The organism is Undibacterium sp. TC4M20W (assembly GCF_049340245.1).
Taxonomy (GTDB): Bacteria; Pseudomonadota; Gammaproteobacteria; order Burkholderiales; family Burkholderiaceae_D; genus Undibacterium.
This window is the reverse complement of record NZ_JBMPPI010000001.1, coordinates 455831-513201: the sequence shown is the minus strand read 5'-3', so window position 1 is coordinate 513201 and position 57371 is coordinate 455831. Positions and strand designations below refer to the sequence as shown.

The following is a 57371-nucleotide window of genomic DNA, read 5'->3' as shown; positions in this document are numbered from 1 at the left end:
TTTCAGACGGATCAGACAATTCTGAAGCCATGTCATTGGCCTTGGATTGCAAATCCGCCAGCAAGAAGTCAAGCGCAGTCAGCCCCATGTTCTTGCCAGAATCGAGCGCAGACTCAACCTTGACGTCAAACCAGGATTCGATGGAACGCGAGACAAACTGTACCGACACCAGGTAAATCACGCTGCCCGGCAAAATACCGACGAGGGCAAACAAGACCACCAGCCTGGTCATCAGCTTGGAGCCAAACTCCTTGGCACGGAAACGGCGGAACAAGCGTAATACCAGCGTCAGCACCAGTACCAGCAAGGCCATCGCAACCACGGCATTGGCGTCCAGCAGCCATTCATAGTAACGCTCAAAACGCGCAGAATTTTCCTGGACTGTAGTCAGGAAAAACAGCAGGATGCTCATCAGAGCACCGCCGATAATCAGTGCATACCGCAAAAATCTTGTCACTTGTCTTCAGCCTTGAAGGAAAAACGCTTCCACTCGGTTTTCTGGCTCCAGTGACTGTCGTTAAAGCTGGGTATCTGCAAATGCATGGGAATCTTGCTCAGGCCCATGCGCAATTGCAAGGCAACATTGTAGGTGGCACCGGCCGAGAGCAGGGATTTGTCAGCAATCAGCCAGCGATTCGGGCGTGTCACCAGGTTCAGGGCAGTGTCGAGAGAGGCGAAGTTTTGTTGCAAGCCATTATTAATGGTGACGGTATATTGCTGCGTCCACTCATTATAGGCAATCCTGACCAGGTATTCGCTGCGCACGACCTTTTCGTCCACCCAGTACCAGCGTGAACGGGTCAGCTCTACCTCGGTCGTGAACGATACCGGGATGCCATCGCGGATAGCCTTGCGCAAGCTGTCACTGAGTTCCAGCGAGAAACTGGCAGCCAGGCGGTAACCCTCGTCACTGGCTTCTATCCTGGCGGTTTTGACTTCCACATCGGCAGCCTGGGCCGCAGGCACCACTGCCATTGCCAACAGCGCCAACATCAAAGTCAGCGAAAACTGGCGCAGCAGGGAAGCTAAACGTCTGAACATGCAATCAATACGGAAACAAAAGTCTGCTAATGATAGCTTGAACTTGTTGGCATTCGTTAATTTTGCAGTGGTTTTTGAAACAATGCATAGAACAAACCGTCATGTTCGTTGTTGCTTTCGGACGTATTGCCCATGATGGGCAGTAATTGGCCCGGTGCATCCAGGCGTTCTGCCCCGTTGCGGGTGGCAAAGGCGGCTGCCTGGGCTTCGGATTCCAGCGGCCAGATTGAGCAGGTGACCATCAGCATCTTGCCGCCCGGTTTCAGCATGCGCCACAGATTATCAAGGATGCGGGCGGACAGGGCCGCCAGCTGGGCAGCATCGGTCTTGCGGCGCAGCCAGCGGCTGTCCGGGTGACGCCTGACCACGCCAGAGGCCGTGCAGGGCACGTCAGCCAGGATGCGGTCATACGGCTGGCTATCCCACCAGTTATTACGGGTGGCATCACCTTCCTTGATGGTCGCAAACAATTTCAGGCGCGCCAGGTTTTCATGAATGCGCTGGATACGGGCCGGGTCGGTATCGACCGCGGTCAGTTCAATATCGGCCAGTTCCAGCAAATGGCCAGTCTTGCCGCCGGGGGCCGCACAGGCGTCAAGCACCCGCATGCCTGCCTGCACATCCAGCAAAGGAGCGGCCAGTTGCGCTGCGGCATCCTGCACGGACACCACGCCAGCTTCAAAGCCGGGGATGTTCAGTACCGGCATAGGACGGTCAAGGCGTACGGCAAACGGGCCTATCTGGCTGGCACCGATTTGCTGGCTGGCCAGTAATTCCAGATATGCAGCCACAGTACTGGCACGCTGGTTGACCCGCAAAGTCAAAGGCGGGGCATGGTTGCCACAGCTTAAGATCGCTTGCCAGTCTTGCGGGTAGGCTGCTTTGCACTGATCTACCCACCATTGCGGGTAATTCCATGCGGCTGCCGGTTGCTTCATGACCAGCTTCAGTAATTCATCTTTCTCACGCAGGTAGCGGCGCAGTACGGCATTCACCATGCCCTTGGCAAATACCATGTGCGGGCTGGAGGTGGCGGCGTTCACTGCCTGATCCACCACCACAAATTCTTCATACGCTTTTTCTTCATCGCCTTCGTTGCCCACCAGCAAGGTCAGCGCGCAACACAGCAGGCTATATAACAATGCCGGTTCCGGCGTCTTGTTGGTCATAATCTTCAGCAAGGCATCAACCCGGCCCACCTGACGCATGGTACGGTAGGCAATATCCTGGATTGCGCCACGGGCTTGCGGCAAAGGGTTGGTTTGCGTGAATACCCGCGTCAAAGCCTGTGGCAGTGCCGTACCTTCCAGCACATAGGCCACGGCCTGTGCTGCGCCGACCAGGCTAAAAGCCAGCGAGTCTGTCTTGACTTCTACCGTCTCAAATTCGACCTGTGGCTTATTGCTGTCGCGGGATGTGCTACCTGCGCGCGCAGTGCTGCCATGCGCATTGCCACTCGCTGCATTGGTACTGCGGGCAGGTTTGGCTGGTCGGCCCAGGGTTTTTCTTGGTTGATCTTGCATATTTTTATTAGATGGATTCGCAATACTGCAATAAATTGCCTTTGTGGCAATTTAACATAAATTCGCCCGCCAGCACATTCTGCCTATAAAACTGGCAGGCCGGATCATGGCGAAAGGGCGCTAGTGTAACAGCCTTGCTGCCTTAATCTGTTTTCTTCAGGGCGAAACCATACCTGGCTGGTTTCCAATTCCATGTTCACCATCAGATAAACTGCTTTCAGGCGGCTTTTTGTATCTGTTCCAAAGGGGTAAATTGCTGGAGTTCCAACCAGGTACGCAAGTCGTCGAATACCCTGGTGGCATCGAGCTCATTAAATATCTCGTGATAGAAACCGGCGTAAAAATGCTCACTGAACCGGGACGCATCCAGTTTTTCCAGGAAGCGCCTGCTGCCGGCAGGATCGACCAGGTGATCGTCCTCTGCCACCATCATCAGCAGGGGGATGCTTAATTCCGCAGCATGGGCATGGCAATAATCCATGGCCTGCAACATGCTGGTCAGCAGGCGTGCGCTCAGGCGGGTATGCACCAGGGCATCGTTTTGATAGGCAAGTACCACTTCGCCATCATGGGATAAATAGCGGGTTTGCAAGCCATTTGGCAAGCCAACGCCGGGGATCAGGCTGGAAGCTACTTTCAGCAAGCCATGTTGCAGGCTGGACATGCGTATCGCCAGCGCAGGGGAAGATAAAATCAGCGCACGCAAGGGGCTTAATTGCTCCAGCGCATAGCGGGCAGCGAACAGGCCGCCCATGCTATGCCCTAATAATATGGGCGGGCCCGCCAGTGACTGGCTAAAGTCACTGATAACTATTTGCGCATCACGCAAGAGGCACATCGAGTCTGGTACGTCACCGCTGCCACCGTCAGACTGACCATGGCCTCGGTGATCATACGTCCGCACGACAAAACCCAGGGCATTGAAGAATCTGGCAACATGGGCATAGCGGCCACAGTGTTCGCCCAGGCCATGCATGATGACTACCCCTTGCCGGGGCTGCTCCATGAGCGTATCTGCCAGTGGCCAGTCACGTACAAAGATGGCCTTGCCATCGCTGGTCTGTAATTCAAATTCCCTGGTATTTTCTACGTGGGAAGTCATGGCTTTACACGCCCCACATCACTTCGCGCTGCATCTTGTTGGCGGCGTGCAGCATTTCAAGCACAGGGAAGGCCCTGGTGGCAAAGCTCACTGTTTCTGGTGCTTCATGGTCATTGTCATCACCATTCTCATTATGGTGTGCATTGACGTCGCGGCTGACTTCTTCAGAAATTGGATGTGCCTTGCTTTCGGCAACGGCAGCTTCTATGGTTTGTATGGCGTGTGGCAGTTCAGGCGGCGTGATGATGCCGCGATCTACATCTTTATTCAACAATTCCAGGATGCGACGCGCATGTTCCTTGTACATGGTGATTTCTGTAGCAGCTTTGGATTTAAACGTGATCAGCATGGGCGTTTCCCTTTTTTTCTAAGACATGTGGAGATAATGCGGCCAAACACCTGCAGTGCGCTAGCGGCACTGGGCTGGCTGCGCGTCCTTATATAATAATCCCAAATCAGCGGCTTGTCGTTTCAGATTGTTGCTTCAGTAGGATTTGAAAGACGTCATATAGGTGTCGATGACATCCTGTTTCATGTCTTTTTCCTGACCAAGCATGATAATTTGATATATCCAGGGGCCACGTACCAGAAAACGCCCCACCATCGTGACAGGCTGGCCATTGCGCAGTTTGCCGTGCACTTGAAGCATGTCTGCACTCAGGCTTTTGGTGTTTTCCGGTGTTCCCTGAATGTTGTTGATCATGCCTTTTTTCATGGCTTCCATGATCAGGCCTGCTTTGCCGGCATCTTTCGCCTTGGTACTGCCAACGGCAAAACTGATGCCGCCGACTTCACCGGCCAGCATATCCATTTTCACTTTGATGCCTTCGAGCTGCATGTCCTTGCTGTCACTCAGGGGTTTGCCCGGCATCAGGATGGTAAAAGGCGCATTGCTGCCGCGCGCATCGCGCCAGTCAAATTTAGGGCTGCAGGCATTCAACAGTAGCAGGCTGGCAAGTACCAGGGCATAAGGGAGTACAGGTTTCATGGAGACCAAATCGATAAGATTGCAGGAAGACATTCATGTTTATGGCTTTCTTGCCGTCAACAACATGTCTCAAGTGCTACATGATAATTCCTTTGTACAGCGCGCGCCTGTTTTTGCGTCTGAAAGCCAAGGTCCGCAAAATTGGCAGGTGTTTTCCTCTCTGTCTTCAGCAATAAGCCATTCTGTGCAGGTATACAGTGGGGTATTATGACAACCGCGTATAGACCATTCTGCAAAGGCAGGTCTGGTATGTTTTCATTTCATTTTTTGGTGCCGTGATGTCATTTTTTAAGTTCTCCGGGATTTTTTTGCTGATGCTGACATCGCTGACGGCTTGCGACCGTCTGGGTTTGCCCGATCCAGCCAGGGATGCAGCAGCGCGCGAATCAGATGCCCGTGCCACCGGCAGCGCTTGCCGCCATGCTGGCCGCGCTATAGAAGATTGTTATGCCCTCAATCCCGATGCTGCCCGTTCAGCCGTGTATGCGGGATGGAAGGAAATGAACGACTATATGCGGGAAAACAAGATCGATGTCGTCAAACCCGAACTGGCGAAATCAGAAGCTCCCAAAGTCGAAGAAAGCGGCGCTTCAGCCAGTGCCAAGGCTCCAAAGTAGAGAGCAAGTAGAAATCAAGTAGAGATAAGGCAATGTTGGTACGCACCATGCAGCCAGCCGATCTGGCGGCTGTCTATCACATACAGACCCAGGCTTATGTAGCCGACATGGTGGAAGCCCCGGCATTACTGGCCAGCCGCCTGGCGGCTGCACCAACTTGTGCCTGGGTGGTTGAGCGAGAGGATAAGGTAGTCGCTTACCTCGCTGCCTATCCCTCACGCCATGGGAGAATATCTGCCCTGGGGCAAGAGTTTCAGCCGGCCCAGCCAGCCAATGCGCTTTACCTGCATGATATGGCGGTTGCACCTGAACAGGCCGGACAAGGGCTGGCGCGTGCCATGCTTGCCTCTGCGCTGGAATATGCAGTCGCACAAGGCTGGCAATATGTCTGCCTGGTGTCTGTGCAAAGTACCCAGTCTTACTGGCAAGGCCAGGGATTCATGGAGCAGACTCAATTGAATGAAGAGCAACAGGCAAAGCTGGGCACTTATGTCGGGCCAGCCTGTTACATGATCAGGGAGCTGTAAGGCAGCAAAAGAAAAAAGCGGCTTTGCCAGCCAGGGTGGCTGGGCAAATCCGCTTTGTTAAACTGATCAGTCTGGTCAGTCTGATCAGTTTGGCGTAATGCTTATTCTTCGGCCTTGCTGCCAGCCTTTTCCTTCTTGTAGATGATTTTCTTCTTGCCGCCTTCGCAGGTGCCAACCACACGGTGTTTGGTTTCAGTGTCTTTGGAGACTACCTGCAGGCTGTAGTTGTTAACTCCTTTACCTTCCAGCTTTGCCGCCACCTTGTCCTTGATCGTTTCGCAGGAAGTGACTTCGGCCCAGGCCGGTGCGCTGCTGAGCAATAAACTGATGGCCAGACTTTTGATCCAAACGCTTTTTCTCATTTTGCCCGTTCCCTTTCCAAGTTTTTTTATATACGCCCCCTGGCAAACCATGCTTGCTTCGTCTCTGGGGTATCTTCTTAAAACCGTAACATTTCCCGGATATTTTTAACAGGAATAAATAGTTTCTTCATAGAAAGCGTGGTAAATCGTCTGCAAATTTGCTGCTGACTGTTAAAGTTCCGGTGTTGCAGAGTGCATTTCAGCAACTGGGACTAAGCCATGATGGCATGCTGATGCTGGCTCACATGTTGCGGCACGATCCCGCCGACTGGCCGTGCACCTTGCGCTTTGTTCCAGACTGCCTTGATTATGTCTATTTCTTGTCGATATAAAAACATATCAGTCACTGTTGAGCGCCGGAATAGAATATATTTACATTACAGTATTATTTGAAAATCAAAACTCCAACACTTCAGGCAATATAGGGGTCTATCAACTTACGGGTCTATCAACTTGCCAGACTTGAGCACAAGGATCAGCTTTGAGCGTGACCGGACGACATGAATTGAAGCCAGCGGGATTGCCTACCAGCCGTTTAGCCATTGCGCTGGCGGCCAGTCTGGTGCTGGCCATCATCGTCGGTGCAGCGACTGCTATCTGGATGTTGCGCATACAGGAAATCGGCAAGTGGGAAAAGCAGACTGAAACCTTCAGTGTCGTGCTGGCAGAAACCGTCAGCCAGCAGATGGATTTTGCCTATACGGCACTCGATAGCATCGCCGAGCGCATACAGGACCGCTGGAGTGTCAGTGCTGAATATTTGTCAGGCAAATTATCTACCCATGATTTTCACCAGTTCCTGCGTGAAAAAGCTGCATTATCGCCCGCTGTAGAAGTCATCTCCGTGCTGGATGTCGATGGCAATGTCATCAATACTTCGCGCAACTTCCCCGCCCCTACCTATAGTCTGGCGGACCGTGATTACTTCATCGCCCAGCGCGATAATCCGGTACAGGGTACTTTTTTGAGTTCGTCAGTACGCAGCAAAACGACCGGCAAATGGATGTTTTTCCTCAGCCACAGGCTGACGGGTAGTGATGGTGAATTCATAGGCGTTGTCATCCTTGGCATGTCGCCTTCTTTCTATTCACAGTTTTATGAAAAACTCAGTGCCGATGGCCATGCCACCATAGGCTTGCTACGCAATGACTTTACCTATCTGGCGCGTTGGCCAGAGCGTGGCGAAGTCATGGGCATGCGTAATCTGACGGGTAGCACCTATGAACTGGTACATGAAAAAAACAAGAAATCAGGTGTGCTGATCACCAATAATCCGCGTATGTCAGAAGGTGGTAAATCTGTTACGCGGATGGCTGCCGTGCAGTCACTCGAAAAATATCCACTGATCATCAATTTTTCTGTCGATGAAGATTTATATCTGGCTGACTGGCGCAAAATCAGTACAGGCATCGTCATTGTCGCCATGAGTGGCATCCTGGCTATCGTCGCCGCCTTTAGTGTGTTGGTGAATTTACTGGAAAGACGCGAGCAGGACCTGGTCGTCACGACGGAACTCAAGCAACAGGCTGAAGTCATCAACCGCAACCAGGCGCATCTACTCAAAAACCTGACCGAGCAGCAAATTGCGCTCAAAGATTCATCCGACCGCCTGCAAGCCATCTTCCAGAATGCGGCGGACGGTATCATCATGATCGATGATACCGGCAAGATAGAAGCACTGAACCCGGCTGCTGTGGCGATCTACGGACATCCGGCCAGTGAGGTGGTGGGCAAGAATGGCAAATTCTTTTCGCCACCCGGCCAGCCTGATTTGCTGGGGCTGGCCATGAGCCGCCGCGAATTCCTGGAAACCGGCTGCCTGCGTACCGAGGCTGAACGCATGCGCAAGGATGGAAGCCTGTTCCCGGCAGAACTGGCGATCACCGAGTATTACCATGCGGGCAGGCGCAAGCTGATCGTCATCGTCAGGGACATTTCCGAGCGCCGCAAGATGGAGCGCATGAAGAGCGAATTCATCTCCACCGTCAGCCATGAACTGCGCACACCGCTGACCGCCATACGCGGGTCGTTGGGTCTTATCATGGGCGGTGCCATGGGGGCTGTGCCGGATAAAATCTCTGCCCTGATGGGGATGGCGCACAAGAATAGCGAAAGCCTGACGCGGCTCATCAATGATTTGCTCGATATCCAGAAAATCGAAGCTGGCAAGATGGACTTCGTCTTTGAATGCCTGCCTTTGCAAAACCTCTTGCAAACAGCGATTAGCAATAATCAGGCTTTTGCCCAGAGCATGAATACTGAAATCGTACTTGGCAGCCAGCTGGAGCAAGCCATGGTGATGGTGGATACAGGGCGTTTCCAGCAAGTCATGGCCAATCTCTTGTCGAATGCCTGCAAGTATTCACCCGAGGGGGCTGTGGTGCAGGTAATGAGCATGGCCAGGGACGACAATCTTATCCGTATCGAGGTGATAGATCAGGGCGCAGGCATACCCGAGAACTTCCGCGACCGCCTGTTTCAGAAATTCTCCCAGGCAGATTCTTCAGACACCCGCGCCAAGGGAGGCACAGGCCTGGGTCTGGCGATATCCCAGGCCATCATACGGCAAATGCATGGCGATATAGGCTATTACATGGCGCAGGATGCCGGGCATGACGCTGTGCAGGTAGGTGGTGAGGGCCAGGATGTCTTGCATACTGGCACGCATTTTTATATAGACCTGCCCCTGCATACAGAAGTCAATGGCGGGCTGGAATTACCTACGCCAAACCCAGATCCCTTGCCTTGACTCCGGCAAATACCTGATCAAGCTGGTTCGCGTTCAAGCCATAAATACGGCCAAACAAGCCACCCAGCACAGCACGGTATTCATTGAGCACAGGGTAGTCACGGTTTTGGAACAGTTTGCCAGCTTCCAGCGCAATCTGTTCACCAGCGACCTGTCCGCCTTTGATGCCGCCACCTAATACCCAATACACGCTGCCATGGCCATGGTCGGTGCCGTGCTTGCCATTTTCACGGAAGGTGCGGCCAAACTCGCTGATGACCACTACCGTGGTATTGCGCCAGTTGTCGCCCATTTCCTTGCGATAAGCTGCCAGGCCGCGACCCAGCTCTTCGAACTTGACCGCCAGGGTACCGCTGGAGCCACCCTGGTTGACATGGGTATCCCAACCACCGACATCAATAAAGCCTAGCGCATATTTCTCACGCATGAGCCTGGCTATCCTTTGTGCCTCCAGCTCAAAACCCTTGGTCGAAATCGCATTGCGGTTGGCGCTGTTCATTTCTTCCTGCATTTCGCGGGCAACTTCATCGCGCATGGCAAAACCATCCTTGACTGCCTGTGACAGGCTGGTGTCGGCATACATCTGCAGGATCAGGTCGCGCTGGCGCTGATCAACATTATTCTTGCTGACATTGCGCAGTGCCGTATTGGCAATGTGGGCGCTACCCTGCATCGCCAGTGGCAACTGGTCGGTGAAGGACATGGCTGTCATCTTGCCATTATTGCCCAGCACCTTGGCCAGACGGTTCATGAAGCCGGAATGGAAATTACGGCTGCCATTCAAGGGCTGGCCCATTTCTATACTGTCCTGGGTTTCAAAATGGCTGCGCGTCAGGTCCTCGGTGCCGGCAAACGGGATGAAGGCAGCTTCACCCTGCTGGAACATAGGGTAAATTGTCTCGCGCAAGGCCGGGTGCAGGCCCCAGTCAGCATTCAGCGCGAGAGCAGCATCTGGTGTCGAGCCTGGTCTGGCAATCGCGATATTGGGTCGTGATTCATAATAGAAATTGCTTGATGTCGGTATCAGCAGGTTACTGGCATCATAGCCACCGCGCAAAAAAACCAGCAGAAGGCGGTTTTGTGTGGCGGGTGCAGCCATCACCTGGCTGGATATGCCCAGCATGGCAGTCGATGGCAGCAAGGCCAGTGCTTTCAATAAGTCTCGGCGTTTCATGTCTGTTTCTCCGTGAGGATTAGCGGCGCATCATTTCAGGCGAGGCGAGGAACAAGGCATTCCACTCCTGCGGTGTACTTGCCTGGCTCAGAGCAGTTTGCGTGGCCGGGCTGAATTGCTTGCTCCAGTTTTTCACATAGCCCGAAGTTGCTAGCGCCGGCGGCGGTGGCTTAGGTGCAGCCGGCGCCGCAGGTGTTGCTGCCTGAGCTGTTGCTGTTATTGGTAATGCAGGTGCTGCAGGTGCCGGTGACATTGCCGGTGCCGGCATTGCCGGGGCTTGCATGCCACTTGCGGCAACTGGCGGTGTCATCGATGTTGCCGGCATGGATACTGGCATAGCTGCTGGCGGTGCTGGCGTATCAACTTTGAACAAACCAGGGTTACCATTCGCGAGTGACCTGGCAATATCAAAGCGCACTGTCATCTGACCCGAGCTGGCCCAGGCACTTTCATCAAGGGCATAACCATCCGGAGTCTGCCTGCCGTTCAGTTGCTGGCCCATCATATTCAGCCAGTTCAGCATGGGGCCGGTATTGACGATGGTATTGCCGTCATACGCGAGGCGTACCGAGGCCAGCATATAGTGCATCGGGTCCTTGAATTTCTTGCCCAGCGAGGCGACGAATTCCTGGCTGTCAAACATGGTGCGCAGGGTGGCCGGGATATCGCCATCGGTTTGCAGGAAGCGCTGCGCCATCTTCTCTACCAGGTCTTTCGAGGGGTTGTCCGCCACAAAGAACTGCGCCAGTTTCTGACTCACATAACGCGCCGTGGCCGGTTGCCTGGACAGCATCAGCAAGACATCATCGAGTTCGGCAATGCCGCGCCCCTTGATGGTTTGCCCGAGGATTTGCTTGTCACCAAAATCATGACGCTGTGGCTGGAATTCAAACATGCCTTTCCTGACATACAGCTTTTCCTGCTCAGGTTTCATGCGCGGTGCATCCTTGTTCAGGCTGACACCAACACCGGTGAGTACCCTGGCCAGCTCCTGCACATCTTTCTGACTGTAACCACCATTAACACCCATGGTGTGTAATTCCATCAATTCTCGCGCATAGTTTTCATTGAGGCGGTTGACGGCATTGTATTCATTGTCGAGATAACGCAGCATGGCCGGATGCATGACCGTGGCGCGTAGCAAGTCGCGGAAGTTGCCCAGGGCATTCGGGCGTATCGCCTGCTCTTCAAAATCACCAAGCATCGCCCGTATATTGTGCTTGCCGCTATGGATATTGAAATGATTCATCCAGAACCAGCTCATCTGTTCCTGCAACTGGTTGGAAGAGTAAATGTCGCGCAGCAGAGCGCGGTTGGCGGCTTCCCTGGCCAGGCGTGTCATTTCCTGCTGGTATTCCTTGCGCAGCGTGTCGTCCGTGCCTTTTTGCTGCTCAGAGGCAACGCGGCGCGCTTCCAGCTCACGCATGGTATCCATGAAAGGCTGGCGCGAAATGGTCATCGCATCGACCTGCGCCTGTATTGCGGCAGGCAGGGTGGCATTGCGCCCGCGCAACTGCTGGTCGAGGTAACGGTCCGGGCCCACGGTCTGCATGGCCTGCAATGTGGAGGGATTGCTGCCCCAGCTCAGACGGTTCAACAAGGCTTCTGGTGCCACTGCGGCCTTGCCCAGCGTATTGCCTACGGGCGGCAGTTTGCTGTTATCCGTTGCCTGTTGCTGGGAGGTGGTGCTACAGGCACTCAGCAAGACCAGCATGCTGGCAGCCAGGGCATGTTGCAAATTCAGTCGGGTCGTCATTTCGCTCTGCCTTTTCCGTTGACATCCATCTATAACGCATCAATCGATAAACCGTGATACGCAGTATATGTATATTTACCCACATTTTCGTAACGCGCTGTAACAAAAATGCAGGCTGCCAACAGAAGGGGAAGGGTCACAGGCTTGCCTTGATGAAAAGCAAGCCTGTTTGTATGCGGCGCTTATAAATAAACCACCCGAGGATCAGGCCAGATCCAGGTCATCACCATCAAAATAACTGTCATCAGCAAAGTTTGACTCGGCAGGCGTAGCATCAGCCAGCGGCGATGCGTGGGCGGCGCTGTCGGTATTGGTGGCGCTGGGATTGCTGGTATTGCCTGTATCAAAATAACCGGGAATCAGATCACCACCACCCTGGTTGAGTTGCGCAGCGGCATTGTCAGTACTGGCCGCATGATGCTGGCCACCCATCAAATGCCCTATGCCCTGGAATAGAAAGGCACCCGCAGCGACACCTGCCGCAGTGGCAGCCACCGTACCCAGCACATTGCCAGCGCCACCACCGAAAAAGCCTGATGCCGGTGCCGCCACTGGTGCTGCCGCGTTCATATAGCTTGCCGGGAGAGGCGGTGGCAATGCCTGCCCGCTGACGCTGTAGCTGCTTGCAGGCTGGGCACGGCTGCTGGCACTGTTGCCCCAGCCTGTCGTAGCGGGGTCAAGGAAGTTGCCTGCCGGTGCCGGGTTTCTCTGCGCCTGTAAATCACGCAATTGGGTTTGCAGGCTGGTAATTTGCTGGTTTGCATTGGCCAAAGCCTGATCCAGCAACAAGGCCCGTTGCACCAACAGATAATGGGCGTCTGGCTGCTTGCTGACGGCCTCATTGATCATCGCCAGCGCCTGCGCATCTTTATTGCTGTCTTGCACTTTCACCAATTGGTCGAGAAAGTTTTGTAAAACCTGGGTTTCTTGCGGGGACATGATCAACTCCTGTTGAGAGATACATTAATGCTGTCCCCTATCTGGTCATGGCAATGGTAATTTCAATGCCGTGACCAGCTTTACTGATCCCGGAGTGCACGCCGGTACTGTATCGCCTCAGCTACATGCGGCGTCGAGATATGGGCTGAACCAGCCAGGTCGGCTATCGTGCGGGCGACCTTTAATACGCGGTGATAGGCGCGGGCTGACCAGTTGAGTTTGGTCATGGCATTGCGCAAGAGTTGTCCAGCTTGTTCATCCGGTTGGCAGTGCAGGTCAATTTCTGTGGTCGATAACAGATTATTCGCCTTGCCCTGGCGCTGTTGTTGCCTGTCAAAAGCAGTTTCTACCCGCGCATGGATACTGGCACTGGCTTCACCATCGGCCTGCTTGAGCAAGTCTGCATGCGGTAGTGCGCCGACTTGTATCTGCATGTCTATGCGGTCCAGCAGCGGGCCGGATATTCTGTCCTGATAACGGGCGATGATGTCAGGCGTGCAGCGGCATTTGCCATTGCTATGCCCGAAGTAGCCGCAAGGACATGGGTTCATGGCTGCTATTAATTGAAAGCGCGCCGGGAAATCAGCCTGACGCGCCGCGCGTGAGATGGTAATGTGGCCAGATTCCAGAGGTTCACGTAAAACTTCCAGCACTTTTCTATCGAATTCCGGAAGTTCGTCTGCATACAGTTGACATACTGATTGCCGACATTTCGTATGTACTTGAATTAATTGCGATTTTTTAATCTGCAGTCATTGTCGATATCGACTTGTAACCCATTCTGTCATCGACATTTGCAATTTGTTAGAGTTGATCAAATTCTGCTTTACCATAATATTTAGAGCACACTCAATGATTGAAACTATGAAGTCGGAACAGCATTTGATATTTCTTTAATTGCTCACCACCTTAGGGCTTGAATGTCAAAACAGTTAAATGTAAAGTGGATGCAGACTGCATCAATCCATTTCCGCTAGGTGATCGCTTTTGACATTATTTACTATATATAAATTTTCTTTTGCATTTATAGCAATAGTACTGGCGGTTGGCTTGATAGTTGTCATTATTGGAACCATAAAAATCTATTTTCCGAAGTGCAAGCATGAATGGTTCTGCCCAAAGCCTCACCGGGGGCATGATCTCAATGTCAATGTCTACCACTGTCGAAAATGCTCTGACACAGATCATCGGATGGAATAGGCTGAATAGGTAATGCGAGGAGCAAATGACGGCCAGTACTTGTTACTTAAACTTCAAGTAACAAGTCTGTCGTCGAAATCTCGATTATTTATATGACAGCTTTTCCTGTTCAGATATTGTTTCCCAGTCTCGAATGTCTCTTCTTTCCTTTATTGCCAGGACGATTTCTGCATGAATAAAATCATCCTTTCTAAGTAAAAGCTTCTTTTTCTCAGCTTCATAGCTACTAGGGTGTACCGAGGTTGATATCGTCGCCAATGTATTCTGGCCTGACATATCCACTATAGTGGTCAAGCTTCTTCTGCCTCCTCCGGAAGAATCTTTATCAATTGTAAGCCTCCCGATAGCGTCAGGATTTACATATGTGTTCTCACTTACTTTTATCAGCATGAATGGTGTGCTCCTTAATCAAAACGCTTAAAACCATTTTTTCGTTTCGTGGAATTTAAGAATCGATAAATTAAATTTGAATCCAATAAGTTAATTTCTCTGGTCGATAGCTCCATGTTACCTTACTGGGCTGCGGAAGGCGATGATATCAGCGGTGCTGTCCTTTGGATCTAAACGCAATATATGGGCTCGCAATTCGCTTACTTCAACTAGTAGACTCAATAACTTGTTAGTTGATTCTGCCTCCAAAACGTTGAGCCTTTCTTCTCTAATGTGTCCTTGCGCAGGGGCGTCTTTTTTCGAAGTGGTTTTACCTTCTTCGCACGCATTCCGTTTTGAACTGGCGACATAAATCTGAATCTTTTTAATTAGCGCTGGAAATCGTTCTTTACGCAACGCCGACGGTGTATGTCCGGCCTCACGCGCAACGTTGTTTTGGGTCACCGCACTCCCTACAGGCAAAATTTCAGGAATTCCATTCACCAATCGCTCGAATGCCATCTGGAATATTTTCTCAGGATTTTTTGATTGCATACAGAGCCTCCACAATAGCATTTTTTTGTGCGTTCAAGCTCTGGATCAGTAAGGAGTCATTCTCTCTACATTCCGCTAAATCTGATTCAACGATTTCGAGCATTTTCTCCATTCGACCTTGATTAGATTTTTGTATCAGCCCCTTCGCACATGTGACGCATTCAGAGACGTTGTCCCACCCACCAAATTCACAAGGTAGAGGATTAGTGCAAACACCTAAAGCGGTGTTTTTGATGGCAATACTTCCATTTAAAATCGCTGCCTTGAATGAGTCCCCTTCATAGCTATTTAATGTACGAAGAACAGAGTTTTTATTTATACCGTTTGCCGCCACGAAATTTTCACCTGCCAACTCCTTGACCTTTATTCTTGATATCTCTATCTGAGCATTTTCAAACTCTTTCTTCAATTCCGGGTCTAAAGGTTTCGAAAAATAGTTCTTTCCATAGTGCAGTGTCATTGCGGGGCCTGCGTGTTTTAACTGCCAACATAATGCAGGCAATGTAACTCCGGCACTCAACGCATTGCAGACAAAAGATCTTCTAAACTGATGCCATGAAAGGTTCCAAGGCTCATCAATCTTATATTTTTTCAGATTTAGATCCGGTGTCATTCTTATGGCTTCCTCCAGATCTTCTTTTGTAATCTTCAACAGATCAAATGGGAGCAGATGCGGACAGCTACCTTTCATTTTGTCGATGCCACCAAATCTGACTGAAATAGCAGAATCTTTAAATAAGTTTTTGCTAGCCTCGGCATAACCGAGCCAAGGCTCTGAACTGGGAGGGAACAAATACGACTTATTTGAGCGCGTTGGATTGTATTCACAATATTTGATAGCAGTTTTTTCACGAAGCAAAGAAATTGAGATTGCCGCTTTGATAGCAATTTCTACACTCGGAGAGGTTACCCAGTAAGCAGATTTGTCCTTAATGGTTTTTGTGGTGCTTCCTGTTATGAAATGTACGGCTCCAAGCATTTCGTCCTCGCGAACTGAATGACATTCTCTACGTAATAAAACATGCTCTTTATCTCGCATGCCAGTGAACGCCGCAATTAGCATGCGCGCTGCATAGCCTACATTTGTTAGATATGAAGACATGCTGGCAAGTCGGAGTATTGTATTTGGAGGATTTGTGCTCATCATGATGTCGTGCACTCCATATTCGGAGGTAAGATCATGAAATTTTTTCCCGGAATAATATTCTACGCACCCGGTTCTTATGCCTTTTTTGTATACTATTGAGCACGATTTAATGTTGGGTCCAAACTCTCTGAATGCTCTATCGCGATACTCTAAGCACGCGCTATAAAGCTGCTCAAAATTTTTTTCATTCTTCAGATATCCGTTCACAATCAATGTGCATCGATCAATAATATTATTGAGAATGCGAATTGGTATATATGGCGTTTGGTGCTGAACCGAATGTATCTCGAAATGTTTGTCCAAAGCTGAAATTTGATCGTTTGTTAATACAAAAAACCCCAATATATGTCTATCTGTGTATATCAACTTTAAAATTCTTCGTAGTGATACCCATTTCGCGTTCGTAGCGATTTCGATGATTTGGTTGAATACATTGGGGAATTGACTAAGTTTTGCAATATCAATTTTATTGTCTACGCACAGTTTGATAATCGTACGGATGTGAGCGGAGATTCCTGAGATAGTATTGCTTGATAGCGGCTGCCGCCAGGCATACATTGTCCAAAGAATGAGTTTTTTAAATCTGAAAAGGTTTACTTCATCAATGGCATTTCCATTATCGGTTTTAAATTGGAAATGTAGTCTCAAATTCCTATTGGCATAAGGTGTAAAATCCCAGGACATATCCTGGTAGGTGGACAAAATTTCGCCACTACGGGAAATCGAAATTGGAAAATCTGGGGGAACATCAAGTGAGTGTATTGAATAGTTTGGCTCCGATGGTGTTGGGGCATTCAAGTGACTAATATTGGCGGTAAATTTCATTTTTTTATCCTTCCTGCATCATCATTAGCTCAATCCAGCCGCGCCATTTCGGATGATAATTTTCTGCCTTAATTTCCTCTATCGCTGCAACTGCTTCAGATGAAATTTTCTTTGATGATTGAATTGCGGCTTGAACATGATCATCAATTCTTTCAAGTGATGCTGAAATCATCGGATCAATGGACTGAATGGTCCCTTGTATTTTTAGACGCATTTTTAGAAATTCTTTGTATGACAGTATTGAGTGTATATAGTCAAAATTTTCGATAGCTCGGTATTGAACACAGAAGAAGCAGCCGACTGGATTCATGCAATCAGGTGTTGGATGGACATCTGCTTCATTAGAAAATGAATTTGGCGCATCGGGATTATTACAGCTGCCGCCTGCCCTTACCTTATTTTTGGCTTCCTCTGGCTGTATGCTTGAAAAATATCGCCCAAGTTCGACCGAGGCCATTTGTTGAGAGCCTTTTAAATAACTTTTCAATAGCGTTGGCAGGCCATGTTGAAGTTCAGATGCCACCTTTACCAGATCACCTCCAATTGCAGCACTTCGAATTAACTTTTGTGCACGTGCAAACCTCAGCAATACCGCTGGGACGCGTGGCCTACCAGCTCTACTTAATACATTCGCCAATTCTCTAAATCCTCTTTCCCCTGTTGTAGTTATTTCTTGATGTGATGCATTCAGGATAGGGAAAAATCGCTCAACTGGAACGTCTTTAAATACTTCGTTACGGAAAGCAAGCCAATCCTCTAACTTTGCTCGATATGTTTTCGGTATTCGGATCTCTACACTCTCTTGGCGTCGATTCTTAAATCCCACGATTTTGTATTGATCACCGAAGCTCTCATACTTAATGGCAACCAATTGCAAATCTATCGCTACCTGTATGTTTGTTCCAGTCGCTCCAATAAATGCGAGCGTTTCTGCACTTGTCCGAAGATTGATTGCATGACGTCTTGCTGCGAAGGAGGTATTGCTATTTCTTTTTCTCCTTAGGTTGACATGGTATGGAGATAGGTAACCGGTATTGGTACTTTCTGTCGCACAATGCCCTTTTCCGTTGTATAGGATTGATGTTCCAGACCGGAATGTAATCCTCATCGGCCATTTTCCTCGGACTGTTTGTAGATCCAGTGAATTGATGATATCTTCAAGATCAAATAGAAAGCGCTCAACCGCATTGATATCCATCTTTTCGTGTGTGCGACTTTCTTTATCAGCTCTTGGCAATGTAATGCGCCCTATGAGCTCGTCACTCGAACAATTTAGGACCTCCTTAAAAACAGAAAGAACGCCCCATATATTTCCGTGTGCTGAGGTCTCTGTTATTTCTCCATTTCTGCACCTTTTCCATTGAAATTGAATCCATGCTGCCAGTGCTTTCTTTGTTGCCTCGACAGATTTCTCCAAAGGCAAAGAATTGGACTCACAGTACGAGAAGTATTTGCGTAGCAGCATCAATCTTGTTCCGATAGTTCCCGGCAGAATACCGTCTGCTATGCTTAGCATAAACACCTGGTAAATTTCCATTACTAGCGGAATTCTTTCTGAAATAGGTTTTCCCAGCAATTTGATTATCTTCGTGTAATCATTAGATTTTGGAGGAAGTTCGGCTCCGCCAAAAAAAGCTAATTTTCGTAAATCGAAATCGTAGATCTCACGTCCACTTCTCTTGATCGCTATTCCTAAACTGTGAAATTGAAATTTCTTATTTCGACTGACGTGCAAGCTCGTCGTCAATGGTATTGTTGACATTCATTGCCTCAATAAATTTTATGTATGAAAGTGTTGTGCTCGCGTTTTTATGGCCTAGTAAATCTTTAAGTCGATTGATGATGTGGTCAACGCGAATTCCTGCTTGCAGCCCTGCGGTTACGATTGATGTACCAAACGTCGCGCGAGTACAATGAAAGTAGAACTCTCTGAGATCTAATTTCCCAGCAGTCTTTTTTCTCAATCTGTTTAAGTCTTGACTTACTGAGCTGCTCAGATCTGACCCTGCGTCGTTGTAGGGTTTCCCCCATCTATTCAGTAGAATTATTTTCTTGTTCGAGTCATTTGCCTTGGCGGCACGATCTAAGCGCCGGGGTGAATTTATATAGCTCTTGATTTTTAGAAGCAGATCATCAGGAATTTGTGGCTTGTAATTCACTCCAAATTTGGTGGGTATGCCGTACTTTGGGCCTACGTTGAAGTAATGTAAGCCTTGAACATCGCTTGGCACTGCATTGGAAAACGCTTCTACATGTAGACCGCAGATTGTTTGAATGCGTAGTCCAGTCCGAAATCCCAACTCCAGCATGATCGAAAATTCGGGACTGGAGTACATAGTGGCATACGCCAATATTTCATCTCTGACTTTGGTCGAAACTGGAGTTAGCCCACCTTCGACGGTTGTACTGCTTGTACGCGACTTTCGTATTGACAGATCTGTGGACTGCACGGAGATTTTTTTTTCAAAACCAAATTGATCAATTTTTGTTGCCACTGATGATTTGAGCCGAAACGGTTCCGCGCTGGCCTCAAGCCAGCCATGATCTATAGCCCATGCGAAAAATCGTGTCACCGCATTTATGCGAGCGGTAACCGTGCTGGAGCTGAGTTTTTTTGATGCGGTACCGTTTTTTTGCTTTACGAGGTATCCTTTATAAAGGTAACTCGGTTTCTCTAGCCTTGTAGTGCCAAAACGCATCGGGTCAAGGCCGCTATCTTCACAGTATTGCAAATAGGACAAAAGCTGCCAGGAATAGCTGCGGATGGTCTTTATGCTTAAACTACCTGCGAATACGTCTTGTGCGCTACTGCATAGGTAGGCACAGCCTGCCAACCAGGGGGATCCATTTTTTTGAACAATCACAGGGAAATTCTGAATTTTTTCACCTGTCTTTTTTAGTGCATTTGGTTCACCTGAACTTGAAGCAGCGTAACGTTGATATTCGATGTTTAAAATGTATGCCATAAAATTATGAAATTGCACGTGCACGTTCCCCATGTCCGATGCAATCGGACATTACAAATGGGGTCGACTTATTGTTGAGTTGGAGTGAAGGAGATCGCTTGCGCGGCTACATCCCACCTGGTGGCAATGCACTAGCAGGATTTTTTATGGGGAGTGTCTTGATTGACGATGTGGTAGCCACGAAGTTCGTGACAATTCGATAGCGATTATGCGTGGGGGTATTAATTTTGGTCATGTTTTTTAGGCGAACGCGTCTCTTCCTGCAAGCGAACTTGCGGAAAAAGTAGTTAATATGGGGGCTTGACGCGGGAACAGGCATGACCGATACTTCGTTTTCCAGACGTGTATCGAAAGATGCGTAGCCCCGCTTACTCAATATTGAGTTGTGCGGGGCTTTTACATTTTGTTCTCCTGATTTTTCCTTCCGGGATCGTTTAGCCTCTGTTTTTCATTGGCCAATGCCAGCGCAGCATTTACGATTCCGGCGACGTCTTGTGTCAGATTCGGAAGAACTGTGTAAAAATTTGAAACTAAAGCCCACTTCCATGGTGGCATATCTTTAATTTCGTAAGTGTTGCGCGATAAATCTTGCGCTTGCAAAAGCTCTTCTTTTTCTTCTTCGTCTAAATGTAGTGCTGTAGAAATTCGCTCCATTAAACTTTTTGAGACGTTATTTTTCACACCTTTGAGAACCGCAGATAAATATGACGGCCCTACACCAGCTCTTTTCGCTAGTTCGCGTTGAGTCATCTCGCGTTGAGCAAGTAGCCTCTTAATAAGCCAACCAAAAGGTGTGACATGTTCAACAGAGTGGATCCACTGCTCTGATAATCGATTGGGGCGAAGTTTGGTATATGGGTGCATGGCGGCACAATACACTACGTTGCATCTGTTTTCAAGTGGGCGTTATTGCTTCGTAACTTATTGATTTGAAAGAATATATTTTTTATTTTTTCATAAAATTGGGCATCAAAAAAATGTTTTTTTGATGCCCAATTTTCCGACTTTTCTCCATGAAAAAACGGTTTTTTTAGGTGATACTTACCTATGTCGGATTCGTAATACTTGTAACCTAAAATTTTTAACAAAAGTCCCGACTCTTGGTCTGCAGTTCACCGAGCATATGGGACAAGTCCACCAATCGCATTGCGATCAAATGCCGCACATTGTGTTGATTTTGCCAGCGCCCATAAACACCAATCAATGAAGCTCCATAAATCTCCTTGCGGTACTGTTCAACTACGCTTTGCCAGCAAATTACGTTTACAGTTCCGGCCTCATCTTCAATCGTCAGAAACACCACTCCATTTGCCGTCTGGGGCCGTTGCCGCACAATCACAATCCCACATCCACGCGCCAGCATGCCGTCTGCGCTGCAATGCAGAACGTTGGAAGTCAGGAAGCGCATTGTTTTGAGCTTCTCCCGCAGCAAAGCCAAGGGATGTCTTCCCAGCGTCAAGCTTAAGCTTTGGTAATCAGCAACGATGGTTTCTCCTTCGCTGGGCGCGGCCAGCTCGATGCGGTCTTCATGGACACTGGCATCTCGCAGCAACCCCTTATCCGGGATACCGACAACTGACTGCCACATCGCCTGGCGTCTATTACCTGCCAGAGACTCAAGGGCATTAGCCTTGGCCAATGCCTGGATGTCATTCCTGTCCAGGCTAGCTCTGGCGGACAGGTCACTGACACTGGAGAATTGCTGAATTGCCCTGGCTTCTTCTATGCGCCAGGCAGCATCTTTCTTGAGGCCACTAATATTGTTGAGGCCGAGTCTGACTGCCGGCTGCTTATCTGGTATAGGTTCCAGACTGGCATCCCAGTTGCTGACGCATACATCGACTGGCCTTACGATCAGACCATGACGCTTGCCATCCTGTACCAGTGCTGATCTGGAATAAAACCCCATGGGGAAGCTATTCAGGAGTGCACACAGGAATGCCGCTGGTTCATGACATTTGAGCCAGCTGCTGGCATAGGCCAGTAAGGCGAAACTGGCTGCATGACTCTCAGGGAATTCTACATCCCTAATTTGGCTGAAGCTGTAAGCGAGCTAACCGTACATTCTCAGCATCGCATCACAGAAATTACTCGGCGTGACACGCTAAAAATTCTGAATTGTCTTGATTCGCTATTCAACGACATCGATCTTTTCGAAGGCCTTAATATTGTTTCGTATGAGTACTTGACCTATGACGGTATTGATAACCATCTCAATTTCCTTCCTACTCTCTCGAAAGAAATAATTCAACACTATGTGCGCAATCCAGATGATTCCAATGAAGAAGTACTGATTCGTTGTGGCGCACTGACTTGCAGTCAGACCAAATTTTTTGCATTACTTGAAAAATTACTGCACCCGATTGTTCGGCGCGGAGACGAACAAACCGAGTTAGCAGCTCACTTAAATGCCGTTCTGCGGCCAGATGGCTTTCATGCCACTATAATCGGAGAGCAATCTACTTATCCGATCTATGCTGTTCGTCGTATCGAAAATGGCGTTGCCGGTGCCGTGAAGAACTTAATTTTCGCATCAATCGGGCCAAAGCCAGAGCTGGTGCTACGCGACGCTGTAAATAACGACATCGAAATCATCAAGCACGCAGACAAATGTCTTGTGTTTGACCGCCAGTTGTCAGCGAGCGGTCTCACATGGTTGGATATGGCCGAATGGTGGCAGGAGCGCGGAAATCTCGCAGACTTGAAGTTCGCCCGACAGGCTCTGGGAAAGCGTTTGACGCAATCCGTAGTGTTATCTGATTCTCCTGGAGAATATGCAATCTTCCGCATTTATCACGAAGTGCTTGGCCCGAAATTTGGAGATCGACTTCCAGCCTTGATTCCACAGGTCTATCTACATTACGACCCATTTACGCAATCCGAGCGAGCGAAACTAGGTAAAGACAGTGTGTTATCTCGACAACGCATGGATTTCTTAATGTTGCTAGATGGCCGTATTCGCGTCGTTATTGAGGTTGACGGGCAGCAGCACTACTCTGAAAGCGGTAAAGCATCACCCACTCAGTACGCAAAGATGGTCGAGGAAGACAGGCGATTGCGGCTTCAAGGATATGAACTGTATCGCTTTGGAGGAGCAGAGTTTCCGGATGTGACTAAGAGGAATGATCGCTATGATGTCGGCCCACGCGCCAAGAAACTAGTGATCGATTTTTTTGAATGTTTGTTCGATAGGCATAAGATTAGGCCATGACAACCTCAGAAGATAATGAGCAACCATAATTATAGGTATTGAGATTGCTGAGATCCGTCGGTTCCTAGAGGGAGAAGTCAGAGGGGACATGACAGGGGGTAACAAACTTGCTGAATAGATTAGGAGGTTATGATGAGCTGGGGGAAAAAAATTATCCAATTTGTAGATAACGAAGCAGCTTATAAATTGGTTTTTGATAACGTGCGCAACATAGGACTTGCAGCAGCAGTTGGCACAATTTCACAGCATGAATTTGCCAAGGGGGGAACCTGGGGAATGTTTAACGGGACACTGTTTGGTATTGCGGGCGCATTCTTATTCTTTTCAGCGTTTTCGCATTTTCGTTGGCGTGTTGCTGATCTATTTGGATGGCGACGCTCTTTCTGGTGGCTGGGGATAGACGTGCTATATGTTTACATGGCGTATAGAGTTTTCATTACATTTATTTTTGCGTTCAATGTTTCAGGAAAATAAAAAGAGTTGTCAATGTGGTGAAGCTGGAGTCTGACGGCTAGCGTAAGGCACTTAAATAATATGCAGAAATTCAAAGAATAACCCGTTCATCGATTTACAATAATATTATTTTGATATCATAAAAAGTGAATCATCACGTTGCTGGAAAACGTCACAAATTGTAACTTGCAACAAAGTCACTGGTACAATAAGTTTCCCCCGAACAAACAAACTAACCCATGTTTATCCTACCTGCACATTCGCTGACAGCCACCGTAGAAGACCATATTCACAGTCAAGTACGTGATGAAGTTCCCGTTCTTTACTGGGCGTTTAGAGTCGCGAATATTGTTGCAAAGCCAGCTCAATACCTTGCCATAGTCTCAATGGTTTTCGGCGCACTTCTCCTGCATGTTCTTAAGGAGCAATTTCCCGTTGACAGCCCACAATACAAGGCAGTCCTTGATCTTGCTAGTTGGACATTTATCTGGTGTTGCGGAGCGTCAGTTTTGGCATATATCTGCAGGACACACTTTTGGACATTATTGCAGCCATATGTCTTACGTGCTGCAAAGTCGGTTTGAGGTAGCGCTAATGAAATATGGGATCGCAGGCTTCATTATCTGCTTATTGCTGCCTGCATGTTCGCTTTAAACCTGGTTGGACAAAGCCAAATACAAAATATCGGTAATGCTGTGATTGAAAAATCAAAGAAAAAATAAACGCATTAGCCGGGTAGTTAATGGGAGCTGGTTATGCTCCAGAGAAAATAGCCATCAATCTTACGGCTTGTGGTCTTCGTGATTTTCAATATGAATCGCCTGGTGCACGATGCGATAGCGAGGATGCTTCACCTTGTTGCTGGGAGGGAAAATTTTCCCTTGAATACAAGTCACCTCGTGATGTGGATTATTCACATCATGTTCAACTACATAAATCCCAGAGGCCGGGACCACATCTCCCGGCTTAAATACATCATTCTTGCTTACTTGTTTGTTTTCTTCGATAACAGTAACTCTACTCAATAATTCCTTAGCTGTGGCCATACGATACTTTCATTGTCATTGAGCAATCGACCATTCGATGCTCTATGAAGTTATGGAGCTAACATGCTTTATTTTCAAGCCTTGCCAAAAATCCTACTTAGACATATGCAGGTGAGGATGAACGGTATGATCATACCCCTTACCGGGTGCCGAAATTTCTATTCAAATTGGTCAGTGGCAGAGCATCCGGTAAAGCTCGGACTTATTGTATAGGGAATCCGATTCGGCCAAAGTAGGGAAACCAATTACATATTCTGAATTGGTTCGCCGAACAAGATCGATTTTATTGCTGGGATCAGAGAGCAATAGCTTTAAGTTGCACTAGATAGTTTTTTACACATATCAACAGTCCAATTGCGTACCCACTCGCGGTCTTCTTCATTGAGACCGTTGAGTGACGAAACTATATCAATTGCTTGGTCCAATGGACGCGACGAACCAGCTCGCACCAAGGTGTCCAGAGGCACTTTGAAAAGCTCAGCCAGATCAATCAGGCGGAGCAACGGCGGTATCGTTGCTCCCCGCTCAAACCGGGAAATCGTTTCTTGCTCGACGCCAATAAGCTCAGCTACCTGTTCCTGCGTTAAACCTTTATTTAACCGCTGCTTGGCCAAAGCGGTACCGATCCGCTTGGCGAACTGATTTTCCTGTCTCGCAGTAACCATTTCCACATTCCATGTCTTATAACCACATGAATAGTGGTATTTCTTGGTTTTTCTGGTAACATCGCAAAATGTGGTTAAACCACAAATATTGAATATGCAAAGGTTAAACCTAATGGTTATAGATGAGTAAAGCGTGATGTTTCTGCTCAATCTCTATAGCGGATTTGAAATAAACAGGAATTGGAATGGCTGGAAACTTCAAAACAGCAGTCACTGCAGCGCTTGGAACAATTGCAGTTCCTGTCATGGGTTTCTCTGGATTGGGAGCAGTCGTCGCTTTGCTGGTCCTGGTTTTCGCTCGCGAATACAGGACAAGTGGTGTTTTCATCTTCCTTGTGATCGCATCCATGACCTGCTTTCTTTCGATACGCCTGCTGCAAAGGATCTACAAGAAATCCAAAAATCTCGTCGAGAGCATCAACCGGCAAGCAAACCTGAATTTCAATGTAGAGAATTTATTAGGGCATCCAAGCCCCATATTTCTGGTTTTCGATAAGCAAAACAAGAAACTGGCTGTCTGCAACAGTAGTACCGGCACGTTCCAAATACATCCACTTTCTTATTTGCTTGCCTGGCATTACGAATGGAAAAATCGGGAGACTATGGAATTCACTGGTCATTTCCACCAAGTAGGCAATACTGTAATGAATGCGCCGTCGTTTGAACGCAGTCACAAGCGCGTTCTTTTCGAATTGGTTATCGAGCTTGCTGATGAGATCAATCCGATTATGAAGTTTTACATGAGTGAGAAAGAAGCAAAACAATGGTGTGCAAAACTGAATGCTATTGTCAACGGCTGATAAGCCAGGTCCTAAATCGCTGCGCTCTCTCGTACGCGATCCCCTAACTATATCCAATGGCTTTCAAGGCCAGGATACGACTTAATTAAATCATGCATTCGGTCCAAGAATTACAGCGCGGCGCAATTATGCTGCGCACACAATGTTTAGAGACAGTCACCAAATTCGCATCAAACAATCCAGGCATCCCTGCCCAAGCCGTCGCCATTGGCCTGGGTGAACTGCTTATACAGTTCTCCGTCTCACAACTGGGACAGGAGCATACGCATCATCTACTGTCGTCGTTGCAGGAAGCTGTACTCCTGTTCGGTGATAAAATAATTGAGCCACATTGAGCAGTCCAACGGTGATCATCCGGGAATCTGCGTAAACAGCGCAACTACACAATGAATAGAGCCCAAAAAACGAAAGGGGTTATTGCATTGGATGCAGATGGTGTGCTTCTTGACTATCATGCTTCCTATGCATTGGCCTGGCAGATGGCGTTCGGAGTTCTGCCAGCAATCAAAGACCCGCTTGCTTACTGGCCCATAGACCGATGGGATGTTCAGAGATTGACTGGGAACGAACTGGAGCGGTTTCGCCAGTGTTTTGACGAGGAATTCTGGTCCACCATACCGGCGCTGCCAGGTGCACTAGAAGCTTGCCATATGCTCAAGGATGCCGGTTATCACCTGGTGTGTGTAAGCGCACTGAAAGAGGCGCACCGGCTCTCCAGGTTACAGAACATCCGCGACCATGGATTTCCAATCGCCGACGTGATCGCAACCGAACAAAACGATACTGGCATTAGTCCAAAGTCCAAGGCTCTTAATTACTTGCAACCTGTTGCCTTTGTTGACGATTATTTGCCTTACTTCCGTGGTGTGCCAGCCGATATACACATGGCACTCATTACCAGGGAACCAAATGGAACTCCAAATATTGGTGACGAATTAAATAATGTCTCTTCGTCGCATTCCGATCTGCTGGATTTTGCGAAATGGTGGATACGTCGTGAACATGACATACAGTAAGCCGCCTGTTTTGAATTTGAAACTAAAATACAAACGGCCCACATCGGAGGGCCATTCTTACTTAAACGTCTCCAGGGGGAGGCTTGCGCCGATGAATCCCGGAGAGCACAAAAAATTACATAGTACCTTCGAATAACATGGCGAGTTTTGCAGAATCAGGCTTTTACTTTTGGGGCAACATTGCGTAGAGTCGAAGCTGCTTGTTGAGTAACTGTCAGATCAGGTCGAGACTACTACATCTTATTTAATTCAGAAATTCTCAATTAATTCCGATTTTCACAGAAACGCTTAAATAATTTGACGTTTTTCTAAAATAATGTGACCTTCACCATTCATCGCTGGTCCTCGTAACTTAGGCGCTCTACGAGCTTACTTACCAACACATCAGCCGCGTCACTGTCGAACCGATGGCTACCGTGAGGGCGGGCACGAACAAAGCCTGTCAATTCATCCAGGCCAACTTGTCGAGTATAAGCCTCAAGTTCAACGTCAGCAATTCTGGCTGCTTCCTTTACTATAGCTATCGCGGCGTTGCCGCAATCATCGCAGGCTGCATGTGAAGTGCAACCATGTTCGCTGGTAACGTCGCGGTAGAGCTTTTGCGCGATCGGGAATGCCCATGCAGATTGCTTTGTTGGTCGAACAATTTGATGTTTCGAGCGATTGCACCCAGGGCAATGCCAATCGTCAGGTACTAGGTCCCATTTTTTTCGGCTCGTGACTTTGGCGACATGCTCGATCTCGCCCGATGTCGGAACTTTGGGCCTATCTAGAACCGGCTTTTTCCGCCAATCTGAGAGACCTTTTTGTGGTTGTTGGCGTGTTGGCCCGCAAAGTACCCTCAGCGCGTGCGGAGCCCTCCGAAACTGCGCGGTGGTTTCCGCCATCTTTTTGATATAGGCAGGATGGGCCTGAACGGGCATGCTTTGATACCAGTGCTCATTTTTGGCCGCAATTTCCGCTATCCGCTCTACGATTTTCATTCGCAATTCAAAGGTACTTCGATTTTGCTCCCAAATCCTTGCCGCAATGGCCTGATCGATGCGGTGCTCTGCATACGGTACTGTGATCACGAATTTGAGAATTTCCTGCGGCGAGAATGAAAACGAGGAGTTAGCCTTGACAAGTTTCTTCGCCGCTGCATCGGCATTATTGCAATCGTTGCAAATCACGGTGTTGTCATAAGCCGAAACCATTGGCGCACTACGTTTGGCAAAACCCTCAGCGGCTTCGTCCGCGAGAACGCGATGCATGCTGGCTGAAATACTTTGAAATTTCCTGAGCAAGAGGTCCTTCATGTGGTCGTGATGCTCAACTAACCGGCACATCAGGTCACCGTTCTTGTTGGGCCTTGCAATTTCCACCTTCGATCTCTGACATGCGGGACATTTCCATGAGGTAGGGGTATAAGCCCACAACGTGTCCATGTCGACGCCAGTACATCCATGGCTTTTGACCAAGGCTTTCGTCAGGGGAGACATGATGCCATCAAGAGTGCTATTGCCCATTTCAATTGATCGCAGCAGCGCTTCGTCTTCTGGGAAAATGTTGCTTGACCACTCCTTAAGCCAGTTTCTCCAATCTGGCTCCTGCTCTATTTCTTCGTTCTGCATCTACGACACCTCACTGCTAAATTCTTCATTTTGACGCCAGACTTGCCACTTTCAACGATTCATCGAGATCGCTTTTGGCAATTGCCAAAACACTTGGCCACATGAAATCAATTGCCGGTACTATTAACTTTGCAAATTCTATGCGTTTGTCCGCCCCTACTTCGCATTCGCAAAAGATGGCAATTACGCCGGTGGCAAGGGCTCATCCCATAAACGGCGCTTACTATTAAAAAACGCGGGAGCGCATACTTTTATGAGAATACGCAATGTCCATAGCACAAACTTGAAAACATATTCATCGCATTGTGTCGAAAACTGCCAATTCACGGCCTTAAAGGTAAGATTAAAATTTTTTAATATAATCAGCACCGCAGTTAAATTTAACAAAAAAATAGAAAGCGATTTTTTTTAAAGTCGACTTGATTCTCGCTAAAAATATAACTAGTCTTGCAAAAAAATTTTGATATGCTCAGGCATACCAAGTTGACAGTACCGCATCGTCTCCATCAGAGGATTTTCATTTGTGATTTTTTCAAAAAGACGCTCTATGGTAATGCCAGTAATTTGCGATACGTGTCCTATGGCTGCTTCGTACCAATCCGACGACAAACTATTTATTCCATTGTTCGCTTCCAAATGGATTTTCATCCATTGCTCCCTGTTAAATAGTTTTTCTGTATAGAAATGGTCTAAGACGTCAGTTATGTAGCTCATGCGTAACATACCAGTAATTACTGTTCGCCAGCTTACAGTTTTGAAACCGTGCGATGCAATTGAAGGAAGGAATGCGTCAATTCTATACAATATTCTTGCAATGAAAATTGCAGACTTTGCACCACTTACAGGTAGAAACGTGCCAATTACACTTAAGGCACCGGATCTAAGGAAACCATTTGCAACAGATATATGAGAACCCCCGATTGCTGAAGTAGAACAAGCGCTTAACATTACGATTGGCGGCACGCCAGCGACATGGGCCAATTCCCAAGTATTTGTCCTGTCGTTTCCAAATTGGAGCCACCCTTCAAGCTCGTGCCCTCCGTGATCGCCATGACAGTCAAATATAACAATTGCCCCTTCAAATTCGTTCAAGGCTTTAATTGCAGCCATTTTGCTATCAACATCTATAATCGTAATTTTCATTCGCTCACTTAGCGGATAGCCTGCAATGGCCGTTTCCAAAAAATCTCGGATGGGATCATTATTGCGAAAAGAGCGAATGACCAATACCTGCTGAAGCACTGCACTAGGTATAATTCTGGGCGCACCACTTGCCGCATATTGTAGAAGAAGGTTGCCTGGAGTCATGGGCAACCTTGATACTTCATGGCTGATCATCAGTGGTACCTTTCCCAAGTACAGCCACTCCAACGGAACATCGCTACAAAATTTGCAGGCTTGGCTTTGCTGGCATATCAGTGTAGCAATCCCTTCGCCAATTTCGCTTTTTAGGACAGTGACGTATTCGTAGAAAGTTTTTTGAAGTAGAGACATTCCCTTTGGGTCCGTACGTTTAGTCAAAGACTCAATGTTCCTCAATTTACTGAGGTGTAAATTAATAGCGTTTGGAAGACGTACACTGGGAATACTCTGAACATTAGACAAGAGCGCTATCGCCGAAGAAGTAGCGAACAGTTCACTTTGACGAGCGGCAAGGATCGGCCCTATTACGGGATCTTTATAGGGATTAGTTATAGATTCACCGTCCAATGACAAACTAGAAAAGGAATATGATTTGTTTCTAAATAGCCCTTCCTCAATAATTTTCTTCTTCCACTTTTCTTTTACACCTCTTAATAGTTGATTCCAAAAATTTTGCTTGAAGTCATAGAAGAACACTTTCACCGAAGGAGAGTACACTATAATTTCCCGCATACTTTCATCGCTTGAAAACAAAATGTCTAGTGTTAGCTGAGCGGTTTTTGTTACTGCGTTCACTGCATCTTCATGATTCTCCAATACGACGCCATCTGGCCCAGTCACACTGTAGCCGAGGCTTTCCAGAAGCACTTGATTTGGACTAACTATTCCATGTTGCATCGGAATCTCAATCGCAGATGAATAGGGCTTTCTTATTTTCCTTATTTTTTGTTTTGCAGTCTTTCCTGTTAAGAGTAACTCTAAAATTTGCTTGTCGATCGAATGTGAGAAGGGCAACTTAAGGTTGCCAACATCAACTACACCTTTCTCTTTTTTAGGAGATAGTATTAATGCCAGCGTTTTCTTTGAGACTTGAGTGCATTTAATTTTTTCTATTTGAGATGGTAGACAGATAAAGATTCCGATTTGGCCTTCTTCAATTAAAACTATCTTGTCAAGAGACCTATCGCCAATCGCAATAACATCCTTAAATGTGCCCTGTCGTCGAAAAGAAAGCAATTCATCGTGGCTCATGAAGATCTCGATCGCTGCACTAGGTAAGCAGGAAAGCAGATAGAGTAAATGATGGAACCGCCTGTCAAGCATGACTGAATTCCAGCCTTGAAAGGGTATTACAGTGGCATCTGATTCGTCTTCTGGTACGACGAGTACATATCTCAGCCGCATTGATGCTCCTAGAAAAAGGTTCTGATAAAAAGCTTCGAGATTTGCTTGCGGATTGGGCATTTGTTATTACGGCTACAAGTAGCAGTAATAGCATAAATATTCTCTGTCTCTAAAATTTACGCGAAACATTTTGGTAATTTGCTCAAATCTGAAAGGTACGACTGAATCACATGAAGACGCCCAACAGTACTATTTATACCTTCCGACATGTTTCCACATCAAAAAATTTTGCTCTATGCATTCAGGCGCACTTGTATTTAAAACGATACTTGCGACCTCTCCATGTAGCCCCTCCAAAGAGAACGGTCTTGATTCGAATGTAGTAGTATCTACATGGCAAAATGCCTTTCATACGGTATCAGCGCAGAGCAAATCCTGAATTGATTTGAATTCTTCCATATTTGACTCACAATAAAGATTTGATATCAGCAGAATTTTTTTGGACCTGTTATCGGAATTAACATCGATATTGTTTGTGGCCGTTCACCAATTTATACCGTCCACCGCGTGGACCGGTATAACAAATTGCGTGCGTTGTGGGTTTTGACTGTTCACCGTGTCGATAATCCCAAGGTGGTGTTGGATTGGCATCCCGCCATAGCCCAGACGAAGCTTGTTTCGCACTGTTTTGCAGTGACACCAAGCTAGGATCCCGGTTATACATGGGATACACCCAGGCCAGCCCTCGTTCTACTTGAACTCGGTTTGCCTCAATGCCGCCGCAGGTGACAATGCCAACTGTACGTCCGTACTGGTCGATACTTTGTTTCTGCAACTGAGCGTCACGGCCATAGCACATGTCTGACAGTGATTGCTTCGATGCCTGCCCGTAGGGCTGGGATTTTTCTGGGGCATCGATGTTTGCCAAGCGCACGCGAATGGCTTTGCCAGATTCCATGAGTTCCAGCGTGTCGCCATCCAGGATGGAGACTACTTTTCCTGCAGAAACTGGAAATGGCAGGAACAGCAACGCACTTAAAAGAAGGGATAAATTATTTTGCATTTTAAACCGAGATTTGAAAATTATAGTCGGTGACAAAGACCGGGATTACTTTGATGTCAGCAGGTGGAAAACGCGCCTTAGCAAAGCATCCCATATAGAAATATACGATCCTTTAATCATCAAAAGACTATGCTGAAATTCCATTTTCTTTGCGACGTTTTTCCACTTCGTCCAAACGATTTTTTAAGCGGCTTACGGTGGCAGCCAACACATTTAGATCAATGTCCAGATCGTCAGGGGTTGGCAGAGGTGGTGGATCTTCGGCACCGCCTTCATGAGTAAACATTGAGCATCGGGTCATGCCTTCGGAAATCTCTTTAATATCACAATCGTTCACTTCAACCTTGAGCAATTGCTGGGTATTTATTGAGCGCTTAAAGCGTTTTACGGAGCCGTTGAACAGTAGGTCTTCGACGGCGAGTTCCCACGTGTCACGCATGCGCCGATAAAGTTGGCGTGCCGTGTCATTGTACGCGTCGAAATTTTTGTCAGCATCTAAAGTTTTTCGAGCCTTAGCGGCGTAGTCCTTCAATTCGTTAACGCGTGAAGGAATCTTTTTGGCTTCAAACGGAAAATTATCCTGCACATTACCTGCGCTGTCCTCCGTCTTAAAAACAAATCGTTCCTCATGTGACACCCCATGTCCCTCCGCAAGCTCACGTAGTGACCATGCGAACGCGAGGTCATGAGTGAACACGATAACTTGCCTTTTTTTTGCTTCACCCACAAGGCGCAAAGCAATACGCTCCTTGCGTATTTGGTCCAGTGAAGAAACAGGATCATCAAATACCACTCCTGAACTATCACCTTCAACATTAATTTCTGCCAGAAAAGCAGCAAGCGCAACTGCCCGCTGTTCGCCCTCGCTTAATACTAGCGAGGGCTTGATCTTTGCAAATTTTGGACTCGCTGCCAATTTCAACTTTTGAAGGCGTACGCCTTTCTGTCCAAGCATATCCAATCCCAACAACTCGCTGCGCACACCAAGTACAGCACATTCTTGAAATAAAGCTGCTTGCAGTTCCACAGTAACAGCCTGGTTATAGAGATCCGTCATCTTTCGCGTGATACCAACCGTTGAGCAGGTGCGGCCAGCTTCAGAATATGAGTGCTCAACCTTTAATGAGGAGATTGCGTCAGAAATAACACCAAGAAGTTCACCTAACTTTCTTCTGGCATTTAATTCTGCCAAGCGCTTGGTCTTAGCAGTGCGAATTTCCTGCGTCATCTGAGTATCTAATTGGCCTGCCTCTTTCCTTATCATGGCTACTATATGTAGAATTTCAGTAGACGGACCATATGGTAAATTTGCTATACCTGCCAATGACTTTGAGACGGCCATATTCATTACATATTTCTTGGATTCTTTCAATGCGCTCAAGAATTCATCTATTGAACAAGCAAGTTCTGGATAACGCTCCTCTAATTCTTCCAAGATAGTGGCATCCGATGGGAATGTAACAAGTTCCAATCCCGCTATCGCTCTGTAAAGTACCTTTGCTTGATTTCGGTAATCGCTGATCTGACGTTGCGCGTCCGACTGAAGGTAGTCTACAAATTTCTTCAGTCTTGCCTGTGCATCTGCAGCAAGTGGTTGTTGGCATAACACGCATTGTGAGTCATATTCTGGGCCTGGAAATGCTTCGCCAGGATAAACTGTCTCAGTTGCGAAATCGATTGCGCTTCGCAGCAATAGTTGCCAAGGTTCTGTTCCAGTTCCCGGTAGCGCTTTGCCTTCGTCCAAAAGGATGCTTGAGGCTAGTTCTGCGGCTTGTTCAGCGGTTTTCAATTTCTGAAATAACCCATCCAGCGCATTAACGTTTTCATTCGAAAGCGGATGAGCCAACATATCCAACTCACCATCAAGAGCTTGGAGCCTGGTTGCAAATCGTCGCATTGAGGCTGCTACCTTTACAGGGTCCTCTTCTCCTAGCAGTTTGCCGAGCATCACTCTTTCATCATTTTCTTCCTCAGACAATTTTGCAATCATTTCGAAGTTTGCTAAATCAGACGAATGATTTAGAGCTGCAATTAATCTTCCCACTTGAGTCTCACCACGAAGCTCGTCCAATTTAGACCATTCGAACTTTATAGCTGCCGTCTCCAATTCGATTTTTTTTTGGACTTGCTGGAGATGAAAAGCCAGATCTCGAAGTATGTCTAGCCCATAGGGAATATAAAAAACCTCTGCATTGTCATCAAGGAGGGTGCGTGCGCAGTGACTGTCGAATACTGCAATTCGTCCTAATTCTTCTGGCGGTGAATCGGTATCAGTCCAAACGTCCTTATGGCCGACAGCGCCGCTACACCACTCTACAGTTGCTTGCGCAGACCCTACGACCGGTGAATCTTCAAAAATATTAGGATAGATTTGTTCCGCTTGCCTGGCTCTACATACCTTTTTTAAAATGCGACCGTATCCAGATTTGCCAGCGCCGTTGTATCCATAGATTGTTGTAATACCGCTTGATGCAAAGCTAATTCCATTTGAGTTTGAGATCGCATTGACGAAATTTATCTCGCTAATTGCAGTAATTTTAACTGGCGGTTGATCTGGTTTTTTTTGCGGGACAGATTTAAGGTCTAATGGAACAGGAATTCGATTTTTAGAATCTTTAATACCGAAACTAGCCTTCGCCATCGCAACAGAGTCATCTACGTCACTCAGCGTAAGTTCGCCCTGAAAAAATAGGCGACGTGCTGCGTCGGAGACCCAAGCTGGCTGTTGACCTATCCAATTTGCGATTTCTACTATGATGGTCATTTCATATTCCTAAAAGGCTAAGTCATTTAGTAAATACTTTCGCTCTATCTTGAAAATTGAACCTTACTAAAATTCCAGAGTTGATTGATGATTGCCAATAGGGGAATATTGCAATTTAGGTGATTCCATCATTGAACTAATGTCAATGTAGTTTCATATCAGTTATCCAGTCAACTTAGTAATTCGACATTAACAATTGTTTTCAAAAATGCATCAACGGTAATTAAATGTTGAAGCTATATTAATTTTATGTGTCCCACTTATCGTCTGTTATTTACCAGTTCGTAGTAGGAAATGCTATATCGCTAATCCCCAGGCACACAACTTGAATATGAATATTGTCAAAGCTGAAGATGTAAATGACCTTTACAGCCTCGCTTTCGAGGAGCGTGGAGAAGATTTTTTTGCGGCGTACTGCTGACCAAGCTAACTGCGGCAGACCATCAAGATCCAGTGACTCTGTCACTTGGAATCTCAGACTTGTTCATTGGTAACGCGCTGGCAGGACTCACCCCCGAATCTACAATCAACGTACATAAGACAGATCCGATTGGAAGAGACCTCGCCACCATGTTTTCGGTAATGTTAACTCCTGGCGTTTCTGACGTTGATTGCAAAATTGCAATCAACGTTCATAAATACCGTTACATGACCGCCAGCAGGATGGACAATGAAGAACATAGCTATTCATTTGAAGTGCTGTATATCAAAGGAGTGAAGATACAATGTCACCAACTTAATACCTAATACCCAGAAAGATTTCATGGCACTGCAATTTCAACCAAAAGTCGGAGATGTATTGATGTGTGACTTTGACGGATTTGTTGAACCGGAAATGGTTAAAAAACGCCCTGTAGTAATAATTGCGAGAAACAAATTTAATTCTAAATTGGTAACCATAGTTCCATTAAGTACAACTGAGCCAGAAACTCTAGAATCACATCACTACCCCTTACCTATAAATCCCGTTCCTGCTCAGAGATCGAGAAAGTGTTGGGCAAAATGTGACATGATTTCCACAATTTCAATTGATAGGCTTGATAGGTTAAAGGATGGGTATACTCGTGTAATTCCAAAATTAAATCAAAAAGACATACAAGAAATAAGGTTATGTGTAATGCATGCACTTCAACTACAGAATACTGTCATCAGTTCGCAATTAGCTGCAACACAAAACCCAGCTGCAACCACTGAGGACGTGGCAGCTGGGAGCGCTAAGCAATAATAAGGTTTTATTTACGTTGTAAATAAAAATGTGCTATATTTGTGTTGTACCCAATTGGGACTTGAAGCCTTCTGGAAACAGAAGCCAGGTTCAGCAACTAGGCGACGACAAGCCTGCTGATTCTGTGAACAGGGCGCTCTTAGGAGTGCCCTTTGTCTTTTATACATCTGAATCTTTCTATGCGTTGTCGGTTACGCCAGGCGTTTCCAACGTTGGAAAATTTATTGTCACTTTCACCGGTGAAAGTTGAATGATGAAAAAAAGCCCGCAAAAGCGGGCTTTACTCATTTAAAAAGTTAAAGGGAAGGTGGCTTATTTTTTGAGTAAATCCAAAAAATAACTATGATAGAAATCAAAACTCCACCCAGCGGATTACTTTGCAAGCCAGACGCAATTGTTACAATTGCATTGGCTGCACCCTGGATATGCTCCATATTTTCCTTACAGAATATTAAAAAGTTAATTTTTTAATCAAAATTTACTCATTGCAATTCCCCCAAATAAAGGGCAGGAAAACACTTAAGATTTCATCAACTATTTCAAATGTTTAACGCGTTAAATCGCTTGGCTGACGCGATTTCATTTGCTATAGTTCCGCATGCTAATACGTATGAACTCTGGTGTATCCTGCCAGTTTAGAAATTGCCTCACCAAAAAGTGCCCAGAACCTGCGAAGTTCTTGGGCATTTTTTGCTTTAGCCCCCTTTTAAGTTGAGAATCCCAAAAATACTACATTTAGGGCGGATTCCTTAACTCGCCCCGATTCTAGTGCCGCATATGGCTATATGCAACTGCTTTTTACTTAATTTATTCACTTTTAATTCAATTATTTTTTATCGTAAATTCGTCATGTGGTGTTGACTTTCGCAGAGTACAGGAACGCGGAAGTGCAGCCGAGAGCGGACACTAACGTGCAAATACATGCTAGCCGCGTTCGGTCACAGTTCCTGCCTCGGTGTCATATTAAAATCCAGTGTTTGGCCATGTACACTGACTGACCTGGCGGCAAAAAATGATAATAGAGTATTAAGAAAAATTACCCGGACATCGAACTCTAAATCGAGCATACGTCCTATTTTTAACCTGTATTTCATGATTTTTCTGCGTTTGATTAGCGATAAAGAAGTATTGCCCGGCTAACGTAATACGATACCGCTCGAATAAAAAGAATTTTTAAAATGCCTAAAAGCACCCCATCAAAAAGACGGCGCGTTGCTCCTTACGATGAGGTCGGGATGCGACCTGTCTCAGTGCGCCTAACAAAGAAGCAGTATGAAATGGCCCTATTTCTAGGGAAAGGAAACTTTTCAGCGGGTATTCGTTGGGCAGTGGATTGGGCAGAAAGGCATGGACTCCATAATTTTGTCGAGAAAGATCACAAGAATGGCCAAAAGATGAGGAAAGAAAATCTGTCTGCTGGCATTCGCAGAATTCTAGATTGGGTAATCGAGGCCCAGAGTCAGAACGGTGATCAGAATATCTTGAAGGAAGAGTCAAATGACAATCCGCCCTCAGCAAGGGGGCGAGCGAGGCCGCGAGGGCGTCCCGCGTTGCCTGATGAGAAGATATTCGCGGCACAGTCAATGTATATAGACCAGCAGTTGTCCATCAAAGAGATCACCGAAACCCTGGGCATCCACATTTCAACTTTCTACCGATATGTCAATGTGCAACGAGGCAAGCAAAGGAAGCCCACTCGTTCATGATGGTTTCTCAATACAGCCCATCTACATTGGGCATTCTTGATATTGTCGGTAACGCCTGGAGTTTCCAACCTTGGAACTTTCACGTGTGAAAGTTGCGTGTTGTAACTGGGGTTATCAACGATAATGACAAAATTGTAATTGCGGTACTTTGGGACGGTTCGCCATGAGGATGATGCTGTGGCGTGCTGATGTTGACGCTGCATTTATCAGCGGATAGAATAAGCGCATGCAATCGTATTCGCGCTTCTGGTGCGATGTCGAACGTGTGGTAACCTTAGCAACCCTCCCGAGCCTGTTCCTAGGCGAGACAAGGAATTTTTTCCTGCTGAGAATTTTGCGCAATTTGCGCTATTTTTATTAAATTCTCTGAGGAAAATCACCATGTTGCCATCCAGCGACGGCGTCGCCTTCGGCTATGCCGACTTTTACAAAGAATATCTCTCAATACCTTCCAACCGCGCTCTCGTCGAGCTCAGTCGCATTCCTTTGCCATCCCCGACTGTCTTTTCTGTGCACGATCCGCTTCACGTTGCCGTGGCCGCGCAGCATGGTCACCAGGTGTTTCCAATTGACGAAGCCAACTTTAAGGCTCGTGTCAAAGATGGCGCACCCTACGCCCGAAGTGTCGTTTCCAGAATTGCAGAGTTCCACGAGATGGTTGCGGCGCATAACGCTCGCGAAAAGCAGTTATCGAAATTCTTGGGCGGCGCGAAAATAATTGTCATCGAAGATACCCCGTTTACCATCGAAGAGTTCGAAGCGGTGGGCCTTGGGGGAACCGTCATCGCGCAGGCCGCCATGCAATTCCAGCTGGACCGCGCTTTTCTGCGCCTTGGTCACTCGGGTCGCCTCAATCACTTCGCGCGCGAATACGGTTTTTCCAATGTAACGGAACTGATAGTGCACATTGGGAAACTGGACCACGCGGCGCAACAGTTGGGATCTCCGTCTTATATGGTGCTGTGCACGACCTCTCGCTACATTGACCACGTTCTGGCCCAGTCGGGGGACGATCCTAGTATGAAAATAGCCGTTGCCGCGCTGAGCGAACAGCGCGATCTACTAATGCGTGAAAGTGTGTTTCTAGTTGAGCGCTATGTCGCTTGCCGTATAGCGGGTGCCGATTCGCCTTTTTATATTGAAATGCTGGAAGAAGGTGTGTCCATCGAACTGCGGGATGGTTCTCATGCAGGCAAGTGCATCGTATCCTCAAAGCGCCGTTCGGACACGCAGGGCCAGATCTACCCAAGGTGGTTCGAATGACCGCCATGCGCGCCATGCGTAGCTCAGGGTCGTTAGTGCGGGTCTGCCGCCACTGTCGCGGTCGGGGTGCCGATGTGGTGGAGGTATGCCCCGACTGCTACGGCACCGGCTATGCGCCGACCGAAGAAAATAACTTTGGCCAGTGTCACACCTGCTACGGTGATGGCGAAGTCACCCGCGACATCTGCCCTCATTGCTGCTAGTTTCATTGTCGGTGGCAAGATTGCCACCGATTTATGACAATTTAATTCATCATGAAAATTTCAGCCACATACAGGCAGTTGATGCCAGTCGGTAGTGTACGCCGGTGATTTTTTCTCCTGGCGCATTGCCCAGGCCATGAGTGAATCATCCTGTGATAGTTTGAGCGTTCCCTTGCAGTACCTGGTGCTGTCCATGTCCTTGTAATAAACATCCAGTTTCAACGGCCAGCACTTTTACCATTCAACGAAATTGCGCATTTTGTGAAGCTAATAAGTGGTTTTTCCATGTTTTGCAAAGGAATGCCCCAATCCGGCCCACCGACAACTTTGAATTGAATTGCCTTACTGTCTTTCATCACAGAGAGGAATGTATGGGTGATCTGTTTGGGCACATCTATATCAAGTATTTTGCCGTCTGCATAAGCTGGTAGTTTAATAGGTTGATTATCCATAAAATCAATTGTGATATCGATAGACGTGCCTTGCTTAAAATTCCAGCGATCATTGAATAATGTCAACGACATCTGATCACGATTGGCCAGCTGTTTTACGGATGCATTGCGAACATTGTTTTTATCCAAGCTTGCTGACCACATACCGCACACAGGTGTACCAGCAGTTGTTTTGTCTGAAAAAAATTCCCATGGTGAATAGCGGCTGCTTACACGCGTTGACTGATCACTTAATTTTTCCTTTCCAAACATTTTCCAAGTCAATTCTTGGACAGAGCCATTACTCCATTTAACGATTGCATTTCCACGATTGTTAATGACATAGCAACCTTCCAAAACCGTATTACCGATTCTGGAAACAGCCGTCTTCAACTGCCCGGTTGCATCAGCCTTACATTTTTCTGTTAAAAGAATCACGCCATCTTTGCCAGATTCATATCCAGATTTTGCCAATATGTCTGCATTTGCGATGGTGGAAATACAAAGAAGTGATGTCAAAAATACATATGGGAAAACGGATGCCTTTGTCGTGTTTGTTCTTAGCATTTTTATCTTTCAGGAGGGAATCCCTCTGATATTACCCCTATTAAAGAGGGGATGACAGCCGCGAGAATATTTCACAGCGCCTCCTATACCTTCTTAATAGCTCTATCAAGTGTTAGTTTGCAATGGATTATGACCCGTTGGGTCATAATCCATTGCAAATCAACATGCTTTTCTTGGTGAAAACACACATTTCGATCCATGCCCATCAAATTTGCAAAAAAATGGAATATAATAAGTCCATCTTTACACCACGTGTAAAGATGGACTTGCAATTATTTGATGATTGCTATAGACTGTGGAGTTATGGGACATGGAATTTGAATTCGACGACAAAAGTCTGGATCGGCTCTATACCGACGCCCAGTTCACGGCTGGGCTATCGCAAGAGGTCGTCACTGCCTTCCGGAAGCGTATGCAACAGATCATCAGTTTCCAGGATGAGCGTGACTTTTACGCCTTGAAATCACTACATTTTGAAAAACTACAGGGTGACCGGGATGGACAGTCGTCAATACGGCTGAATTCAAAGTGGCGTCTGATCCTTGAGATTCGCGGCAGCCACCCATGCAAACTCATTGGAATAATTGAGATAGTCGATTACCACTAAAAAAGATTTGGAGAAATCATGAATGCACGTGTGCCTGCAGAAGTATTCCCCCCAGGCGAATTTCTGCGTGAAGAGCTAGAAGCCCGAGAATGGAGCCAGCAGGAGCTGGCCGATATCTTGGGGCGGCCGCCAAGACTCGTCAGCGAACTTATATCCGGAAAACGTGCCGTTACCCCTGAAACTGCGCGGGGCTTAGCCGATGCTTTTGGTACTTCTGCGGAATATTGGATGGGTTTGGAAAGCCAGTATCAATTGTCCAAAGTAAAACCTACCGATAATCAAGTAGCAAGGAAAGCTCGCTTGTACGGAAAGTTTCCAGTACGAGAAATGTTTCGCCGCGGATGGGTTCAAGCTAGTGAAAGCATAGAGGTACTTGAGCAACGCTTCTGTGAGTTTTTCGGCATAAATGGAATGGATGATCAACCAGTCCTTAACCATTATGCAAAGAAAACTGACGTGACTATGGATGTTAATTCATTGCAGTTGGCATGGCTTTTCCGAGTTCAAAGTATGGCGACTCAGCAAGTAGTTCCATCGTACTCACGTCAAAAATTGGTAGACGCTGTTGAAAAACTTAAGACGCTTCTTCTTGCCCCAGAGGAGACTCGGCATGCTCCAAGAATTCTGGCGGAGGCGGGGATACGCCTAGTTCTCGTCGAATCGATATCTGGATCCAGAATCGACGGCGCCTGCTTTTGGTTAAATAGCGATAAACCAGTCATAGGAATGACCTTGCGGTATGACCGGATCGATAATTTCTGGTTTGTACTTCGTCACGAGATTGAGCATGTGCTCCAAGAGGATGGTCGAACTGATGGCGAACTTATAATCGATAGTGACGTAGGTGCCGAGACTGAAGCACTATCAGAGTGCGAGATGCGAGCTAATTCAGCAGGGGCAGATTTTTGTGTGCCAACTGCCCAATTAGAAAATTTTGTGGAACGCGTTCAACCATATTTTTCTGAGCAAAAAGTGCTTGCCTTTGCACAGCGGCTCAATATCCATCCAGGAATAGTAGTAGGGCAGTTGCAACGCAGGTTAAATCGACATGATTTTCTTCGCAAATATCAAGTCAAGATTCGTACACATGTTCTCCCATCGGCTGACACCGACGGATGGGGATCATTCTCTGAATAATAGGAGGTCAAATGTCAGCTTATGCAAATCAAGTAAGAGATTATCTAGAACGCTATCAGAATGAATTTGGTGATGACGGATTGTTTGATCCTCATGCTGTAGCGGAGTGGGCATACCAGAACGGTTTGCACAAGCCAAACATCAAGACTGTTATCGATGCGATTGCGAGTGATATTTCTCAAGTTTGTCGGGAGGAATACCGTACTGGTGAAGATGGACAACGTTATAGGGCAAAGCACGCTGCACGCACTAAGCAAGGGAACAAGACAAAGACACTATGGGCGGATCTCGACGACGTGCGTGCACCTCGGGAACATTTTGTGCGCTCCTTTTCTCAGCGTCGGCAGCAGATCGTAGGCGACTGCTTTCAATTGAAAACAGATGTAGATGTCTACAATACTAAAGACCCTTTGCAGCCATCCATTCAGATTCCTTTGGATTTCACATATGACGTAGAAGAGCTTCAGCTTCCATTTAAAGGAAAAAAGGCTGCCTGACTGGCTCGGCACGGTTCCTATCTCAAAGGTGTACAACGATTATTTAGGTGGTGTCTTCATTGTTAACAAATGCGCAGACTTCCTGCGGGACTTTACGGAGAACTAATCATGAAAAAGAAAGACGTGCACGTTGTTCCCCACGGCGATGGCTGGGCTACAAAAACCGAGGGCGCATCACGTGCTGGTGTTAAAACCAATACACAGAAAGAAGCAATTGACCGCGCCGTAGTCAAAGCAAAACGGGATCATGTAGAGGTAGTGATCCACCGAAGGGATGGCAAGATTCGAGATAGCGATAGCTATGGCCATGATCCCAAAAGCAGTAAAGATAAAAAGTACTAATCGATAATAGCCGAACTAGAGAATTCATGTGCTGTAAGTGCATGTAGCTGCCACCAATGTGCAAATACATGCTGGTCGATTTAGTCACTATTCCCTGTCCTATCATTTTAAGAAATCGGGGTTTTGAAGGATTTGTATAAATCCTGACGAACTCACTTCCGCGTGCGGAATTACCTGCGATAGTGCTTGCCGGGAGACTATTGGCACACTTGGTGTCGTCGAGCTTGACTCCTCACGGATCAGCCCAATAACGTAGTACCGATTATGCGTATGGTGTCCACCTTTAAGTGGAATTTCTTCGTCGTGAGCCAAACGACATAACCGCGCACCCTGTAACACCTGTATAGCTGTACTGATAACATAAATCTTAGTTCACCAAAAATATGTAATTATCAAAACCTATCTTACATCTAGACATTGATGATCTTTTTTTGAACAAGTTAGCGACGCGTTAAATAAGCAATATATCTTTTCACTACATATGCTCCCAGGATTTACCAGGCAGTTTGCGGAGCAGACTATTTGGTGAAGTATGTGCTCAAACTAGATAGCATCGCTGAGCGAGCGCTAACTATAGTGAGGGCGTTAAGTCGAATTATGCAGATAGATCTCGTAAGATCTCGTAAGATCTCGTAATACTAGTTGTACAACTGATTTAACTCTCAGCATAGACTAAAAGCGAATAATTTATAGCTATAGAGTGTCGATGGTTCTATGACTGACTCTACGATTTATTTTGGTTATGTCAAGTGTATCAAGGAAGAGCACACCCCTGTGAGCCAGAGAAATCTCTCCTGGCCTTGGTGTTCCACCTCCACCAACTAATGCTACGGCAGATGCTGTGTGATGGGGTGCCCTATACGGTCTCGCCTTCCATTTTTCTATGGAAAAACCGGAAGTCAGGGACTGCACTGCCGCTGATTCCAGTGCTTCCTGATCGGTCATGGTCGGCAAAATGCCGGGGAAGCGGGCGGCCAGCATGGATTTGCCGGTGCCTGGTGGACCCATCAACAAGACTGAATGCGATCCTGCGGCTGCTACTTCCAGTGCGCGTTTGGCCTGTAACTGGCCTTTTACCTCTGCAAAGTCAGCATATTTGGGGCGACTGGGTCTGGAGGCTGGACGGTGACGTGCCAGTCTTTGCTCACCATCGACCCCAGCGAAGTGAGCGCATACCTGTAGTAGTGAATCTGCAGGGTAAATCGCAGCATCGCTGACCAGCGCCGCTTCATCCGCGTTCGCGCGTGGCAAGATGAAGGCCGGTTCCTGTGCCGAGTGTTGCTGGCTTTTGCATATCGCAAACGTCATCGCCAGTGCGCCGCGTATCGGCCGTAGTTCACCTGATAATGATAGCTCACCGGCAAATTCATATTGTTCCAGCGCATCTCCAGGGATTTGCCCGGATGCGGCCAGAATACCCAGCGCGATAGGCAAATCAAAGCGGCCAGATTCCTTCGGCAAATCAGCCGGTGCCAAATTCACTGTGATGCGCTTGTTCGGGAACTCAAAGCGGGCATTTTGCAGGGCGGCCCTGACCCTGTCCTTGGATTCCTTGACTTCGGTTTCGGGCAGGCCAACGATAGTGAAGGCGGGCAGGCCATTGGCTAGATGCACTTCCACAGTCACCTGTGGTGCATCCATGCCATTCAGGGCGCGGCTTTTGAGTACGGCTAATGACATGCGGTCTGCGGTTTAGTTGTCTTTTTTTAGTCGGCTTTTTGTGGTGCTTCGAGTGCGGCAACCCTTGCTTCCAGGGCTTCGAGCTTGGCGCGGGTCTTGGCCAGGACTTGTGCCTGGATATCAAATTCTTCGCGCGTCACCAGATCCAGCTTGGAAAAGCCCTGGCTCATCATGGCCTTGACATTCTTTTCTATGTCCTTGGCTGGCGAGTTTTCGATTGCCTGGCTGATCTTGGCGTGCATGTCATTAAAGAAATTTTGCTTGTCCATTTTTATCCTCTGCCTTGTAACTGCACATTTTTGGTGCGAATTATGCGTTGCCACTTTTTTGTGCGGATTTATTATTGCCCGCAATTGGTGCGCAAAGCTGTTTTTTGCTTATAAGTTTACCTATAGGGCAATGATAGCGCATCTTGCCCGCGCTGCTACTGGTATTGCAGCGCAATATAAAAAACCAGCGCGACCCAGTGTTTATCTGGCTGTATGCATATTAATACACTCTGGGCCCTGCACTGTGTTGCCGTTTTATTGATGAGATAGCCATGGTTGGCACGACTCCTGCTAACAGGTAAGGGAAATAAGAATTTAAGAGTTTGACCGATGCAAGCAGTGGGGGCGCAAGTGGTGGTGAGTATTAATGCTTGTCCGTGCCTGTCCTCGCTATGAGCTGAAAACAGATTCTGTCCCGGGTTCAATCTAATCAAATCTTAATCAATAGGGGGAAGCGCAATGAAAAAACTAGTAATCGCCGCTGCTGTAGCCACATCATTCTTTGGTGGTTTTGCCCATGCAGAAGATGCCAAGCCTGAAGCCAAGCCAGATAATGAAGTCAGCTTCAACATTGGCGTCGTCAGCGAATACCGCTATCGTGCGATTGCGCAATCACGCCTTGACCCTGCGTTGCAGGGTGGCGCTGATTATGTGAATAACCCCAGCGGCTTTTATGCTGGTACATGGTTATCTACGATTAAATGGACCAAGGATGCCGGTGGTAGTGGCGATATCGAATGGGATTTGTATGCCGGTAAAAAAGGCGAGATCACCAAGGATGTTTCTTATGACGTCGGCGTGCTGACTTATATCTACCCATCCAATGGCCTGAACAAGGTTGCCGGTTTTGCTGATGCCAACACCACCGAGATTTACGGCCAGTTAGGCATGGGGCCAGCCTATATCAAGTATTCACACTCCGTCACCAATCTGTTCGGTTTTATCGATAGCAAGAACAGTGGCTACCTGGATATCGGCGCAAACATTGAGCTGCCTGAAGGTTACACGCTGGCCCTGCATGCTGGCCATCAGACCATCAAGAACAATGGTGCCTATTCTTATTCCGATTGGAAAATTGGTGTGAATAAAGAGTTTTTTGGTGTGAATTTTGGTATTGCAGCGCTGGGCACGAATGCAGAGAAAAAACTGTATGTCACGCCAGCAGGCAAATTCACAGGCAAAACGACACTGGTATTGTCTGCAGTTAAAACATTCTAATATTCGAGGCGAGCATGAAACTGATTACTGCAATTATCAAGCCTTTTAAACTCGATGAAGTCCGCGAAGCGTTGTCCACCATTGGTGTACAGGGCATTACCGTGACTGAGGTGAAAGGCTTTGGCCGTCAGAAAGGTCACACTGAACTGTACCGTGGTGCAGAGTATGTGGTCGACTTCCTGCCCAAGACAAAAATTGAAGCGGCTGTAGATGACGCGATTGTTGAGCGCGCCATTGAAGCAATAGAAACCGCAGCCCGCACTGGCAAGATTGGTGACGGCAAGATTTTTGTCTATGACTTGCAACAAGTTGTGCGTATTCGTACCGGTGAAACCGGCAACGACGCACTCTGATAGCTAACCAGGGAGTTCACATGAAAAAACTGTTGAAGAACATGCTGGCGGGGGCTGCTTTGCTGGTCACTGTCGGTTTCACCTCTGTCGCATCGGCGCAAGATGCGTCAGCTAAAGCTGAACCTGCGGCAGCTTCTGCTGCCTCGGTTACTGCGTCGGCCAGCGCTTCTGCACCTGCAGCGGCACCCGTCCCGGCCCCGGCTTCCACTGCTGTTGTGGCGCCTGCTTCTGCCCCGGCAGCCGCGGCTGACCCTGCGGCAGCCAGTGCTGCCGCACCTGCACCAACGCCAAATAAAGGCGACACTGCCTGGATGATGGTTGCCACCCTGCTGGTTATTTTGATGACCATACCTGGCCTGGCACTTTTCTACGGCGGCCTGGTCCGTTCCAAGAACATGTTGTCCGTCCTGATGCAGGTCTTCATGATCTTCGCCGTGATTATTGTTCTGTGGTGTATCTATGGTTATTCACTGGCATTTACTGAAGGTGGCAGGTTCATCGGTTCGTTTGACCGTCTGTTCCTGAAAGGTATCTGGGATCCGGCCAAGGCAACATTTGCTACGGCAGCGACATTCAGCAAAGGCGTGGTGATTCCTGAGTTTGCTTATGTAGCCTTCCAGGCGACCTTTGCAGCGATCACTTGCGGCCTGATCATCGGTGCTTTTGCAGAACGCGCAAAATTCACTGCTGTACTGTTGTTCGTCGTCTTGTGGTTCACGTTCAGCTACCTGCCTATTGCTCACATGGTCTGGTTCTGGACTGGCCCTGACGCGATCAAGGATGCAGCTACTGCGGCAACTGAATTGGCCAAAGGCGGCTTCTTGCAACAAAAAACCGCGCTGGACTTCGCTGGTGGTACGGTTGTGCATATCAATGCCGCAGTCGCTGGCCTCGTCGGTGCTTACCTGATAGGCAAACGTGTAGGCTATGGTAAAGAATCCATGGCGCCTCATTCCCTGACAATGACGATGATAGGCGCGTCGCTGTTGTGGGTGGGCTGGTTTGGTTTCAATGCCGGTTCCGCGCTGGAAGCGGGCGATGTCGCAGCACTGGCTTTCATCAATACTTTGCTGGCAACGGCTGCAGCAACAGTGTCATGGGTGTTTGGTGAATGGATGTCCAAAGGCAAACCTTCCATGCTGGGTGGCGCATCCGGTGCGGTAGCCGGACTGGTAGCGATTACGCCAGCTTGCGGTTTCGTCGGCCCTATGGGTGCCCTGATCATTGGTCTGCTGGCAGGTATTGTTTGCCTGTGGGGTGTCAATGGCCTCAAGCGTTTGCTGGGTGCAGATGATTCCCTCGACGTCTTCGGTGTGCATGGCGTGGGCGGTATTCTGGGTGCCTTGCTGACCGGTGTGTTTGCTGCACCATCCCTTGGCGGCCAGGGCATATTTGACTATATCACCAATAAAATGTCGGCTGATCCTTATGATATTTTTGGTCAGGTCATGACACAGGCGACTGCAGTTGGCACGACCATCATCTGGTCAGGCGTCGTGTCCTTCGTGGCTTACAAACTGGTTGATCTGGTAGTTGGCCTGCGTGTACCAGAAGATGAAGAACGTGAAGGTCTGGACATCACCAGCCATGGTGAGTCTGCCTACCACTCTTGATGCGGTTGTTGATCTGAATCGCGTTCTGAGTAACAAGTTTTGCCCAGCCTGTATCTGATGCTTCGATCAGGCTGGGGCAGCAAAGAGTATCCAAAGGTGTACCGTCAGTACCGTAATCAGAGCTTGCGGTCCTGAATTTGACAGGCTGTTTTGCATTGCGCAAAACAGCCTTTTTTTATCTGGTGGCGAGCCTATATCTGAACATCTGCACAAGCACGGGTAAAAAAATACGCCACCCGCAGGTGGCGTATTTCTTAAAACGGTTTGTAATCTGAGAAGATATCCGTCAGCTTATTTTGCTTCAGGAGCAAATTTATTGGCAGGTACCAGCAGCCACAAACGTGCAAAGTCAGCAGAGCCATCACGGCCTTGTACCGACTTCAGTGTTTCAACAGCCTTGTCGCGTTTGCCTGCTCTCAGGTAAGCCATACCCAGATGCAGTTTTGCTTCATCTGGAGACTTCAAGCCACCTTTGGCGATACCTTGTTCCATCAATCCCAGGCCTTTGTCGTACTGGCCGTTAATGACGTAGTTGTAACCAATATTGACCATGCCGATACCGGTCTTGGCATTTTTGGCAGCGGCTTCACCAGCATCGAGGCTCTTGATATCGTCAGCGGCTTGCTTGTTGACGCGGTCGCGCAATTGCTTGTGCTTGGTCGCTTCCTTGCCGGTGCCCAGCACGTTGGCTGCGTAGCCTGCTTCAATCGCGGTTTTGGCTTCTGCTGGCAAACCTGCCAGCAAGGCCAACTCTGCCATATCAACAAAATCCGTGGCATCTTCTAATTTGCCGTTCAGGAATTGGAGACGATAGTAGTCGAGCAGCAAGCGGTCAGAAAAACCAGGTTTTTTCATAACGCGGTAAATCAGGTCTGTCCAGAATTCTGGTGTTGGGTACAGCGCAACCAGGCGTTCCAGCGCAACGGCATAGTTATCCCATTCCTTGAGCTGTTGGTAAGCAAGAGCCAGCAACTTGAGGTTGTCAGAACTGGTATTGCGTTTGGCGTTTTCATCGAATGCTATTTGGGTATTCAAGACTTTGACGACATTGGCAAAGTCGTTTTCCAGATAATAGGAACGGGCGATCAGATAGATCATGACTTCATTGCCTGGTGCTTTCACCAGGAAGCGATTACCCCATACCCTGGAATCAGCATATTTCTTTTCACCAAACAGAGTACTTGCCATGGCTTCCATCAAACGCTGTTTTTCTGGATCTTTCAGAAAATCAGTCGAAATCATATATTCGAAGGAGCTTGCCATCAGCGCAGAGTCATTGATACTGGATGCAACCACGGCGCGCAAACGGTTAATGGTAAACAGCTCGAAAGGCGTTTTCTTTTCCAGAGAGGCATCCATGGCATTAATTTTTTCCAATGCCTGAGGATATTGCTTGGCGGTCAGCAAGTCCTGGATTTCATTAAGTGGCTTGGCCATTTCCTGGCGTACTGTCTGCTGTTTCGCAGGATCAGCCGCTTCTTGTGCCTGAACGGCATTCACAGTCACGGGAGAGAAGCCAGAACCAAGTGCTGCCAGCATCATGGCGGCGAACAGGTAAGAAGTTTTTTTCATGAATGATCCAGATAAAAAATGAAAATTATTGCAATAATGCAAAAACACCACGCAACAATCAATCAAAACACATCAATAATACAAATGACAACAGGCGTAGTACCGGCCTTCATCGCTGCTTATGCCCTGGCCGTTCCATGCAAGCCCGTTTCACAGTACGGAATCCGGCATTATAGCCGAGCTCTTGCCAGCATTACCATTTGCAGCCTGTGTCCACAACGGCGCTCACTGCCAGCGGGATGACAGCCAGTATGCCTATGCCCGAATATGCCTTCAGGCATTCTTTCTTTTCTGCCCGTCTGGTGCCTTCGCCTAGCCGCTTTTCCAGACTGTCGCCGCGCCTGTGGCTGGCCTGTATCTGTTCAATTTCTGTGGGCTTCATGGCCATGGCTGACTTGCGCACAGACTCCAGGTTCAGGCCCAGGCCAATCGGGCTTTCGGGGCTGATGCTTGTCTGAGATGAGGGATGGCTGACGGTGTCCGGTACTATTTCTGCTGCTGTTTGGTCAGGTTGCACCAATGATCTTGCGGGTTTGCTGGCAGTAAGGGGCCTGTTGGTTTCCTTCCTGGCTGGCTTTTCAGGTTTGGCAGGCTGCTCCACAGGCTGGCTTGCCTTTGGGGTGACAGGCTTGGGGGCTATCGTCAATAATTGCAGATACTGCATCAAGGGATGGTTCTCACCCGCCCTTGTAGTGGCGTGTTGATGACGCAGTAGTTGCCAGAAAAGCAGGTGGGCAAGAACGACCAGCAAGACGGTCATTGCCGGAAAACCAGGTTTGCTGATCCCATGATTTGCTGTTGAATGTGTAGTTGCCAGAGAAAATTGCATCATGCCTTTCCCAAACTGCCGTTACGGTATCTCGACTCAGACAGCCCCTGCTTGTTAAAAGTTCATGCCGACGCGCAATCCCACCGGCAGTGTCATTTTTGCCTTTCCTGCACCAGTATCCAGGGCTTGACGACCACGGTCCAGTGCTGGGCATCCCGCTCCAGCCATGCCTGGGCCTGCTCATCGCTGACCTTGCCTATCTGGCCATGCTCAAGCAGGGCAGAGATCACAGCTGCATGGTCTTCTGCCATATGCATGGCAACTTCGACCAGGTCCAGACCTGGCTGGACAACCAGCACCGTGCCACTGGCAAAATGACGTAATAGTTCACTCCAGGGGTAAGCTGCAGTTTCGAGATTGATCTTGCTACGTAAAATATCGGTATTGGACATGAAATTTAATTAAAATATATTGAACTGGGGCGGCAAACGCGAGACCACATCCATAATTCTATGCAAATCCTGAAATAAAGCGGAAGAAATAAGTGGCAAGGGCTATTTTCTTGTTAAAGTCGCCATGAGCATGACTTATCAACAGATAGAAAATTGCAGACAGAAATGAGTTCCAGGGAATGAATACACTCAAAGAGACTTTATGACGCTGAGACGCCAACTCCTTCTTGCCATATCCATCATCTTTTTTGCCGTGTTTCTTGGATTGCAAATCCTGTCAGTCCTGACGATGCGGGATTATTTGCAGCAGCAGCTGGCCTCGCATGCCCAGGATGCGGCCACTGCCTTGTCACGTCCTCTCGAAGAAGCACTGGCAAAAAATGACCAGACGCTGGCGAATATCCAGATATCCACCCTGTTTGACCGTGGTTATTATAAAAAAATCGTGGTTCTTGATCCTGCAGGCAAAGTCTTGCTGCACATGGAGCTGGGAGCCGGCAAAGACAATGTGCCTGCATGGCTACCTGCCCTGTTTGACTTGCAGACTCCGCCGGGCGAGGCCTTCATTTCTTCTGGCTGGCGTCAATTGGGCAAGGTTGTCGTGGTCAGCCACCCGGCCTATGCTTACGACTACCTGTGGCGCTCGATGCGGGAAATGGCTTTGTGGATGTTTGCCATGTATCTGGTGGTCTGGGGCCTGACCGTGGTCTTGCTGAGGATTATCCTGGGGCCGCTGGAAAAAATCGAAGAAGTTGCGATTGCCATACAGGCCAAGAATTTTCGCCGTATTGAAGTCGTGCCACAAACCCGCGAGTTGCAGCGTGTAGTGGTCGCCATGAACCACATGACAGAACGTATTTCCAGTCTGCTCGATGAAGAAATCGCCAGGGCAGAAAATTTCAGGCGCGAAGCTTTTATCGACAAAGTCAGTGGTCTCGAAAACCGTCATGGTTTTGACTTGCGCTTCAATCACTTGCTGTCAGAAGAAGGGCGCTTTGAAACTGCCGTCATCTTTGTGCTTGAGTTCGATGGCCTCAAAGAATACAACCACCAGCACGGTTATCAGCAAGGCGATATCCTGCTGGCCGATGTGGCGACGGTGGTTGCAGAAGTGTTCAGCAAATATAGCAATATCCTCGGTCGCATAGGCGGTGCCTCTATCGCAGCGGTTTGTATCGATATCGATCAAAAGACCATGCAGTTGCTGGTAGATGCATTGCAATACCGCCTTAACCAGGTATTGCTGCGTGCCTCGCGCCAGGTCAGCCTGGCTGCCGGCGCCCTGGTATTTGGCCCTGCGCAAACGCGTGGTGACATTTTCTCCCGGGCTGACCTGGCGATAGAAGTCATGCGCCAGGCTGGCAATGGCCAGATCAGCCTGACCCCTATGGAAGACAGCGAAGCCGTGATTGCCGGTTCGCATGGCTGGCGTACGCTGATTCACGATGCCCTCGCAGACCACCGCTGGGTCTTGTTTGCCCAACCCGTTATGCGCCTGCAATTGCGCCAGCTTGTCCATCATGAAGTTTTTTCGCGTTTGCTTGATACCCAGGGCAATCTGGTTCCGGCTAACCAGTTTTTACCCATGGCCTTGCGTCACCAGCTCATGCCTGAAATAGATCAGGCGGTAGTTACCCTGGTCATGGAAATGCTGCAAAAAAATCGCGGCACCTATAAAAATATCGCCATCAATGTGTCGCTGCAATCGATGGAGAGCAAAGAGTTCTGTGAATGGTTGCAGGCGCGCCTGAAATACTCGCCAGAGCTGGCGGCTTTGCTGTCAGTTGAGATCAGTGAATTTGCCTGCGCCAGAGACCATGCCGTGACCAGGAAATTTGTCAGTGTCTTGCGCGAATTAGGTGTGCGTTTTGGTGTTGATCATTTTGGTCTCGACCCGCATGCCCTGAACTTTATCCGCGAAGTACCGCCAGACTATATCAAGCTTGATGGCGGCCTGGTGCAGGAAGTTGCCACGAATGACAACAGCCATGCCCACTTGCGCGCCATCGTCAAATTCGCGCAATCCCTGGGCATACCCCTGATAGCCCAGAATGTGGAAAGTGAAGCATCGCTGCAATTACTGATCGCAGATCAGGTCGAATGTGGGCAGGGCTTTTATTTTGGCGCCCCAGAAAAGATAGTGGTGGCCGAGGCAGGATAAGCGAAGGGTTTCGTCAGGGCTTACTAAAAACTGCTCACATGCGTTTTTCTTTTTCCATCTTCTCTATCAACTCCTTCCACAGGCGCACAGTTGATGCGCCACCCTTGCGGGTATTGCCGCTGGCCAGCCACAGATCTTCGTCATTAAAGCTATACACAGGCACCAGGTCACTGCGGGCTGAGCCCGGCTGTATTTCATCGACGAGATTGTCGAGTATCCAGGGTTCGGCGGCAGGCGTTGGATAGTAGGCCAGCACCATGTGCGTCTCACCTATGCGGGTCGCCCTGACATAGGTAATGCGCAGACGCTCTGCCGGTATGCCCAGGTCTTTCAGCGTCATGTACTTAGCAATCGCATAGTCTTCACAATCACCACCCCAGGATGCGATAAATTCTACCGGGGTAGCCCAATAATCATTGACGCCCCAGTGTTCCTGATCACTGAAGTAGGGGACGCGGTTATAAAAATCATTCACCTGCCGCAAGACCGGCATTTCATAAAGCCCGTCGGCAGAGCGTGCTGCATTTTTGGCAAAGTCCTTGCCCGCAGTGGCTTTGATCTTGTTGACGGCAATTTGCATTTGCGTCAGCCGACGTGGCCCTTCAGCACCAAAGCGTTTGTGCACATGCTCAATCAGACCTTGCGAAAAATCCACCAAACCAGATACCACTGCCGGGCTCATGAGGCCCAGCAGCAAAAACAGGCTGGCAGCGATTTTCGCATCCTTACTGCGCATGGGTGGTTGATCTGGTAAGCATGGACAAGAGCAACAGTGTAGCTGTTTCTAGTGCCGCAATACCCGGATTTGTGGCTTTAAAAATTGTCAGATGAAAATTGTTAGAATAGGTCATCTCCCTCCTCAAGGAAAAACCATGTCAGAAAGCCAGCAAAACTGGATAGATTTACGCAGTGACACCGTCACCCGACCTACTCCTGCCATGCGTGAACTCATGCATACCGCCGAACTCGGTGATGATGTGTATGGGGACGACCCCACAGTCAATCGCCTGCAGGCATATGCCGCCGACCTGTTTGGCTATGAAGCTGCCCTGTTCGCGCCATCCGGCACACAAAGCAATTTGCTGGCCCTGCTCGCGCATTGCGCCCGTGGTGATGAATACATCGTCGGGCAGGAGGCGCACACCTATAAATATGAGGGTGGTGGTGCCGCCGTATTGGGCAGCATACAACCACAGCCCCTGACTAACCAGGCAGATGGCAGCATAGCCCTGGACGATATCGCCAATGCCATCAAGCCTGACGACTTCCACTTTGCCCGCAGCCGTTTGCTGGCGCTGGAAAACACCATAGGCGGCAAGGTACTGCCACCTGACTACATACAAGCTGCCACCAGCCTCGCCCATGAGCGCGGCCTGGCCACCCATCTGGATGGCGCACGCATATGCAATGCCATCGTCAAGCTGGGCATCAGCCCCAGGCAGGCGGTACAGGGTTTTGACAGTGTCTCGGTCTGTTTGTCCAAGGGCGTGGGTGCACCAATAGGTTCTGTACTGTGTGGCAGTCATGACTTGATCAATCAGGCCAAACGCTGGCGCAAGATGCTGGGTGGTGGCATGCGTCAGGCCGGTATGCTCGCGGCTGCCGGTTTGTATGCGCTGGAACATCATATCCCGCGCCTGGCAGAAGACCATGCCAATGCAGAACGCCTGGCGAATGGCTTGCGCCAGATCAACGCCTTGCAAGTGCAGACGCCACAAACCAATATCGTCTATGCCGACCTGCCCGCAGCTGCCTGTGCCGGGCTGGCAGAACTTTTGCACAAGAATAGCATCCTCGCCAGGGTGACCCCGCATATGCGTATGGTCACCCATCTCGATGTCTCGGCTGTCGAAATCGATAAAGTGCTGTCTGTATTTCAGGCTTACTTCAGCAAGCATCCCAGCGTATCGTCTATCTGACATCCTGCATGGGGCTGTACAGGATGATGCGGCTGATATGCAGGCTGTTCTGGTTTTCACATAGCCTGGCGTGATCCACATAGGGCAGGTTATTCAAACCCTGCCCCAGATTGCTTTGCGGGTATTTGGTCTTGATGATGACATTGAACAGGCTCAGGCACTGGTGCAAGTGACGGTGCCTTGCCTGAGAGAGATTTTCCAGGCTAAAGCTGACCGTGTTTCTGTCGTGTGCCTGTCCCGGTTTCTGTTTTACCGATACCGGGAAAGAGACACTATTATTATTCTCGGTATTGGTGATGGTTTGCAGCCAGCTACGGCTAGCCGCATCATACACAATGCGGCAGCTCAGGATATCGCCAGGTTTGACTGGCATGCTGGGCCCACCAAAGCAGGTTTGCGCAGTTTTTTGTTGGCCGCCTGCATGCACATACTGACCACACACCCACCATCCCGCATGGTCACCAGGGCCAGATGCGGAGCTGGCCGGGCTGTAGCTGAGCACTGCCTGCAAGCCACCATCCATGTTTTCAACATTATTATCCTGACCAGGCCGCAGGCAGGGCCACAGATAGGCATGTGCCTGTTCACTGCTCAGAAAAGGGACTTGCAACTGCGCTTGTACTGAAACCCAGTTATTGCCAGGGGCTGCGGTAATGCTCAGTTTGCTGTCCGGCGCTGCCGGTTTTTCAAAGCAGTCGGCTCCTGGCTCTGCATGCAATACAGGTGTCCCGGAAAAGAAGATTACATCGCCCGCATGCAAAACATAATGGTGATACATGATGGCGTAATGTTTGACGTAAAAGAAAAAACTGATGCGGTCATCTGTTGCCGCAAATGCCTTGGCTTCTGCCAGCGTCATGCAAGACATGCGGCAAACTTCCAGCTCCTGGCTGGCTTCATCAAGCACCGCCATGCCGCTGATACGCTGCCATTGCAGGCCGGGCTCTTCTGGCGCAAAAATAACCAGAGGATCAATGTCATCAGAGGCGAGTAATTTTTTTTCTGTCATCATTTTTTATCCTGATTTTGTCAGATGCCTGCATTATTTTTTTATCGTGCTTCACCTCAAAGCACTCGTGCCATCAACTTGCATTGCCATCACTCTTGCGGCGGTGATAATGCGTTTTCATCCCTGCTGCCAATGGTGCTGGCTTGTCCAGTTTGCGTCTGTCAAAGCCGGTTCTGGCACCAGAAAAAAGATTGCGGAAACTCTCTACAGCAGCCTCCTCCTCAGCCTCGCTAGGCGTATGTTCGCCAAACAGATTTGCTTGCAACCTCAGCATCGGTGGCAGGCAATCCTGGAAAAGCGCAAAGTCTGCAACAGGATCAAGTTTCAATAACATCTCTGCATTCACGAATTGCTGTGCGGGCTTCATACGTGACTCCTGGAAGAATATAGGCATGGCTGGTTGCTCCGGATTATTTGCAAAACAGGGCGTGCTGCATCATCCCCAGGTCCAGCATGTCTTGCGCGGTCCTGCCCGGCTTGACAGCAGATTTGCGGGCCGGTGTGATGGGTGTGGCTGGTGTGATTGGTGTGATTGGTGTGATTGGTGTGGCCGGGACTGCTGACTGTGCTTCGGCCACGGTGTCGTTTTTCTTTTCTGGTTTCAGGCTGACCGTGGTGGACCAGGGTGTATCTTTTGATGCCCAGGTCGTGGCCCACAATGCATATGGCACTTCCAGCACTGAGGGTGCCGGTTCTGGCAAAGGGCGCAAACGCAAGTGGGTAGAAGTGTGCACAGCTGCCGACCAGGCGGCATGCGGGTCTTGTGGGCGGGTCACTGGTAGCTGTGTCACCGTCCCTATGCTGGACCAGCCCCAGCTAAGCCTGGCGCGTTCTACATTTTTTTGTATCAGTACACCGCGGGTTTCATTGTAATAAACATCGTCTGTCAGCAAGCGCATGGCAATATTGCGCGCCAGCCTGGCCTTCAGGGCCATTTTGCTGAGCAGCATGAATAACAGCAGATTAAGAGCAACTAACAAGATTTCAGTCGTGGGCATGGCGATCTCCTTCAGGGGGCAAGTACGTTCACTTGCGCAATGCATGCCTGTTTGCAAACGCCGTGCCAGCATGCCTTCCCTAGGGAGAAGCCTGTTTTTCAGACCCAATTGACATGTAAAGCATACAAATTTACATTGGCGCTTTACACTGTCGCTTACATTCAAGTAAGAGCTTCGCTGCAAACACAATGACCGATACCGACTACACCCTGACCTCACCCCTGGCTAAACTGGCCGACAATGCGTCTGCCCTGCTGGGTCTGACTATCATCTGGCACCCGGACAGCCAGCGCATAGGTGAACAGTTCATGGCCAGCAACCCTGACGGCCAGGTCGAGATCAACCGTTTCCTGCCGCTATTCCGCCATCCCGGTAAAGACGGCCTGCCGCTAGGCTATGGCGGCATCTCGCGTGACCCTGTG

55 protein-coding genes and 3 pseudogenes (2 of these 58 running past the window's edge) are annotated in these 57371 nt (G+C 48.3%); 21 read left to right on the top strand and 37 right to left on the bottom strand.

Annotated elements, in window-relative coordinates; genetic code table 11:
* From ACO0LL_RS02440 to ACO0LL_RS02415, 6 genes are all read right to left on the bottom strand, one after another.
* Window positions 1-457, bottom strand: the beginning of a protein-coding gene (locus ACO0LL_RS02440; RefSeq protein WP_422949296.1) for a sensor histidine kinase. The gene continues 1985 nt to the left of window position 1, outside the view; the window shows 457 of its 2442 coding nt (coding positions 1-457); its start codon is at window positions 455-457; the stop codon falls past the left edge of the window.
* Window positions 454-1041 (bottom strand): DUF4390 domain-containing protein, encoded by a 588-nt coding sequence (locus ACO0LL_RS02435; protein ID WP_422949295.1) that lies wholly within the window; start codon window positions 1039-1041, stop codon window positions 454-456. The genes ACO0LL_RS02440 and ACO0LL_RS02435 overlap by 4 nt, the downstream gene beginning before the upstream one ends.
* 56 nt (window positions 1042-1097) lie before the next feature.
* A complete protein-coding gene (rsmB, locus tag ACO0LL_RS02430; protein ID WP_422949294.1) occupies window positions 1098-2564 on the bottom strand; it encodes a 16S rRNA (cytosine(967)-C(5))-methyltransferase RsmB in 1467 nt (488 codons plus the stop codon).
* 217 nt (window positions 2565-2781) lie between these two features.
* Window positions 2782-3666: a lysophospholipase gene (locus ACO0LL_RS02425; protein WP_422949293.1), complete on the bottom strand. Its 885-nt coding sequence runs from the start codon at window positions 3664-3666 to the stop codon at window positions 2782-2784.
* A gap of 4 nt (window positions 3667-3670) precedes the next feature.
* A complete protein-coding gene (locus ACO0LL_RS02420) occupies window positions 3671-4015 on the bottom strand; it encodes a DUF1840 domain-containing protein (protein WP_422949292.1) in 345 nt (114 codons plus the stop codon).
* 135 nt (window positions 4016-4150) lie between these two features.
* Window positions 4151-4654, bottom strand: coding sequence for a hypothetical protein (locus ACO0LL_RS02415; protein ID WP_422949291.1), 504 nt, complete (start codon window positions 4652-4654; stop codon window positions 4151-4153).
* 278 nt (window positions 4655-4932) lie between these two features.
* Here ACO0LL_RS02415 and ACO0LL_RS02410 point away from each other — a divergent pair, with 278 nt between their 5' ends.
* Together ACO0LL_RS02410 and ACO0LL_RS02405 are read left to right on the top strand one after the other, a co-directional pair.
* Window positions 4933-5271: a hypothetical protein gene (locus ACO0LL_RS02410; protein WP_422949290.1), complete on the top strand. Its 339-nt coding sequence runs from the start codon at window positions 4933-4935 to the stop codon at window positions 5269-5271.
* A 32-nt stretch (window positions 5272-5303) separates the two neighbouring features.
* Window positions 5304-5798 carry a GNAT family N-acetyltransferase gene (locus ACO0LL_RS02405; RefSeq protein ID WP_422949289.1) on the top strand — a complete coding sequence of 165 codons (495 nt, stop codon included), beginning with the start codon at window positions 5304-5306 and terminating at the stop codon, window positions 5796-5798.
* A 101-nt stretch (window positions 5799-5899) separates the two neighbouring features.
* Here the strand turns inward: ACO0LL_RS02405 and ACO0LL_RS02400 are convergent, their stop codons facing one another.
* Both ACO0LL_RS02400 and ACO0LL_RS02395 read right to left on the bottom strand, forming a co-directional pair.
* A complete protein-coding gene (locus tag ACO0LL_RS02400; protein WP_422949288.1) occupies window positions 5900-6160 on the bottom strand; it encodes a DUF1161 domain-containing protein in 261 nt (86 codons plus the stop codon).
* A 212-nt stretch (window positions 6161-6372) separates the two neighbouring features.
* Window positions 6373-6498: a hypothetical protein gene (locus ACO0LL_RS02395; protein WP_422949287.1), complete on the bottom strand. Its 126-nt coding sequence runs from the start codon at window positions 6496-6498 to the stop codon at window positions 6373-6375.
* Window positions 6499-6647: 149 nt separating this feature from the next.
* On the opposite strand from ACO0LL_RS02395, the gene ACO0LL_RS02390 reads away from it, so the two are divergent.
* Window positions 6648-8909 (top strand): ATP-binding protein, encoded by a 2262-nt coding sequence (locus tag ACO0LL_RS02390; RefSeq protein WP_422949286.1) that lies wholly within the window; start codon window positions 6648-6650, stop codon window positions 8907-8909.
* Here ACO0LL_RS02390 and ACO0LL_RS02385 read toward each other — a convergent pair.
* The 11 genes and pseudogenes from ACO0LL_RS02385 to ACO0LL_RS02335 form a co-directional block, all read right to left on the bottom strand.
* A complete protein-coding gene (locus ACO0LL_RS02385; RefSeq protein WP_422949285.1) occupies window positions 8881-10083 on the bottom strand; it encodes a DUF1501 domain-containing protein in 1203 nt (400 codons plus the stop codon). The genes ACO0LL_RS02390 and ACO0LL_RS02385 overlap by 29 nt on opposite strands.
* A 19-nt stretch (window positions 10084-10102) precedes the next feature.
* Window positions 10103-11839 (bottom strand): DUF1800 domain-containing protein, encoded by a 1737-nt coding sequence (locus ACO0LL_RS02380; protein ID WP_422949284.1) that lies wholly within the window; start codon window positions 11837-11839, stop codon window positions 10103-10105.
* 204 nt (window positions 11840-12043) lie between these two features.
* Window positions 12044-12778 (bottom strand): DUF2076 family protein, encoded by a 735-nt coding sequence (locus ACO0LL_RS02375; RefSeq protein WP_422949283.1) that lies wholly within the window; start codon window positions 12776-12778, stop codon window positions 12044-12046.
* An 80-nt stretch (window positions 12779-12858) separates the two neighbouring features.
* Window positions 12859-13467: pseudogene (locus ACO0LL_RS02370) on the bottom strand (ATP-binding protein); the annotation flags it as partial.
* 595 nt (window positions 13468-14062) lie between these two features.
* Window positions 14063-14368, bottom strand: a complete 306-nt coding sequence (locus ACO0LL_RS02365; protein WP_422949282.1) for a hypothetical protein — start codon at window positions 14366-14368, stop codon at window positions 14063-14065.
* Window positions 14369-14485: 117 nt separating this feature from the next.
* Window positions 14486-14902, bottom strand: coding sequence for a hypothetical protein (locus ACO0LL_RS02360; RefSeq protein WP_422949281.1), 417 nt, complete (start codon window positions 14900-14902; stop codon window positions 14486-14488).
* Window positions 14883-16874 (bottom strand): hypothetical protein, encoded by a 1992-nt coding sequence (locus ACO0LL_RS02355; RefSeq protein WP_422949280.1) that lies wholly within the window; start codon window positions 16872-16874, stop codon window positions 14883-14885. The genes ACO0LL_RS02360 and ACO0LL_RS02355 overlap by 20 nt, the downstream gene beginning before the upstream one ends.
* 4 nt (window positions 16875-16878) lie before the next feature.
* Entirely contained in the window at window positions 16879-18636 is a 1758-nt protein-coding gene (locus tag ACO0LL_RS02350) for a hypothetical protein (protein ID WP_422949279.1), read from the bottom strand.
* On the bottom strand, window positions 18590-19858 hold the full coding sequence (locus tag ACO0LL_RS02345) for a tyrosine-type recombinase/integrase (protein WP_422949278.1): 1269 nt from the start codon (window positions 19856-19858) through the stop codon (window positions 18590-18592). The genes ACO0LL_RS02350 and ACO0LL_RS02345 overlap by 47 nt, the downstream gene beginning before the upstream one ends.
* Before the next feature lie 378 nt (window positions 19859-20236).
* A complete protein-coding gene (locus tag ACO0LL_RS02340; protein ID WP_422949277.1) occupies window positions 20237-20704 on the bottom strand; it encodes a helix-turn-helix domain-containing protein in 468 nt (155 codons plus the stop codon).
* 217 nt (window positions 20705-20921) lie between these two features.
* Window positions 20922-21881, bottom strand: a pseudogene (locus tag ACO0LL_RS02335) (OB-fold nucleic acid binding domain-containing protein); the annotation flags it as partial.
* Between ACO0LL_RS02335 and ACO0LL_RS02330 the strand changes: the two are divergent.
* Both ACO0LL_RS02330 and ACO0LL_RS02325 read left to right on the top strand, forming a co-directional pair.
* Window positions 21843-23051, top strand: a complete 1209-nt coding sequence (locus ACO0LL_RS02330; RefSeq protein ID WP_422949276.1) for a hypothetical protein — start codon at window positions 21843-21845, stop codon at window positions 23049-23051. The pseudogene ACO0LL_RS02335 and the gene ACO0LL_RS02330 overlap by 39 nt on opposite strands.
* A gap of 132 nt (window positions 23052-23183) precedes the next feature.
* Window positions 23184-23525 (top strand): hypothetical protein, encoded by a 342-nt coding sequence (locus ACO0LL_RS02325; protein WP_422949275.1) that lies wholly within the window; start codon window positions 23184-23186, stop codon window positions 23523-23525.
* 761 nt (window positions 23526-24286) lie between these two features.
* Here the strand turns inward: ACO0LL_RS02325 and ACO0LL_RS02320 are convergent.
* On the bottom strand, window positions 24287-24550 hold the full coding sequence (locus ACO0LL_RS02320) for a hypothetical protein (protein WP_422949274.1): 264 nt from the start codon (window positions 24548-24550) through the stop codon (window positions 24287-24289).
* Between the two features lie 311 nt (window positions 24551-24861).
* Complete coding sequence (locus ACO0LL_RS02315; protein ID WP_422949273.1) at window positions 24862-25215, bottom strand: helix-turn-helix domain-containing protein; 354 nt, start codon at window positions 25213-25215, stop codon at window positions 24862-24864.
* 185 nt (window positions 25216-25400) lie between these two features.
* Between ACO0LL_RS02315 and ACO0LL_RS02310 the strand changes: the two genes are divergently transcribed.
* Window positions 25401-26015 carry a hypothetical protein gene (locus ACO0LL_RS02310; RefSeq protein ID WP_422949272.1) on the top strand — a complete coding sequence of 205 codons (615 nt, stop codon included), beginning with the start codon at window positions 25401-25403 and terminating at the stop codon, window positions 26013-26015.
* A 386-nt stretch (window positions 26016-26401) separates the two neighbouring features.
* Entirely contained in the window at window positions 26402-27031 is a 630-nt protein-coding gene (locus ACO0LL_RS02305) for an HAD family hydrolase (protein ID WP_422949271.1), read from the top strand.
* A gap of 332 nt (window positions 27032-27363) precedes the next feature.
* Here the strand turns inward: ACO0LL_RS02305 and ACO0LL_RS02300 are convergent, their stop codons facing one another.
* The 4 genes from ACO0LL_RS02300 to ACO0LL_RS02285 all read right to left on the bottom strand — a co-directional run bounded on the left by ACO0LL_RS02300 (window position 27364) and on the right by ACO0LL_RS02285 (window position 34958).
* Complete coding sequence (locus ACO0LL_RS02300; protein ID WP_422949270.1) at window positions 27364-28644, bottom strand: hypothetical protein; 1281 nt, start codon at window positions 28642-28644, stop codon at window positions 27364-27366.
* Between the two features lie 441 nt (window positions 28645-29085).
* Window positions 29086-31251 (bottom strand): CHAT domain-containing protein, encoded by a 2166-nt coding sequence (locus ACO0LL_RS02295; protein ID WP_422949269.1) that lies wholly within the window; start codon window positions 31249-31251, stop codon window positions 29086-29088.
* A 397-nt stretch (window positions 31252-31648) separates the two neighbouring features.
* Complete coding sequence (locus ACO0LL_RS02290; RefSeq protein WP_422949268.1) at window positions 31649-32194, bottom strand: thermonuclease family protein; 546 nt, start codon at window positions 32192-32194, stop codon at window positions 31649-31651.
* A gap of 127 nt (window positions 32195-32321) precedes the next feature.
* Complete coding sequence (locus ACO0LL_RS02285) at window positions 32322-34958, bottom strand: AAA family ATPase (protein WP_422949267.1); 2637 nt, start codon at window positions 34956-34958, stop codon at window positions 32322-32324.
* Window positions 34959-35438: 480 nt separating this feature from the next.
* Here ACO0LL_RS02285 and ACO0LL_RS02280 point away from each other — a divergent pair, with 480 nt between their 5' ends.
* The 4 genes from ACO0LL_RS02280 to ACO0LL_RS02265 all read left to right on the top strand — a co-directional run bounded on the left by ACO0LL_RS02280 (window position 35439) and on the right by ACO0LL_RS02265 (window position 39152).
* Complete coding sequence (locus ACO0LL_RS02280; protein WP_422949266.1) at window positions 35439-35705, top strand: hypothetical protein; 267 nt, start codon at window positions 35439-35441, stop codon at window positions 35703-35705.
* A 16-nt stretch (window positions 35706-35721) separates the two neighbouring features.
* Window positions 35722-36183, top strand: coding sequence for a type II toxin-antitoxin system PemK/MazF family toxin (locus ACO0LL_RS02275; RefSeq protein WP_422949265.1), 462 nt, complete (start codon window positions 35722-35724; stop codon window positions 36181-36183).
* 1178 nt (window positions 36184-37361) lie between these two features.
* Complete coding sequence (locus tag ACO0LL_RS02270; RefSeq protein ID WP_422949264.1) at window positions 37362-37889, top strand: hypothetical protein; 528 nt, start codon at window positions 37362-37364, stop codon at window positions 37887-37889.
* A 381-nt stretch (window positions 37890-38270) separates the two neighbouring features.
* The gene (locus ACO0LL_RS02265) at window positions 38271-39152 is read left to right on the top strand and encodes a hypothetical protein (RefSeq protein WP_422949263.1); all 882 of its coding nucleotides are present in this window, start codon (window positions 38271-38273) and stop codon (window positions 39150-39152) included.
* A gap of 32 nt (window positions 39153-39184) precedes the next feature.
* On the opposite strand, the gene ACO0LL_RS02260 is transcribed toward ACO0LL_RS02265, so the two are convergent.
* From ACO0LL_RS02260 to ACO0LL_RS02250, 3 genes are read right to left on the bottom strand one after another with little or no spacing between them, the layout of a single operon-like run.
* The gene (locus ACO0LL_RS02260; RefSeq protein WP_422949262.1) at window positions 39185-39373 is read right to left on the bottom strand and encodes a hypothetical protein; all 189 of its coding nucleotides are present in this window, start codon (window positions 39371-39373) and stop codon (window positions 39185-39187) included.
* A 42-nt stretch (window positions 39374-39415) separates the two neighbouring features.
* A complete protein-coding gene (locus ACO0LL_RS02255; protein ID WP_422949329.1) occupies window positions 39416-39550 on the bottom strand; it encodes a DUF4113 domain-containing protein in 135 nt (44 codons plus the stop codon).
* 23 nt (window positions 39551-39573) lie between these two features.
* Window positions 39574-40353, bottom strand: a complete 780-nt coding sequence (locus tag ACO0LL_RS02250; RefSeq protein WP_422949261.1) for a hypothetical protein — start codon at window positions 40351-40353, stop codon at window positions 39574-39576.
* Window positions 40354-40663: 310 nt separating this feature from the next.
* On the opposite strand from ACO0LL_RS02250, the gene ACO0LL_RS02245 reads away from it, so the two are divergent.
* The 4 genes from ACO0LL_RS02245 (at window position 40664) to ACO0LL_RS02230 (ending at window position 42936) form a co-directional block, all read left to right on the top strand.
* Complete coding sequence (locus ACO0LL_RS02245; RefSeq protein ID WP_422949260.1) at window positions 40664-40960, top strand: type II toxin-antitoxin system RelE/ParE family toxin; 297 nt, start codon at window positions 40664-40666, stop codon at window positions 40958-40960.
* 18 nt (window positions 40961-40978) lie between these two features.
* Window positions 40979-42097, top strand: a complete 1119-nt coding sequence (locus tag ACO0LL_RS02240; protein WP_422949259.1) for a HigA family addiction module antitoxin — start codon at window positions 40979-40981, stop codon at window positions 42095-42097.
* An 11-nt stretch (window positions 42098-42108) separates the two neighbouring features.
* Window positions 42109-42594, top strand: a complete 486-nt coding sequence (locus ACO0LL_RS02235) for a hypothetical protein (protein WP_422949258.1) — start codon at window positions 42109-42111, stop codon at window positions 42592-42594.
* A gap of 108 nt (window positions 42595-42702) precedes the next feature.
* Window positions 42703-42936, top strand: a complete 234-nt coding sequence (locus tag ACO0LL_RS02230; protein WP_422949257.1) for a DUF2188 domain-containing protein — start codon at window positions 42703-42705, stop codon at window positions 42934-42936.
* Between the two features lie 720 nt (window positions 42937-43656).
* On the opposite strand, the pseudogene ACO0LL_RS02225 reads toward ACO0LL_RS02230, so the two are convergent.
* Window positions 43657-44616, bottom strand: a pseudogene (locus tag ACO0LL_RS02225) (YifB family Mg chelatase-like AAA ATPase); the annotation flags it as partial.
* Window positions 44617-44642: 26 nt separating this feature from the next.
* The gene (locus ACO0LL_RS02220; RefSeq protein WP_422949256.1) at window positions 44643-44885 is read right to left on the bottom strand and encodes an accessory factor UbiK family protein; all 243 of its coding nucleotides are present in this window, start codon (window positions 44883-44885) and stop codon (window positions 44643-44645) included.
* A 459-nt stretch (window positions 44886-45344) separates the two neighbouring features.
* Here ACO0LL_RS02220 and ACO0LL_RS02215 point away from each other — a divergent pair, with 459 nt between their 5' ends.
* The 3 genes from ACO0LL_RS02215 to ACO0LL_RS02205 are packed head-to-tail and all read left to right on the top strand — an operon-like array spanning window position 45345 to window position 48069.
* Window positions 45345-46103, top strand: coding sequence for a TorF family putative porin (locus tag ACO0LL_RS02215; protein ID WP_422949255.1), 759 nt, complete (start codon window positions 45345-45347; stop codon window positions 46101-46103).
* 14 nt (window positions 46104-46117) lie between these two features.
* Window positions 46118-46456, top strand: a complete 339-nt coding sequence (locus ACO0LL_RS02210) for a P-II family nitrogen regulator (RefSeq protein ID WP_422949254.1) — start codon at window positions 46118-46120, stop codon at window positions 46454-46456.
* A 20-nt stretch (window positions 46457-46476) separates the two neighbouring features.
* Window positions 46477-48069, top strand: a complete 1593-nt coding sequence (locus tag ACO0LL_RS02205) for an ammonium transporter (protein ID WP_422949253.1) — start codon at window positions 46477-46479, stop codon at window positions 48067-48069.
* A gap of 291 nt (window positions 48070-48360) precedes the next feature.
* Here ACO0LL_RS02205 and ACO0LL_RS02200 read toward each other — a convergent pair whose 3' ends face one another.
* The 3 genes from ACO0LL_RS02200 to ACO0LL_RS02190 form a co-directional block, all read right to left on the bottom strand.
* Entirely contained in the window at window positions 48361-49641 is a 1281-nt protein-coding gene (locus ACO0LL_RS02200; protein ID WP_422949252.1) for a tetratricopeptide repeat protein, read from the bottom strand.
* 193 nt (window positions 49642-49834) lie between these two features.
* Window positions 49835-50473, bottom strand: coding sequence for a hypothetical protein (locus tag ACO0LL_RS02195; protein ID WP_422949251.1), 639 nt, complete (start codon window positions 50471-50473; stop codon window positions 49835-49837).
* Window positions 50474-50562: 89 nt separating this feature from the next.
* On the bottom strand, window positions 50563-50862 hold the full coding sequence (locus tag ACO0LL_RS02190) for a DUF2288 domain-containing protein (protein ID WP_422949250.1): 300 nt from the start codon (window positions 50860-50862) through the stop codon (window positions 50563-50565).
* Between the two features lie 202 nt (window positions 50863-51064).
* On the opposite strand from ACO0LL_RS02190, the gene ACO0LL_RS02185 reads away from it, so the two are divergent.
* Entirely contained in the window at window positions 51065-53023 is a 1959-nt protein-coding gene (locus ACO0LL_RS02185; RefSeq protein WP_422949249.1) for a bifunctional diguanylate cyclase/phosphodiesterase, read from the top strand.
* A gap of 34 nt (window positions 53024-53057) precedes the next feature.
* On the opposite strand, the gene ACO0LL_RS02180 is transcribed toward ACO0LL_RS02185, so the two are convergent.
* The gene (locus ACO0LL_RS02180; RefSeq protein ID WP_422949248.1) at window positions 53058-53759 is read right to left on the bottom strand and encodes a transglutaminase-like cysteine peptidase; all 702 of its coding nucleotides are present in this window, start codon (window positions 53757-53759) and stop codon (window positions 53058-53060) included.
* A gap of 136 nt (window positions 53760-53895) precedes the next feature.
* On the opposite strand from ACO0LL_RS02180, the gene ltaE reads away from it, so the two are divergent.
* A complete protein-coding gene (gene ltaE, locus ACO0LL_RS02175) occupies window positions 53896-54942 on the top strand; it encodes a low-specificity L-threonine aldolase (RefSeq protein WP_422949247.1) in 1047 nt (348 codons plus the stop codon).
* On the opposite strand, the gene ACO0LL_RS02170 is transcribed toward ltaE, so the two are convergent.
* The 3 genes from ACO0LL_RS02170 to ACO0LL_RS02160 form a co-directional block, all read right to left on the bottom strand.
* On the bottom strand, window positions 54935-55954 hold the full coding sequence (locus tag ACO0LL_RS02170) for a hypothetical protein (protein ID WP_422949246.1): 1020 nt from the start codon (window positions 55952-55954) through the stop codon (window positions 54935-54937). The genes ltaE and ACO0LL_RS02170 overlap by 8 nt on opposite strands.
* 70 nt (window positions 55955-56024) lie before the next feature.
* Window positions 56025-56318: a hypothetical protein gene (locus tag ACO0LL_RS02165; protein WP_422949245.1), complete on the bottom strand. Its 294-nt coding sequence runs from the start codon at window positions 56316-56318 to the stop codon at window positions 56025-56027.
* A 43-nt stretch (window positions 56319-56361) separates the two neighbouring features.
* Window positions 56362-56949: a hypothetical protein gene (locus tag ACO0LL_RS02160; RefSeq protein WP_422949244.1), complete on the bottom strand. Its 588-nt coding sequence runs from the start codon at window positions 56947-56949 to the stop codon at window positions 56362-56364.
* Between the two features lie 188 nt (window positions 56950-57137).
* Between ACO0LL_RS02160 and ACO0LL_RS02155 the strand changes: the two genes are divergently transcribed.
* Window positions 57138-57371, top strand: partial view of a sigma-54-dependent transcriptional regulator gene (locus tag ACO0LL_RS02155; protein ID WP_422949243.1) — the start only. The gene runs 1287 nt beyond the window's last position; 234 of the gene's 1521 nt are visible here — the first part of the coding sequence; its start codon is at window positions 57138-57140; the stop codon falls past the right edge of the window.

Coding starts and splice junctions, on each gene's coding strand:
- ACO0LL_RS02435 (WP_422949295.1), bottom strand. CDS start 1,041: ATGTTCAGACGTTTAGCTTCCCTGCTGCGCCAGTTTTCGCTGACTTTG.
- rsmB (WP_422949294.1), bottom strand. CDS start 2,564: ATGCAAGATCAACCAAGAAAAACCCTGGGCCGACCAGCCAAACCTGCC.
- ACO0LL_RS02425 (WP_422949293.1), bottom strand. CDS start 3,666: ATGACTTCCCACGTAGAAAATACCAGGGAATTTGAATTACAGACCAGC.
- ACO0LL_RS02420 (WP_422949292.1), bottom strand. CDS start 4,015: ATGCTGATCACGTTTAAATCCAAAGCTGCTACAGAAATCACCATGTAC.
- ACO0LL_RS02415 (WP_422949291.1), bottom strand. CDS start 4,654: ATGAAACCTGTACTCCCTTATGCCCTGGTACTTGCCAGCCTGCTACTG.
- ACO0LL_RS02410 (WP_422949290.1), top strand. CDS start 4,933: ATGTCATTTTTTAAGTTCTCCGGGATTTTTTTGCTGATGCTGACATCG.
- ACO0LL_RS02405 (WP_422949289.1), top strand. CDS start 5,304: ATGTTGGTACGCACCATGCAGCCAGCCGATCTGGCGGCTGTCTATCAC.
- ACO0LL_RS02400 (WP_422949288.1), bottom strand. CDS start 6,160: ATGAGAAAAAGCGTTTGGATCAAAAGTCTGGCCATCAGTTTATTGCTC.
- ACO0LL_RS02395 (WP_422949287.1), bottom strand. CDS start 6,498: ATGTTTTTATATCGACAAGAAATAGACATAATCAAGGCAGTCTGGAAC.
- ACO0LL_RS02385 (WP_422949285.1), bottom strand. CDS start 10,083: ATGAAACGCCGAGACTTATTGAAAGCACTGGCCTTGCTGCCATCGACT.
- ACO0LL_RS02380 (WP_422949284.1), bottom strand. CDS start 11,839: ATGACGACCCGACTGAATTTGCAACATGCCCTGGCTGCCAGCATGCTG.
- ACO0LL_RS02375 (WP_422949283.1), bottom strand. CDS start 12,778: ATGTCCCCGCAAGAAACCCAGGTTTTACAAAACTTTCTCGACCAATTG.
- ACO0LL_RS02365 (WP_422949282.1), bottom strand. CDS start 14,368: ATGCTGATAAAAGTAAGTGAGAACACATATGTAAATCCTGACGCTATC.
- ACO0LL_RS02360 (WP_422949281.1), bottom strand. CDS start 14,902: ATGCAATCAAAAAATCCTGAGAAAATATTCCAGATGGCATTCGAGCGA.
- ACO0LL_RS02355 (WP_422949280.1), bottom strand. CDS start 16,874: ATGAAATTTACCGCCAATATTAGTCACTTGAATGCCCCAACACCATCG.
- ACO0LL_RS02350 (WP_422949279.1), bottom strand. CDS start 18,636: ATGTCAACAATACCATTGACGACGAGCTTGCACGTCAGTCGAAATAAG.
- ACO0LL_RS02340 (WP_422949277.1), bottom strand. CDS start 20,704: ATGCACCCATATACCAAACTTCGCCCCAATCGATTATCAGAGCAGTGG.
- ACO0LL_RS02330 (WP_422949276.1), top strand. CDS start 21,843: ATGACTCTCAGGGAATTCTACATCCCTAATTTGGCTGAAGCTGTAAGC.
- ACO0LL_RS02325 (WP_422949275.1), top strand. CDS start 23,184: ATGAGCTGGGGGAAAAAAATTATCCAATTTGTAGATAACGAAGCAGCT.
- ACO0LL_RS02320 (WP_422949274.1), bottom strand. CDS start 24,550: ATGGCCACAGCTAAGGAATTATTGAGTAGAGTTACTGTTATCGAAGAA.
- ACO0LL_RS02315 (WP_422949273.1), bottom strand. CDS start 25,215: ATGGTTACTGCGAGACAGGAAAATCAGTTCGCCAAGCGGATCGGTACC.
- ACO0LL_RS02310 (WP_422949272.1), top strand. CDS start 25,401: ATGGCTGGAAACTTCAAAACAGCAGTCACTGCAGCGCTTGGAACAATT.
- ACO0LL_RS02305 (WP_422949271.1), top strand. CDS start 26,402: ATGAATAGAGCCCAAAAAACGAAAGGGGTTATTGCATTGGATGCAGAT.
- ACO0LL_RS02300 (WP_422949270.1), bottom strand. CDS start 28,644: ATGCAGAACGAAGAAATAGAGCAGGAGCCAGATTGGAGAAACTGGCTT.
- ACO0LL_RS02295 (WP_422949269.1), bottom strand. CDS start 31,251: ATGCCCAATCCGCAAGCAAATCTCGAAGCTTTTTATCAGAACCTTTTT.
- ACO0LL_RS02290 (WP_422949268.1), bottom strand. CDS start 32,194: ATGCAAAATAATTTATCCCTTCTTTTAAGTGCGTTGCTGTTCCTGCCA.
- ACO0LL_RS02285 (WP_422949267.1), bottom strand. CDS start 34,958: ATGACCATCATAGTAGAAATCGCAAATTGGATAGGTCAACAGCCAGCT.
- ACO0LL_RS02275 (WP_422949265.1), top strand. CDS start 35,722: ATGGCACTGCAATTTCAACCAAAAGTCGGAGATGTATTGATGTGTGAC.
- ACO0LL_RS02270 (WP_422949264.1), top strand. CDS start 37,362: ATGCCTAAAAGCACCCCATCAAAAAGACGGCGCGTTGCTCCTTACGAT.
- ACO0LL_RS02265 (WP_422949263.1), top strand. CDS start 38,271: ATGTTGCCATCCAGCGACGGCGTCGCCTTCGGCTATGCCGACTTTTAC.
- ACO0LL_RS02255 (WP_422949329.1), bottom strand. CDS start 39,550: ATGGACAGCACCAGGTACTGCAAGGGAACGCTCAAACTATCACAGGAT.
- ACO0LL_RS02250 (WP_422949261.1), bottom strand. CDS start 40,353: ATGCTAAGAACAAACACGACAAAGGCATCCGTTTTCCCATATGTATTT.
- ACO0LL_RS02245 (WP_422949260.1), top strand. CDS start 40,664: ATGGAATTTGAATTCGACGACAAAAGTCTGGATCGGCTCTATACCGAC.
- ACO0LL_RS02240 (WP_422949259.1), top strand. CDS start 40,979: ATGAATGCACGTGTGCCTGCAGAAGTATTCCCCCCAGGCGAATTTCTG.
- ACO0LL_RS02235 (WP_422949258.1), top strand. CDS start 42,109: ATGTCAGCTTATGCAAATCAAGTAAGAGATTATCTAGAACGCTATCAG.
- ACO0LL_RS02230 (WP_422949257.1), top strand. CDS start 42,703: ATGAAAAAGAAAGACGTGCACGTTGTTCCCCACGGCGATGGCTGGGCT.
- ACO0LL_RS02220 (WP_422949256.1), bottom strand. CDS start 44,885: ATGGACAAGCAAAATTTCTTTAATGACATGCACGCCAAGATCAGCCAG.
- ACO0LL_RS02215 (WP_422949255.1), top strand. CDS start 45,345: ATGAAAAAACTAGTAATCGCCGCTGCTGTAGCCACATCATTCTTTGGT.
- ACO0LL_RS02210 (WP_422949254.1), top strand. CDS start 46,118: ATGAAACTGATTACTGCAATTATCAAGCCTTTTAAACTCGATGAAGTC.
- ACO0LL_RS02205 (WP_422949253.1), top strand. CDS start 46,477: ATGAAAAAACTGTTGAAGAACATGCTGGCGGGGGCTGCTTTGCTGGTC.
- ACO0LL_RS02200 (WP_422949252.1), bottom strand. CDS start 49,641: ATGAAAAAAACTTCTTACCTGTTCGCCGCCATGATGCTGGCAGCACTT.
- ACO0LL_RS02195 (WP_422949251.1), bottom strand. CDS start 50,473: ATGATGCAATTTTCTCTGGCAACTACACATTCAACAGCAAATCATGGG.
- ACO0LL_RS02190 (WP_422949250.1), bottom strand. CDS start 50,862: ATGTCCAATACCGATATTTTACGTAGCAAGATCAATCTCGAAACTGCA.
- ACO0LL_RS02185 (WP_422949249.1), top strand. CDS start 51,065: ATGACGCTGAGACGCCAACTCCTTCTTGCCATATCCATCATCTTTTTT.
- ACO0LL_RS02180 (WP_422949248.1), bottom strand. CDS start 53,759: ATGCGCAGTAAGGATGCGAAAATCGCTGCCAGCCTGTTTTTGCTGCTG.
- ltaE (WP_422949247.1), top strand. CDS start 53,896: ATGTCAGAAAGCCAGCAAAACTGGATAGATTTACGCAGTGACACCGTC.
- ACO0LL_RS02170 (WP_422949246.1), bottom strand. CDS start 55,954: ATGATGACAGAAAAAAAATTACTCGCCTCTGATGACATTGATCCTCTG.
- ACO0LL_RS02165 (WP_422949245.1), bottom strand. CDS start 56,318: ATGAAGCCCGCACAGCAATTCGTGAATGCAGAGATGTTATTGAAACTT.
- ACO0LL_RS02160 (WP_422949244.1), bottom strand. CDS start 56,949: ATGCCCACGACTGAAATCTTGTTAGTTGCTCTTAATCTGCTGTTATTC.